We start from the raw sequence: 57,671 nt of genomic DNA, 5'->3' as shown, positions 1-57,671 counted from the left end.
GAACAAGTTGGCGCGTTACGGAAAGACATTCAAGGACAGAGCAGTGGCGCGGTTGCTGCCGCCGGAGAGCGCATCAGTGGAAGAGGTTGCGCGAGAGATCGGTGTGGGCGCGCAGACGCTGGAGCGCTGGCGCAGTGATGCGCTGTCCAGGCCCGCTCGCGAGCGGGCCTGGACAGCGGCCGCGCGTTTCGAAGCGGTGTTGAGCACGGCAGCGATGGACGAGACGGCCCGCAATGCGTGGTGCCGCGAGCATGGCGTGTATCCGCAGGAACTGGCGCAGTGGCGGCAAGCGGCCACGCAGGCGCTGGCCGAGCCCGAAGAGGCCCGTGCGAGTCCACAGCAAACGAAGCAGGACCAGCGTCGCATCAAGGAACTGGAACGCGAACTGCGGCGCAAGGAGAAAGCACTGGCCGAGGCAGCCGCATTGCTGGTTCTTTCAAAAAAACTCGGGGCGATCTTCAACACGGACAAGGGCGAGGACGAATGATCGGCCTCGAAGATCGCCAGCTCCTGGCCCGGGAAATCGATTCGGCAAGACTGGCTGGCGCACGGTTGCGCCTGGCCTGCGAGGTGGCCGGGATCGACGTGCGTACCCTGCAGCGCTGGAAGGCCAATCAAGGGCTCGTCACTGGCGACGCCAGGCCCGGCGCGATGCGCCTGCTGCCCGCGCACACCTTGAGCCCGGAGGAGCGGGAAAACGTGCTGCGCGTAGCCAGCGAGCCGCGCTTTGCCGACATGCCACCGGCGCGCATCGTGCCGATGCTGGCTGACGAAGGCGTGTACATCGCCAGCGAATCGACCTTTGCGCGCGTGCTGCGCGAGCATGGGCAGATGAGGCGCCGTGGCCGTGCCAGAACTCCTTCGAGCGGCCGGCCGCCGACCACGCACGTTGCAACCGCGCCGCGCCAGGTGTGGTGCTGGGACATGACCTATTTGCCGGCAACGGTCACAGGGCGATGGTTCCACCTGTACCTGATTCTGGACCTGTACAGCCGCAAGATTGTCGGCTGGGAGGTGCACGACAGCGACGCGGCCGAACACGCTGCTCATCTCGTACGTCGTACGGCGCTCTCCGAAGGCATTGCCGCCCTTGAGGCCCGGCCGGTGCTGCACGGCGATAACGGGGCGACGCTGAAGGCCACTACCGTGCTGGCGATGCTGCACTGGCTGGGCATCAAGCCGTCGTACTCGCGCCCCCGGGTCAGCGACGACAACGCCTATGCCGAGGCGCTGTTCCGAACCGCGAAGTACCGGCCGGAGTTTCCGGTCACAGGCTTCGAGGACCTGAACGCTGCTCGCACCTGGGCTGCCGGCTTCGTGCAGTGGTACAACTTCGAGCATCGTCATAGTGGCATCCGCTACGTGACGCCTGCGCAGCGTCACGCCGGTGACGATCGTGCGCTTCTCGCCGCTCGGCATGCACTGTACGAGAGGGCCCGCGAGCGCAATCCGGCCCGCTGGTCGCGCCACACGCGCAACTGGACACCGGTTGGTGCCGTGACGCTTAACCCCGAACGCGACTCAGTCGTCGAGATGGCGTCGATCAGCGCAAATAAACAGCCTCTGGCTGCATGAGTGAGGCGACAACTTGCTTGACGCGCGCCGTATCCGTCGGTTCAGTGAGCGTCACGGACCTCGTGTTGTACGCATCAACAGTCGCGAACCGCAGATTAACCCGGCAATAGGCCTCGGCATACTGGGTGGGGCGCTTGAAACGTTGATTGCCATTGATGCTGCGCTTTAGCTCTTCCGCGAGGTGACAGGGCACGCAAGCCATTGCCGCTGAGGGGGCGAAGCGCCTCGGGTAACGAGGCTACCCGTTCGAAACTCTGACGGAATCGGAACGGCCTTGAGCGTTGGGCGGATGGCGCAGTCCGCGAGTAATTCAAGATTAAGTCCAAATTGCCGATAACGCGACGACGGACTCTCACCTTGCCAGCGCTATCCCATGTCAGAACTCGATCGTGAAATCATGCGTGTCTTGCCCGATGGGGCAACGCAGGGCAACTACCTCAGTACGCCAGAGATCCATCAGCGCGTCGTGCAGGATGCGCTTGAACCCGTCACGGTCAGGACGATCAATCGCCATCTCACACGGCTTGCGACAACCGGGCTTGTTGAGATGCAGGAGCGCGGCAACGCGCTCGAGTGGCGCAGAAAGGCCGGTGCGAGCGGCATGGCGGCGCGCGCGGGCGCGATGATGACGTTCGACGAAGCGCTCGCGCTCCAGACCTTGCGGCGCTTCTCGTCGCGACAGATTCCTAGCCTCGTGGCCGACGCGTTGTCCTCTATGTTCGAGGTCGCAGAAACGCGCTTGCAACGCCCCAACAGCCCGAATGAGCAGCACTATTCCCGATGGACCAGCAAGGTCGCTGTAGAAAGCGGTGGCTTCGCCCTGAGGTATCCGGTGATTGACCGCGAGTTATTTGCTGTCGTTTCGAAGGCGCTCTTCGAAGAGCGCAAGCTCGATGTGGTCTATCGGCCTCGCCACAACGTCGATAACGAGACGCCGAAGGTCATTCTGCCATTCGGTCTTGTGGAAGTCGGAGGTCTCGTTTATCTCATTGGCGGCACCGAGGGCAAACGGGAGCCGACGATGTACCGCATGGATCGGCTCTCGCAAGCCAAGGCGCTGCCCGAGGCATTTTCCTATCCCGCGACCTTCTCGCTCGATCAATATGTGAAGCAGCAGCGCCGTTTCGATTTCATGGTCGAAAAAGAAGTGCTCCTCAAACTGAAGTTCACCGATAGCGCGGGCGACCATCTACTCGAAGCGCCGATGTCCGCGGACCAGAAGGACTCGCGCAAGGGCGATGCGCTCTACGTGCAGGGCACGGTAATGTTGAGTCAGCGTCTGCGATGGTGGCTGCGCTCGTTCGGCCCGAACGTGGAAGTGCTCGCGCCAGCGAGCCTGCGCGCCGAACTCGCGGCGGAAGCAGCGCGGCTTTACGAAATGTACGGCAAGTAGGCGGCACGTCGCGCAGTGCTTTCCGCGCATACGCACAGCCGGACAAGACGCTGATCGCGATGCACACGCCGGAAGACAATCGAAGGTATTAGGAAGGTTCCAGAATTGATGAAAATTTCGGCTTACGACGTTCGCCTCGGCGAAATCTACTATCGCTATCTGCTCGAGCTCGCGCGCGACAGCGCGGGCGCGACGATCCGTTATGGCGAACTGGTCGAGCGCGCCAAGCGTGACTTTCCGGATGACGAACTTGTGCAGAGCGCGATTCCGCTCTCGATCGGCAAGCGGCTTCTGATGATCGAGATGTTCTGTGCCAAGCACGAATTGCCGAATCTCGCATGCCTTGCGGTCAATGCGAGCGGCCAGCCTGGTCGGGGCTACAAGGCCAATTGGGAAGAAGAAAAAGAACGTGTCGCGAAATTCGACTGGGAAAGCTGCGAGCAGGACTGGGCGATGCACGTCAACGAGTGGCGCACCGCCGCACAAAGGCCGCCGAAGCTCGTCAAACGCTCACGGGAGGACGCTGAAACCGAATTCATGGCTCACTGGCATGCGGACGCGGCAAGCGAGAAGCCGCTCTACCCGAACCGTCTCGACAATCACATTAAGGAAGAAATCCTCAAGGCGCTTGTCAAAGGGCATCGGCCTGAGGATGCGTTCCAGGTGGCTGTCGTCGACGCCTGATCGATCGCGGGTCGGGACTGCGCCCAGGCCCGGCGCACGGCAATATGATCTGTCGCCGCGCGCCGGGGCAGGCTTACGCGGCTGCGGCGCCGGTCATCGTTGGCTCGACGGCGACTATTGCGCCTGTCGTCACGAACACGATTAGACCGCGCTCGGCGCCGGTCACGTCGAGATAGGCGCGAACCTGCGCGCGATAGTGCTCCACGGTCTTCACATCTGGCCGCACATCGCTTTTCCAGTCAATCACGACGGCGGGGCGTCCATCGGCATCTAGCGTGACGGCATCGGCGATGCCGGCCGTTGCCGTTTCCTTGCCGTCGTCCTCCTGAGCGCGATAAACAGGGAACTCCGGAACGAGCGCCGCCCTCAGTGGGGCGATCTCGGGCAATGCTAATGTCCGAGCGACGCAATCAGCGAGCTCGTGGGCAGACATGGCATTCCCGGCGCCGCTTCGTTGGGGGTGCTGAAACACATCGATGAGCTCCTTCGCGCGCATGATGAGCGCCGCTGCATCGTCAGTTGTCTCTCCAGTCAGCACTTCCTCGAAGAGCTTGTGCAGGATGAGTCCGCGCTCGCGGCTCCCTTGGACCGTGCTGGCCAAGCTGGCGTCGAGCGAAGCTTCGATCCCCATTGATTCTTCCTGGGGCGCAGCTTGCAGCACCGGCCCGGACGTACTCTCGTCACGGCTTGGCGCCAACCACGTCAGCTTGTGCTGCCGTTCTGCGATGGCCCTTGCCTCGGCGGCGAACGCGTCGCGCGTCTGCGCGTTCTCCGGCTCGACGACGGCTGCGCCCGTGGCCGCCGCCAGATGCGTGACGTCGAGCGCCGGCAGCGCGCTGATCGCCAGATCGAGCAGCCCGATCCAGGAGTTCTTGGGTGCTGCCGCGTCGAGGCGCGGCAGGACGAGCAGTTCGCGGGCGCGAGTCGCAGCGACGTACCAGAGCCGGGTTCGCTCGCGGGCGAGCTCGTTCTGCTCGGCTTCGCGAGCTGCCTCGTAGCCTAGCGGCGCGACGCCGAGAATCGGACAGTAGAACGTTTCGGTCTGGCGCTCCGTGATCGCGCTGTCGGCGGCCATCACGCCGGTCATCGTGTTGACCGGAATGACGACCGGCCACTCGAGACCCTTCGACGCGTGCATGGTGAGCAGCGTGACCGCTTCTTCCTGAGCGTCCGCCTGGCCTTCGACCGCTTTGGCCTCGTCCTGCCAGGCGAGCGTCATCGCTTCGGCGAATGCCCGCAAGCCGCGTACCGCATAGCTGGCGGACAGCCCCAGATACAGATCGACGTTGACGAGCGCGCGCTCGGACTCGCGTCCGTGACGGCCGCGCAGAATATGCCGCACGCGCATGACGTCGATCGCCTGCGAAAGCAGATCGTGCGGCGTCGTGTGGTGGCTGCGACGCTCGAGCGCCTGGAGTGCCTCGATGACTTTGCGTGCAAGCGGATGCGTGATGGCTTCGGCGTCCACGCCGAGGTCGAGTCGCGCGATGCGGTCGGGCGCGTCGGCGGCGCGCGGGAGCGTCCACACGATATCGAGCAACGCCTCGTCCGTGAGGCCGACGAGCGGCCCGCGCAAAAGCGCGCCGAGCGCCAGCGTGTCCTTGCGGTCGGCGAGGACGCGCGTGAGCGCGATCAGGTCGTGAATCTCCTGACGGCGAAAGAGGCCCTTGCCGGCCTGTGTCGCGACCGGGATGCCGCGGCGCTCCAGTGCCTCTTCGTAGCGCCAAAGGTCGCTGCCCGTCGGCGCGAGCAAGGCGATGTCGCCCGGCCTGCACGGACGTGTTTCGCCCGTGCGGCGATCGAGGACGGTCCCGTTGCCGACGAAGCGCGCGCACAAATCCGCGACGGCTTCGGCTTCCGCATCGCGTTGCTGCGTGGTGTCGGCTGCGCCGCTTGCGTCTGCCACGGCGATGTCGAGCGCCGCCACGCACGCTTGCTCGCCGCGCGGTCGCCGTGGAATGCGTCGAGCGCGGTGAAGCCTGGTTGCCCGTCGCTCGAGAGCACATCTTCAAAGCGCTCGTTCACGTAGGCAAGGATGGGCGCACATGAGCGGAAATTGGTCGAAATCGACAGCAGGCTCTGCGGGTCCTGTGCGCGAAACGCGTCGCGGGCCTGAACGTAGGCGCCGACGTCGGCGCCGCGAAAGCGGTAGATCGCCTGCTTCGGGTCGCCGACGAGGAACAGCGCGCCGGGACGGATGCGGAATTGCGTCCAGTCCGCGTTTAAGTGCCCGTCTGCCGGGTCGCCGCACAAACGCCAGAAAATCTCGGTCTGGAGCGGGTCAGTGTCCTGGAACTCGTCGACGAGCACATGGGCGAAGCGCGCGCCGAGCGCGCGGCGGACGTCATCGTGATCGCGCAGCAGGTCGCGCGCGGCGAAGATCAGGTCGTCGAAATCGAGCAGCGCGGCGGTACGCTTGTAGTCGCGATAGCGTGCGAGGATCTCTCTTGCCTCGTCGACGAGCGACACCAGCACGTGACTCGCAGCAGCCCGAAGCAGTGCCGTCCACGTTTCGCTGCAGGCCTCGTAGCGATCGGTCGCGTCGTCGTTGAGCTGTTCGCCTTCTGCTTTGCTTAAGCCTTGCGCTCTCGCAGCCGCGACCCACTTGCCTTTGTAACGATAAACACGGAATTCGCCCGTCTTCGTGCGAATGTCCGAGTGGAGACGCGTCGTGAGAAGGCGGACGAGGCCCGCGGGCGTCGCCGGACCGGGGCCTGCTGACAGCGTAGCCGCCAGTTCTTTCAGGTGATCCACGATGCGCGCCGTTTCCGGTTCCATTGCTGGCGTGCCGTGTGCGAAGGCGCCGAAGGTCGCCGTCGCTTGCTGGAATGCCTGAAAGGGGCCGTGGAGCGCCGCGACGTTGGGCGCGCGAAGCGTGCGTCGGCGCCGCAGGCTTCCGGCGATCTTCCGGACGAGCGCCACCGCCTCGGCAGGCTTGTGCAGCACCAACTCGGCGAGCACGCCAGCCTGCGTGCCGCCAAGCCGCTCGCGCAACCAGCCGTCGACGATCTCGTCGAACACGAGATCGGCCTGGTTACGATCCATCACGCGCGCGCCGGGATCGAGATCCGCTTCCACGGGATACGGCTTGATCAGGCGCTGGCAGAACCCGTGGATCGTCGAGCAGGTGATCTCGTCGATGGCAGCCGACGATGCCGCGAGATTCGCCCGTTGTGATGGCGACAAGCCGTTTGGCAGCGCGATTTTCAGCTCGGCGCTGATGCGGGCCGCCGAGAGCTCGGCAACGAAATCCCGCACCCGCGAAACGAGTTCGCTGGCGGCGAGCTCGGTGAACGTGACCGCCGCGATCGAACGCGGCGCGACGCCTTCGGCCAGCATGAGCGCGATGCGCCCCGCCATGACGGCAGTCTTTCCGGACCCCGCGCCGGCTTCGACGAGTATCGACCGGTCATGCACGCAAATCGCGGTGCGGCGCGCGTTGTCGTCGTTGAGAGCTTTTGTCTTGCCGTGCATCATTCGGCCTCCCAGACCGCGGTGAACTCGCCGAGCCGCTCGATAGCGGCCGGCGTCTTGCGCTTGCAATATGTTGCGCTCGCATTCGCGGGCAGGGCGAATGCGAGGTCGTCGGTGTTCGAGCTGGCGTCGGGGCCGGGCAACGCCGCGCCTGCGGCGAAGCTCTCACGTGCGGCTTTGAGGTGGCCGGCGATTTCGTCGAGTACGGCGTCCGCGTTCTCGAGCACGAGGTTTTTGGCATCGCGCAGATAGAACAGCGAGGCGCTGATCGATACGTCGTCGCCGAGGAGTACCTTGACTGCGAACGCATAGAGGCAGCGCTGCAACTCGCGGCCGCCGTCGACCTGAATGGTCTCTTTCGGCGTCTGCCCGCTCTTGTAGTCACGCACGCGCGCGCGCGTGCCGTCGCCGGCAACGTCGAGCCGGTCAATATATCCGGCGATGTTGAATCCCGTGTCGGGGATCGAGACGGTTGCTTGTGCATCCCACGGGAGATCGGCGTCCGATTTGGGCTCGGAGCCGCCGAACGGCACTTCGCCCCAGGCGCGCGCGCCGGGCAGCGTGTCGTCGTGCCAACCCAGCGCGACGCGTGCCATCGAGCGCGTGTCGTCGAGCGTCCGGCGCCAGATGACGCCCGGCGGCAACGCGCACTCACTTTCCCATTGGGCGGCGACGGTCGTCGCCGCACGCTCCACGGCCGCCGCGATCGTTTCGGCATCGGACTTCGCGACGCCGTTCGCACGCTCGAGATCGCGCAGCGCGAGATCGAGCACTTCGTGAACTAGGTTGCCGACGCTGAGCGCATCGAGCATGAGCGGTTCGGCGTCGCTTTCCTGTTCACGCCAGCCGAACGCATAGAGCCACAGATAACCGAGCGGATTGCGCAACAGGCGCCGCAGCGAACTAGCCGACTGGGTACGCGTGAGGATTGCGAGTACGAGTGGGTGGTCGGCGCGCACGAGGCCGTCATGTGTGCGGTGATCTCGGCGCGCTGCCAGTCGTTCCAGCACGCGCGTGCGCTGGCCGCTTGCGGCAAGGCGCGAAATTCCGCCGGTCGGCCCATGAGCCGGTCCGTTTCGGAGAAGGCGTGGACGGGGGCGGCATAGCGGCCGAGAAATGTCTCCGCGCCGTATGCGTTCAGCAGGGGACTGCGCCCCAGCTGACGCCCGTCACCGTTGCGGCGCGCGCGCGACAGCACGACTTCACTGGCTGTTGTTGCCAGAATGGTCTCGAAGTCCAGGCGATCTGCGGCGCTCACGGGCAGCGGATTGAATTCGGCGGCCGGAATGATGTGTTCGGGAACCAGCGCGTCCTCGGCATCGCAGCGTGGCCAACGCGAGGCGCTGAGGCCGAGCAGCCGCACGAAGCGGCGCGGCGAGCCCGAGAGCGCGCTGGCGGGCATCCACGCAACGCTCACGCATGGCTCGTGCTCATCGCTTTGCCTCGAGCTTTCCAGCGTGATGTCGATTGACGTGGCCGGGCCGGCGAGCAGCGCCGAGCGCCAGATCGCGAGCGCGCGGCCCCTCAACATGGCCTCGCCGATTTCGGGCGCGGCGTCCGGGCCGCCCGTGAGGCGCTCGACAAGCGCACGCATGGCCGCGCCGTGATCGTGGCCGTCAGGCCAGTCTTCGGCGCTCAGGCGGCCGAGCAACCGCTCCCATGCGTGCAGCGAAGAAAGCGGTGCGTCGGGCGGCATGATTCGCATCCAGCCTTTCGGCAAAGCTTCGAACAGCGCCGAATCCCGGCATAGCGATGCGAGGCGACGCAGGCGCGACTGCGAAAGGCCGCGCACGACGATCTGCGCCAACGCCGCGGCGGCTTGCCCGTCGCGGGTCGCGACGCTGCGGATGCCATGGACGAAATGCAGATCGAGATTGGCGTCGGCGCTCAAGGTCAGAAGAAAGTCGTCGTAGTCGGTCGTGGACGCGCTCGCGATCGCGATTTCCGAGGGGACGGCTTGCCCGGACGCAAGCAGTGAGCGCGCCCAGCGCATCGCTTCGATCGCTTCGTGGTAAGGCGTCGCGGCGCTCACGGCCGTTACCGTGGGCGTCGCGCACGCGGTCCGCGACACGGCGACAGCGCCTGCGTCGAGCCACTTCGGCATCGCGCGCGGCCCGGCAGACCATTGCAGCTCGACGTGCTGCGCCAGCGCGAAAAGCATCGGTCGCCAGCACGGATCGAGATCGGTCAGCCCGGCGATTTCCACTCGCCCGAGGACAGCCGGCGCGTGAGCGATACGACGCACGGCCGCTGCAACGAGATCCGCGGGGCGCATCATGCCCGGCGGCAGTTGCGCAAGCACGGCCGCCTCGAGCCTCGCGACGGCATCGAGGCGTGGATGGTCAGCGGCGCGCGCCGCGAGGTCGATGCCAGCGCGCCAGGCCCTTTGCAGGGTCCCGGCAGCGGCGTCGATCATGCCGGGCAGCGACTTGATGCCTTCGAGCTCGCCAATCGGCGTCGTTGGCAGCGCCGCCTTGAGCGCGCCACGCAGGGTCTCGACGTCGATGGGCCGCGTGAAGCCGCCAGCAAGCCGCGCCGCAAGTTGGTCGACGGTCATGACCTGCAAGCCGTGCTGTTGACGGCGCGCCGCCGCGAGACGGCTCGCGCGCGCGGCGAGATGATCCTGTACTACTAGTGTGTTGCGGGCCATGACGGCTTTCCTCTCTATCGGGATGTGCTGGCGCTGGTCTCGCCCCTCGAGGTCAGCGCGTTGCGGGCTTGTCAGGCCGCGGCAAGCTCGTCTCCTTCTCCGAAGCGGCCGAGGTATTTCTCGACCTGCTTCGACGTTCTGGAGACGAACTCATTCAGCTTCTCGGCGAAGTGCGCCGCGTCGGACGCTTCGATGTCGCACGCGATGGCGGCGCTCACGAGCGTCTGCACCTTCTTGTTTAATTGTTCCTTGGGCTTGCGCCGTGCGAACAGTCGCGGGAATTCGTCGACGCGACCATTCTTCTGAATGTCGCGTACCATCAAGTTGCGTTCCTCGAGATACACCTCGTCTTTGTACACGTTGCCATCGAGCAGCCAGATCTGCAGGGCGACGAAGACCTTGTGCGGCTGCTTCGAGTCGTTGCGAATTTCGTACAGCACACGCGGCAACTGCACATCCGACGGCTCGAAGATGCGCGGAAAGCGCTGCGCCCAGTCCGTGACGATGAAGCGCACGTACGAGTTGTCACTCTTGACCTTGCGGAGGCCGGGCGTACTGAGCGCCTTGTCGATCATCTCGGCCCGCGCCTCGAAACCCAGATCGACATACTCAAGCAGCGGGTCGAGCAAGCGCTTGTTGCGCTCGTAGAGCACGATCCAGTCCGCCGGATGCGGCGCATTCTGGCTCGACGCCTTGATCGCTTCCTTGAGGCACCGCAGCGCCGTGGTGTGGTGGCTGGCGAGCTCGGAGAGCGCGCAGTTGACGAAGCCATCGGCATCGTCGGCGACGTCGCTGAGGATGTCGAGGTAGCTTGCGAGGAACGCGTGCTGCTGGTCACCCAGTTGCGCTGATTCTCCCGATGCCGTGAGCACCGTGCGAAGCGGCTGCGCAACCGCCTTGCTCCATTGCGCGTTGATCCAGTCGTCGCCTTTGATATCTTGCTCGTCGATCGTCAGGTAGACGAGCAGCAACTCGCGGCCGGTTCGTTGCGCCCACAGTTGTAGCGGCGCGCGATAGGCGTCGAGTTGTCCCTCGCCTTCGGTGGCACCGATTTTCGCTTCGATCGCGACGGCCCAACCTTGCCCTTCCACGAGCACGTCGATGCGGCGCTTGCCGCGCTCGCTGTCGGCATTCGCGGGCACGTCGGAATATCGATCGTCGTCGAAGTCGGGAATGATGCGGTCGCCCAACACCTTCTGCATCTGCAGCTCGGAATGCACGCGGACGATGGCGTCGTTGTCGGTTTCGTAGCGCAGCAGCGTGGTGTGATCGCTGGCCGATTCGCACACGCTCTTCAGGAACCCGCGCAGGAAATGGTCGCCCAGGCCGTGATTCTCGCGGGGATCGAGCAACCATGCCAACGTCGTCGTATGGCGCAGTTCGCGCTTTTCTACCTTGAGGACGCGGAACGGGTTGAACGATTTCCAGCGTGCTCGCAGCCCGACGGCGAGCGGATCATGCAGCACATCGAGGAGACTTTTGATATCAGCGAAATCGCGCATGGCGTTGTTGTGGTCTTCCGGAATCGTGGATCGTGGCGCGGGCTACGACAGCTTGCGGGCGGCGAACGGCATGACACCGTCTCATGGCTATCGGCACAAAGGCCGCTTTCTTTAGCAGCACGTCAGCGCAGAAAGCCGATCGGTGCCGATCCTCGCTGGCGGAAACTGCATTCGCTTTCGAGTGCCTCGGCAAACTCGAGCGCGCTTTTCAACGGGTGGAACCGGTGGCGCCGGATCACGGCCGCGAAATCGCCCGGCGTCAGCGCGGCGAGGCGCGAAAGTACGCGATCGATCGCGGCATCCGGCGCTGCGAACCCGAGCGCCTCGCAGCGTTGCGCGAAGAACGTCGCCGCCTGCGTGCGCTTCAGATAGCCGAAACGCAGCTTGGCGTCAAAGCGGCGCAACGCGGCTTCGTCGAGCGAATCGAACAGGTTGGTCGACATGACGAGCACGCCGTCGAAGTACTCGATCTGCGTGAGCATTTCGTTGACGGCCGTGACCTCCCAGCTGTGCTGGCTCGTGGCGCGCTCGCGCAGGAAGCTGTCGGCCTCGTCGATCAGCAGGAGCGCGCGTTCGCGCGCGGCTTCGCGAAACACGCGCGCAATGTTCTGCTCGGTTTCGCCGACGTAGGGCGAAATCATGTCGGAGGCGCGGCGCAGCAACAGCGGGCATTGGATCTCTTGCGCGAGCCACGTCCCAAACGCGGTCTTGCCGGTGCCCGGCGGACCGTACAGGCAGAGGCGCGCCGAGCGCGTGCTCGCGATGTTTTGCGCGAGCACGGCGAGATCGACGTCGACGCTCACAAGGCGCGGGTCGAAGCCTCCCATGACCTGGGGCACGCCGTGGAGTGCGAGCGGCGCATGGCCCTGCGCTTCCAGCGTGTCATTGATGATCCGCTCGAGCGCGTCGCCGAAGCTTTGCGGGGTCCAGTCGTCGGCGACGTGATGCAGCACCTGGGCGGCGCGCGCGACCACGCCGGGCGTGAGCGCCGGATGCGCCGACAAACGATGCAGGCTGGCCTCAGGCACACGGTTCTCGCAGGCTCGGGAAATGATGCGAGTGCGTACGCGCGCCGGCGGCACGGGCAGGTTCAGCACCAGGTCGAAGCGGCGTACGAACGCGGGATCGATGCCCCCGACAGAATTCGAGAGCCAGAGCGTCGGCACGGGGTTTTCTTCTAGCGCGCGATTGAGCCAGGCCTTGTGCGCCTGCGCAACGCTACGCTCGCCCGGCTCGCCACTGGTGAAGACGTCCTCGGCTTCATCGAGCACCATCAACGCGCGACGCTCGGCAAAAAAAGCCTGCGACGCACGAAATGCGCGCAGGCGCTGCGCGCCGGGCACAGCGTCGCCGTTGGCGTTCTCGCCCGTGACTTCATAAAGGCTCAATTGCATCGCGCGAGCCAGCACGCGCGTCAACTCCGTCTTGCCAGTGCCCGGCGCGCCATGCACGAGAATGTTCACGCCGCGCCGCTGCGTCAGCGAGGCGCGTTTGAGCCAGGCGCAAATCAAGCTGACCTGTTGCTCCACGTGAGAGAAATCGTTGAGCGTCAGCGTGGGCGGCGAGGCGAGCGTGACCAGCCCGCGCAGGAGATCGAGCGTATCGACCGCGTCCGACACGATGCGATCGGCGAATTCGCTGGAAAGCAGGTCGAGTTTCGTCGCGAGCGTCCAGCGCTGCTTGCGATCGACGTTCAGCAGACCCGAGCGCGCGAGCGTGCCTTGAGGCGAAAGCGCGCGGCGCACCGCCTGTTCGTCGACGCCGAGCACGGCACCCAATGCGTAATAAAGGCCGGCCGACGTCAGTTCGCCGATCCAGTCGCTCAGCTTGTCGAGAACTCGATCGGTATGCACGAGCACCGCGAACATCAGGATGCGCGACTCGACGTCCGTGAGGCCGACCAGCGCCTGGAGCTTGCCAATGTTCTGCGCAACGATCGCCGGCGCGTTCGCAGCCAACGGATTGGTTTCGACTGCGGCGAGGCGTTCCTGCAGGAGCGTGCGCGCGGACTGCGTGTCGAACAGGCGATCGGTGGCCTCGGGCGCATCGTCTTCCTCGATGTCGAATTCCACGGTGAGGGCGCGCGGCGCGCCGGGCAGTCGCAGGTCCGGCAGCGCGAGCGCCTGGGAGATCAGATCGCTGGCCCAGCCGCTCGGCTTGATCAAGTATCGGTGCAATTCCAGGTTCACAAGGAACCGCAGCGACCAGAGTTCGACGACAGGTTCCACGTTGCTGATTCGATCAGGTGAGGACTCCGGGAGGAGAAAACGATGCGTCATGGGCGGGTTGGGATCTCCAGCAATTCAGACGTATCGAGTATGAGCGTACATCAGGACATTTCGTGTCCCGATGCCGGTCGCGATGCCTTGCGCGCGGGCAAACCAGATCAGCACGGTGCGCGCTCAAGCCGTGTGCGTGCCTCATTGTGATTGCGTGCGCCCCAGGCACTGATCTGGTTGAGCGCATAGGCATACTGGCGAGCGAAGAACCAGCGCGTGCGGCTGAGTTCCCACGAGTAGCCGAAGTGATCGTGACTGTCGACGATGAAATACGGTTGCCGTGCCTGTACGAGAAAACCGATTTCGAGCTTCCACACGACCTTCGCGAGCCAATGCTCAAGGTCGTCGAACGTGGCGGCCTGTTCGATATGGCGGAAATTCAATCCGCCTGCTACCAACGCTTCGCGCACTTCATCGAAATCATTCTGTAGCAGGTCGCGAGCTGGGCCAAAAAAAATGTCGTCACAGAGCGATGCATCGATATGAACGATATGTTCGATTCGCAAGGCGTGCACGAAGAAGCGTCGATGGATCGATGGCTCAGCCGAGGTGGGCGGCATGGAGATCTCCTTTCAATTGATTATGTCGTGATGTTTGACGCGGTTCGTCGGCTGCCTGCGTGGCGCGATCGAGTCGTTTCCTCAGCGTGTGCAGCCGGCGGAGTTGCGCGGGCATGACACCAGGCGTTGCCTCGACCTGCTGAATACGCGAACGCCAATACGTCGGCGCGAAAATCGCGAGGGCGTTATCGTTGGCCATGACTCGCTCGAGATGCGAGATCGCGGCATCAAGGTTGCGAGTCGTGTACGGGCTGATGCTACGCCCTGACGTTGCCTTGGTCTTTGCAGGATTAGTTGTCATTGCCGGCATGACGCTTCGCGACGATCCATCAGTCGATGACCATGCGACATCTCGACGGAGATCTCGCCGATTCGAACCAGAACGTCCCAGTTGCGTTGAGCGCCGTGTTCGTAAAGAGCGCGGAACAGGTGGCACAGACGCATGTCCGGCATCGAACGGGACGTCTGATCGTGAAGGTCGTTCCCTGTGTCGAAATGGTTGGCCGCGTCCGCCTTCAGGATGGCGCGGCCATCGAGCCTCGCAACGATGTTGTGGCTATCACGGTCGAAGTGCGGATCGCACTCGCGCAGGGCGCAACAGACTTCAACGCGAAGGTCTGCGTCATGTGACGCATGTTCGCCGACTTTCGCGGCTCGCTCGACAACCGGTTCGTCGCGTAGTCGCGCGGCGTTGCAGCGAATCCAATATTCGGCCTTTGAAAGACCGTTGTTGAGCATTCGAATATCCACGAGTTCGCTAACGGACAAGTCGGCAAGACGTCGGTGGCCATATGGCGAAGCGGTCATGCGCTCCCCTTTGTAGCGGCGATGAAGCAATGATGAGAGAGGGTTGGGACAGACTGTGTCCTGACGCGTTCAGGCAGACGGCGTCGATCTTCGAACGCATGGGACACGCTTTGTCCCGATACGTGCCCATACTGGCTTCGCGTCAGGGGCCGGTCGCTGGCTATAAGAAGCGCTGGCGCAATCACCACAATCTTGCGAGGCATATCAGATGGCACTCCAATATTTGCGCGACGATCACTTTCGCGTTATCGGAAGCATCGAAACGGATTCGACGGGTAAGCAGGTGGCGCGCGACGCACGGTTTCATCGCGTTGGCGACTATGATCCGCGCACGAACCAGACGCGCGACGAGCACTACCGTCTCGCAGGAACGGGAAATCTTCTGGCGGCGATGATCTGGCGTACTGCGGAGTAGGGCGCTTGCGCGCCGGATTGACTAGGCGTATTGAAGGGGGCGGATGGAGCTACGCTACGCGCGCAGCGTAACTGGCGCGTCTTAACGCGCCGGTCGATAAGGTTTGGAATCGTTTGCGAGCAGGATCAGGGCACGAATGTTCGTCGCGTCACGGGGCGGGCCGGCACGCCGGATTGGCCGATGGTCCGGCAAGTGTAGGTTCGCGTGACGAGGGGCCGCGACTGCCAGGCGTGCGGCAGTGCGATTTGCCGGCCTGATGCGAGCAGGCCGCGGGACGGAAGCCGACGGGCGCTACCGGTCCCCCGTGAGTATCAGCCCGCTGCGCCAGCAGTCGCCAGCTTGAGTTCCTCCGCGCGCGATATGGGGCGACTGAATTGCGCCCGGATCAGGTAGATGTTTTCTTCTTCGGAAGTGCTGCTATTCGCGACGCCCGCATTCGCTTTCGCGACATTGGCTGCGATCTGGGCGGTGACGCTTCGGTCGGATGAAAACGTCGTGATCTCCCGGACCTCTAGGTCGGCTTGCGTGCAGCCGCCGATTTCCCGTGCAACGATGAGCGCGTCCCACGATGGTTCGAAGCTCGCCCAGGCAAAGCTGGATCGGTCCACGGCTTCCCCGTGGTGCCACGTCTTTCCGGCCAGTTCGAATACGCGCGTTTGGTTGTCGTCCGTCGTTTTCTTCGTCGTTCCGTCTGCGGCGATTTCCCCATTGGCAGCAGGAACGGACGCGGACAACGTGGCACTGAGCTTCGACAAGTTTGTGGTGCGCCGCTTCTTCGTGATCGAGATCTGCGTTGCGCCGAGATGCACCAGAAGCCGCAGCAGTTCCGCCTCGCGTTCTTCGAGAAGGATCTCATCATAGCGTTCGGCCGGGATGTACACGCGCAGCTTGTTGGTGCTCTTGACTCCCGCGAGCGGATGCCGGCGATAGAGCATGCCGATTTGCGGATGGCCAGGGGGGAAGATCAGGTCGGCTTCCTCAACCATCTTGAGCGACCAGGCGTGCTCCCGCATGAATGCCTCGACGTCCTCCGTGCCTTGCTTTTCGAGCTCCTTCTGCAGGTCCTTCGGTATTTCGTCCTTGCCTTTCGTGAAGAACTGCATGATTGCCGGGCTGTACGTGGCCACGGCGACCAGGACCGAAATTGGCAGGCCGCCGGGCACGACGGCCAGAGCGGCACGCGTCGCGAACATGGTTGCTATTCGCAATCCAATGCCGGTCAACGTCGGTTTGATCACGTCGGTTGCGATGGCGCTCGCCGCTGCGGCTTTCAAGTCGGAAGCGCCAAGGATTGTGAAGTTCGGGTAGCTTTCGGACGATTTGGGTGGCGACGGAACTTCCTCTGGCTTGACGATGTAAATCAGGTTCGGCTGTTCTTTGCGCATTTGACTGAGTCGCGGTGTGTGCATTGCTGGTTTATCGGCCCGGACAAGAGGGTTCTTGAGAAAGGGGACCTCGAACTCTGGGCGTCATGCCGCCGGGCAAGAAGTGCATCGACGTAGCAGAACGATGCGCGTCATGGCTTCATGCAGTGACGACTCGTTAACGCAAGCCAAAGCCGGTCGAGCAGCGATGACGCCGTGTCGAGCGGACCCGCTAGCCGCATGCGTGGCAGGTTATTCGTGTGGGCGAGGCAGGAAGTGGCATTAGCGCGGCTCGCGGCGAGGTCGGGCTACGCGGGAAGCGCTGTTAGCGGTACCACACCGCACTTTTGCAATTTACATTTCTACTGCGAGCGTCGATACGACGCCAGCCACGAAGGCGATCGAGAATGCAGCGAGACTTTCGAGCGGCGAGTTGTTGGTCGGCATGGCCACGATCTCCAGCGTTTTAAGGAACTGCCCGGACTGGCGCCGAGCGTCCAATCCTGGAGGGACTATAGACAAGCATCGAGACATTTTGCGTCTGTACGCCGCAGCAATGCGGTTTGCGCAAACAATTGGGCGCTCAAGTTTCCTGCAGCAAATCCGTTAACGAACTGTAGACACGTCGTGTGGGAGCTTATCGTGCGCGACTTCGACCCTGCAGATAGAAAGGAAAAACAAGGAATGGAAAACGCTACGGTTTCTCTGCGAGACAAATACCTGAATGAAGGAGCGTTGCTGATCAAGGGCGAGCTGGAGGATCAGGCCGGCGAAGCTGTCGAACTGGGTCAGAAAGTGGCGCTCCGCAATATCGATCTCTTTTCTTCGTCGCTTCTTGCTAACCGCGACGTTCATCAGACGGTCAAAACCGCTATTCGCGAGCGTTCGGAAAACATCCGCAAGATCATTGCCGCAACGGCCTACTTTATCGAAGAGCAAAAGATCAAGTCGGTCGATGAAGCGATGAAGCGGGCCGGCGAGGCGCTGCAGGCCTACGACCGGCAGCGCCTTGCGAATCTGGCCTCGGCGCAGAAGAGTATCAACCTGTCGTACTCGACACTCTCCGCCATTGTGGAAATTTTCAAGCGAGCGAACACGGCGGTCATCGAGGAAATCAATCTGCTGGGTAACGCCGATAACGACGCAAAGCGCGTTGAAAAAACGAAGCTGTATTTGAAGAACGCGATCATCATGTATGAGTTGTCGTCGTTCGTCATCGATTACCTGTCTTCGTTTGGGCTTGCTGGCGTGGAAGACCTAAAGCATATTCGCCAGGAAGTGATGGCGGACATCGAGAAGGGACGTGTTGACGACGCCGAACTGGGGCGCCAGCTGAGCGGCGTTAGCGAGGTGATCCGCAAGATGACGCAGGATGAAATCGCGCAGCGGGAAATGTTCCGCGAGAAGGTCATCCAGAAGTGGAGCGAGATCATGGATCGCATCGACGGTCAAATCGGCAAGGCCGGCAACATCAAGGGTTTCATCAACGATCTGAAGGCGATCCGCGACAACATGCGCGGCCGCATCGACATGCTGAACATCGTGGCGACGACCACGCTGGTTCAAAGCTCGATCAACTCGATCGACGCGTTGGCAACCGGACTGCAGGGTTGGGAGCTGCCGCCTCTGGACGTGACCACCGCTCGCGAACTTCTGGCGATGGGAGAGTAAGCGGTGGACGCTGAGCTGAGAAAGAAGTATCTGCAGACCGGCGGGGCGGTGCTGCAAGGCGATGTCACCTCGGTCGCTTCGCTCGAAAGTGCGGCGGCTGCACGCAATGACGCGCCTGGCTTTTCGGCGCCGCGCAAGCCGGGTGGCGGCAAAAACCGGTTTCGATGGATCTGGTGGCCCGTCAAATTTGCACTGCTGTTGCTTGTGCTGTTCGTGGCGCTTTGTGTGTACTTCGCCATCAAGGCCCCGGGCGATTCGAGTCCAAAGGCTGACTCTGTTGCGTCGGAAGTTCAGCAAGCGCAGCCAGCTCAGCCGGCAGGTAGCGACGCAGCGACGACGGCACCATCGTCTCAAACGCCGCGAGCCGAAGCCGCACCGGTGCCGGTACAGGCCGAGGCCAGCGCTCCGCCCGTTGCCAGCGTGGCACCGGCGGCTGTCGAGCAGCCGGCGCCGGAAGCAAGCTCGCCGGCGAGCGACGCCACACCTGCCGCGGTGCCAGCCTCGGTAGCTGGACCGACGCGATCGTCGGCAACCGCAACCATTCGCGACTTCATCATTGCGAACACCGGCGATACCGATTGCGGCGAGCTAAGCGATATGTACTGCAAGGCGGATCTTCTCCGTCGTGCCGCACGCCTTGCCTACGACGACAGCGTGCGGTGCGATCAGCAGCAGTCGGGTGCGGCGGAATGTGCAGGCGGTGGGCGTGCCTTTATCGATCGACGCGCGCGCGGGCTGGAGATTCAAGTGCTCACGCAGGAAAGAACCAGCCTGCGAAACTACCTGCTGTCGCCCGCTAACACGAATCTCAACAATCCGACGTTGCAGGTTCTGGCTGAGCCGTGCAAACAGCAGGCGGTCAAGAACGGCCTGCGTGGTGCCGAATTTTTCGACTATGCGAGGCATACGTGTTTGCCGCTGGCATTGGAAAGTCTTCTTCGCCCAAAGAAGGAATTGCTGCGGCGCGTGGAAGAGCGGCTCGATCAGCTTAACTCAAGCAGCAACTGAGGCTTGCAGCGGGGGACTCGCTACTTGAGTCCCTCCCGTTGACGGTGCAGCGTCCCGACCCTCACCCTTCCTGCCGTCACCAGCGCTTTGATGGGTCAATGCACCATGTCGTGTTTGGCCACCGCCCAACGGTCTGGCGGCATCCTGAACACCAACAGGGCCGGCGTCGGTATCCGGCTTTCAAACGCAACGCTCAGCGAGGATGGTTTTACTCTCTGTTGTGGACGCCGACAGAACGCTGCTGGAATCACACGCTTTGAAGCGAGCTGGGCGAGCAGAATCGTTGGGAACTTCGTCTCGGACTAATGGCGTGCGCGCATCAAAAGTTATCGGCGACGCGATCCCAGAACCCCGGTTCGTCGTGATGGGCGTTTTTCATGGCGATCTTGAGGCTGAGGGCGAAGAACTGCGTATCCGCAAACCGCATTGTTCCGTCGGGATATTCAAGGAACGCGGCGAGTTTTAGATAGTCCGGATTGTCGACATCGAACGGTACGTCGATATAAACCGCACCGTCGTAAGATGCGAATCGATACTCTGAAGCGATTTCGCCACAAGGCTCCCAGTGGATGCCCATTGCGTCGAGCCATTGCAGAATCTGAATGCGGCTTTCGTTCTGCTCGTAGCGGCTCGAATCGCGTTTGCCATTGCGCGTGAAGGTGAGAAACAGGACGTCACGCTTTTTTGCGCGCGCAATTGCGTCGATGTGTTCGATCAAAGATGGCATGTCAGGCTCTAGGTCAGTGAGGAGCTTGGCTGGTGGTGGTTAACGCCAAACTCGGGGTCGGTACTGCCTCAATTCTCGCAAGGCTCCTGTGCGTATCGGTCGTCCATTCTGCGGACGCGCGCCGCGAATTTCGCCCTCATGCCTGCGGGCGACAGGACTTCGATCGAATCGCTTTGACTGCGCAGGAACTGCCGCAACATGACCGAGGGCGAGACGGTTGCCGTGAGGACGAACGACTTGCCGTCCTCGTTCCAATCAATAGGCTGGTCTTTGTGCAGTTTGAACTCATTGAGAATGTGCTGGGCGGCGGTTCGCGGTATGTCTCCGTCGGTTACATGAATTCGCAACCTCAATTCGATTTCCGGTTCGGGCAGAAAGTGCATCATCTTTGTTGCGAACGATTCGAGATCGAATCCCTCGCACGGCACGGCAGCAGACGTGAGCCCGGTTGCTTCCCGTATCCTGTCGACGCGGAACATGCGCGTTGTGCCCTGCGCCGGTTCACGTGTGATCAGATCGAAGACGCCGGCTCGATCGATCATTCCCAGGGGCGAATGGTCTTTGTAAGTTCTATCAACTCTTGCCGTGCAGTCGGAATTCTCGTACTTGAACGACAGTTTGCGGTTGCGTAGCAACGCGTCGGTGACGTTTCGATACACCTCAACGTCAAGCGACGGAAAGACGAGCGGCTGAGTCCCCACGATTCTCGTCACCTTGTTACTCCACGATCGCCCGCTCACTGCAAGCTCGTTGTTCCCGTCGAGCTCAAGGGTGGCGCGCGCCTCGGCGGACTTCGGCGCAAGCTCGGCGAATACGGCGGCCGGCAGGTGCTGTGCTGCGACACGCTTGAGTGCGCACAAGGCGATCGCAAGGTTCACGTTCATGCGTTCACCGCTACGCAACATGACAGTTCCCTGCACCTTGAACCAGCGGGGGCCGCGCGTGTGACCCACGTGATCGACATATCCGGTCATCGAACTGAGTACGCGGCGAACGGTTCGGCGGCTTGGGGGCGGGTCCATTCGGTCGCAGATGAACGCGTAAATATCGCCGAAAGAAATCCCGTCCGATGATGAAATGGACCCTTCTTCGGTGTCGTTGACGTAGGGAAGCCGGGTGAGCAGAAGTTCCTCGATAGTCATTTGTATGCTTTCTACGATGGGGCGCGCACGAGTGTAGCGGACTCGCATTCGTTATGGGTTGGGAGCACGGCGTGTCGGGCAAGTTCCCGGTCGATGCTTCGAAGCATGTCGAGCGCCGTTCCCTGCAGGGCAACGGTGGCGGCTGCGTTTGCTTGCGCTTCATGTGCGTTGATGCGGATCAGAGGCAGCCGCAAGCTCTCTGCGAACATGCGAACATGCGAACATGCGAACATGCGAACATGCGAACATGCGGACGCCGGGGAGGGCGAGACCCGCGCCTATCTCAATCACGACCGGATTCGCGGCGCGTGCTTGCCAGACCTCCATTCTCAGGCGCTGCGCATTCGTGCGTGCCGCGACCCACGCGGGGTCCGAGAACAGCAGGAAGTTTGGGCGCGCTAGTCCGCCGCAACGCGCGTAGCGCGGCAAGTCTTCCCGAGTGGGCTGCTCGCGCGGCGCGAATCGGCGTGCCTGCGTGAGGCGCCGGCCAGATGTGCGGTGAACATGGACGGGCGCACTGGAAGTGATGTATTGATCCGTGGCATTCGACGATGCGCGCTGGCGCGAATCCCGCCGCCGCCGGAAATTGACCGTCGACGTTGCTCGTGTAGACAAACCCGCCGTGCCGCTTCGAGCGCGCCCAATCGAGCAGCAAACGATATCCAGGATGCGGCGCCGTCCCTCTGCACACCGCCAGTGCTTGTCCATAGAAGAGCCATGCGTTCAGCGGGCTTGCCGCAAAACATCGCCCTTGCGTGAATGCGTCCAGATCGTGCTTGCGTGTGCCTGTCGGAAGCAGCGTCGTCCAGATGCCGCGCGATCCACGAAAGTCCGGAAATCCGGAATCGACGCTCATGCCAGCGCCTGCGGCGACGATAAGCGTGTCGGCGCCAGCAATCAATTCTCCTGCGCGGCGGATATCCGTGGTGTCCATTCGTTGCCACCTCCTTGTGGGATCGGTAGAAGCATCCAGCTTGAATGGGTCAAGTAGTGTCCTGATTGTCGGCGGTTTTGCGGCGGAACCGATGCAGCCGCCATTGGGACATCGTTTGGCTCAATTTCAGTGAATAATCCGGTGCGCGGTACGCAGACAAGGACAGTGCCCACGCATCACACTGCTTGAACGGGTGCACATCACACGGGCTAGGACTCAAGCCCCGACCTCCGCCTGCCGATATTGCGAATGACATGCCGTGCGCGCTATTTGGATGCATGGGCGGGGACCAGAACCGGAACCTCAGGGCACTTCGGTCGTTTACTCAACACGGCCGACACAATTCAGACGGAGCAACGAGATGTCTTTTAGTGTTACCGATGACGCGGCAGCTCTCACAGCGGCGATCAATGGTTTCAACGCGGCGTACCATGTGGATTACTTCACGGTCCGTACCGAGGCAGTAGACTATCTTTCGGAGCCACCATCTACCGTGTCCGCAAGCCGGTTGGCACTCGCTCTCATAAAGGTGTTGGAAAGCTGGGGCGCAGGTAAGCGTGGCGCACCGGCTTGTCGCCCAGTCGATTCTGCAACAGAGGCGCTATGCAATCCGACGATCCACCAGAAACTGACGAATCTGGCGAATAGCTTTGAGTTTCTATCCGTGGCCAATGGCACACGAAGCCTCAGGGTCGACTCCCCATTCGAGACCGTCGATGAGTTTGATGATTGCCTGATTGAAAGCCTGAATGAACTAGCGGCCGGCTTGCTGGTGGGTAACACGAATGTAACCTATCCCATGAAAGCATTGCTGCTGATTACCGGGTTGATGCCCGCGTACGATAGTCAGGTGAGGGGCGGCTTGGCCGTCGCTGGCGTGTCCGGCGTTAATAGGACGCGCTATCTCCTACCGGTTCAAGACTGCCCGGACGCCAAGAAAATTTGCGTCTTGCCTTTTTATATCGGTGATTGTATTTCTCGTACGCTCCCCATCCTCAACAAGGCCATTGAGAACAGCAGCTATCCCATGCTGAAAGGTCAGCATGGCCGCCTATTCGACGTACTACTATTTGTGCAACGCAACCTCACATCAGAGTCGGCCCTAATTAGCTTCTCCGCAGCACAATCTTCCCGGCGGTGGTACGCGATTTAAAACGTCCGAGACCCGCACAAAAGTCCTCGGGCCATGGGTTGTCGCGGTTGTAACCGTCTAATTCCTGGCGTGGCACGACCGGCTTCTACAGCCAAGTTGAGCGTACCGGTCGTCGGGCACGTGACGGAACAGAAGCCGTCGTTCAAGCGGCTGTCCTGACGAATCCACGAGGAATTACTCTTGGCCGGCTACCCGCCTCAGGCGGATGTCGCTGCTCGACCCGTTGCAACTAGTCGCAAGGTCAGGGGGCAACGGCAGGTACCGTGCATGCCTGACATTCACACACCGAAACCAGCGAGCGCCACGTTTCACTAAGAACGTGACCGCGTGCGCCAACCGCGTCTCGACCAGGGCGCGTCGAGCTTTATTTCTCCGCACCTGGCAACTGATCGTCGTGCGACGCGAATGGATTGATCTCGAACGTCACGTTCGCATCGTCCTCACGCGCGGAGAACGGCTTGGTCACCATGATCGCAGTGTCGTCGGCAGGAATCTCGATCGGATCGGAGGCCGCATGGAGGTAGTTCAGTGGCGCGAGGTCGATCATCAGCTTGCGCTGGATCTCGGCAATTTCCGCTGCGTCGAATTCGCGGCACAACAGATTTTCGAGCAGTTCCTGTTGACGCGGCTGGCCGAACGCGAGCCGGTACAGCGAGAGGATTTTCAGTAATTCGTCGAGACGCGTGGCTTCGCGGCTCATCGGCAAGTACGGTACGAAACGCTCGATGCGAGCCTGCCCGACTGGCATGTGCCAGTACGGTACTAGGTCGCTTGAGCGTGCGTTTACCGCGAGGCGGCGCGCGGATTTCGCATGCTCGAACCATGCGGCCCACACATCGCCGCCATCCGCACCAACCGGCGTATTGCCGATGTACTCGGCGACGCGGCGACGCACCACCAGCGACTTGTAGCGGTTCACGCGGCCTTCGCGCTGCTCCAGATCGATTGGATTCGATGGCAGATTCCAGTGGACAACGCGCGAGCAATACCAGTGGAAGTCCAGCCCCTCCTGGCCAATCGACGTGGAGTTCAGCATGAACGGCCAGAACGGCGAGTTAAATGCATCGCGCACGTTGCTTATCCGCTCGACAGCCTGCTGGTCGGTGCTGCGCTGATTGCTGATCGAAACCGCGTAGTAACAGCGGAACCGGACTGCGGCGCCATTGGTGCGCTGGACCTGCGCCGTCACGCTGCCCGCGCGCAAACGTGTTGTTTCGTTGAGCCGGGCCATCGCTTCAGCCGCGTCGAGACCACTCGAGTGGAGCAGATGCAGGTATTCGTCGAACATCGCCTGAAGATTGCCGCTCACGCAGTAATCCAGCGCGGCCATCCAGAACGGAATTTGCCGGTCGCGTCGGCTCTTCTTCAGGATGCGCCGTCCTTCCGGGTTGTTAAACACCTGAACGAAGTCGATTGCGCCGACGCCCGCGCGCCGTGCCAACTCGCGGTTACCCTTGCCCCATATGCGCTCGAGGCTGGTCAGCACACTCACGGCAGGTCCGGCGATTGCCAGTTTCGCAAGAAAGATGGGCAGATCGTCGGGCATCGGGCCGAGATCGAGCGCCGGCTCGTCGAGCTGCCCACGCAAGATGTCGATCACGTCGCGCCGGCCGGATGCGTCTGCCGACTGGCCCGCATTACACCGGAAGTCATCGAGCCACTGCTCGCACGCGGCGCGGGGCGACAGTACATGGCCGCCGGCATCTGCTCCGGTGGAGTCGGTCCAGTCGAGCAGGAGCGGCGCGAGCGCGTACCATAGATCGGGATGACGCGGCGCGGATCCGGCGAAGCATCGCAGTCGTTTCAAACCGTCCGTCAGGAGATTTTCCATTTCCGTGACGAGCGTCTCCGAACTCTTGCCCGATGCCTCGTCGCGCACCGGCGCGAGATCGCAGAGCGTCCTCGACGGATAGACGAAGCCCCAGGGCGCGAGCGTCTTCGGGTTGTCGAAGCGGATGATGTCACCGGCCGGTCGATCGTCGAAATACTTGGCATTGTCTCCCGCAGCGCGCAGCAAACGACGTTCGGCCTCATAGGAAATGAGGCCGCTCAGCGCTCGCGGCGCAAGTTGCAAGCTTGAGAACAGCAGCGTTTTCGTGAACTGTGCATTGGCGGCGAACGATCCTTCGTGGTTGTAGTAAGGTCGGCTCGGAGGAATCCACAGCAGCATTTCGGCGCCGTTTTCGAACACTGCTTTTGTCACTTCGCGCAACCTAGCGTGCGGCGCGTCTTTTTCCAGCTTGACTGCATAGGCGTCCAGCTTGTCGCGCGGGATCCATGCCGCTTTGGCCTGGCTCAGCGCGGCTTTCACTTCAGGAAAGCTTCTGTGCGACTCGATGTGCGTGCGCAGCTTGTAATCGCCAAGAAACGACAGCGGCCAAGGCGCCGATTTATGGAACTCCATTAACGGCAAGTGATGGATAGTGGGCTGGGCGTCGCGCAGAACCTGACCAACCTTGTCGAATGCAACGAACGCGTCGATCTCGGTGCGAGTGAACGTCGAGCTGCACGGCAGATGCCTCGCGTGCATTACGTTCTCTACACCGCTCCCGATCGATGCGCGTTCGGTCCGGCATATGTAAGGGCGCAACGCGGACTCGACAGCATGCTTCGGCTGCCCATCCAGGTCGGCGGCCCGGACCGAGGGATCGCGCAGGAGCAGGATCTCCTTGAGCAGTGCTTCGCGCGCCTTCGTGTACCTTTCCCATGGTGCCGTTTCGCCGCTCGCGATGAAACGCAGCAGGTGCTGGAGCTGCTCGGCGTGCGCATCTTCCTCGTCGTCGATATGGGTGAGCGCCTTATACGGCGTGGCCGACAGGAGCAGGATCTTGCCGGCGCCCTCGCGTGTCTCGTCGAACACCTTATGGGCGATGATGCCGTCTTCACTGTCGTCGTTGCGGCCGAGCAGTTCCTTGAAACGCTGAAACTCGTCGAGGATGAACAGATCGGCTTCGAGATTGCCCGCGCACGCGTGCATGAACCGCAGACGTAACTCGGTGAGGATGCGGTTGAATGCCTGTGGACAAGCTGCTTTGTTGCGCGCATACAGCATCGTGCAGCCGCGCAGTAGTTCGAACCAGTCGCCGTGCGGCACGTGCGCCTTGTTGAGCTCGGCGAAATCGTCGTGCGTTAGCGGTGCTGCATCGCTCAACGACGCATGAAACGCGTCGAGCACGCTGCGCACGATGCCGCCCTTGCGCGGCCAACCGTCGTCATTGGGCCTCCACGAATCGCCCACGTCCTGCCGGAAGAAATCCTCCAGCGCGCCGAGGTCCGAGCCGCGGAGCTGCGGATGCTCGGCCAGCGCACGGAAAATGATGTAGCGTTCCCTGGCATTGCCCTTGCCTCGGCGCTTCACTCCGAACGACGTCGCCGGCGTGAGCGTACACACCTCGATCAGCTTGCCGCGAGCATCGTGATCGCGCGCGACGCCGAGTTCGGCGAGCCGCCAGAAGGTTGGCGCCTGCACGTAGGTGGCCGCTTCCTTGTCTGGGAAGATGGCGAGCTTCCGGCGGTTTTCGTTGGCAAGCGTCTGATTTGAGCAGATGTAAGTCACGCGCAGCGGCCTCGCGGGCTCGTCCCCGTGCATCGTCAGATGGCGCAGCAACATCCTGGCGATCACACCGCGCGCAACCACCGTCTTGCCGAGGCCGACCTCGTCGGCCACCAGCAAGCGGTTCTGCTGCGCCTGGTCGAAGCGTTGCATTACCGCATCGACCGTCGCCCGCTGGAAATCGGTGAGCTTGGCGAAAGAGGCTGCGATCAATTCCCGTTTGCTGCTCATCGGCCATTCCTTGCGAGAGGCGCGAAGTGGCGCCAAAGATCGAAAAAGACTTCCGGCACAACCATCTTCAGCTTGTCCAGCCGCTTGACGAGCTGGCCGACGCGCTCCAGATGCTCGGGATTACGCGCCGCCGCCGACATCAACTGTTCGAACAGCGCGTCGCTGCCGTCGAAGCCGAACATGTCGGAGACATCGTTGCCGTGACGCTCGGCTCGCAACACCCGGCGTTTGTCGGGCGACGGGTCCAGCAGCATGCGCACGTAGTTGAGGAACTTCTCAGGCGTGTCAACAAGTTCGCGCACCACTGCATCCTCGCGATTGACGCCAGCCGGCAGGACAAGACGCGCCTGGATGACCAATGATTCCTTGACCTCGCCGTCCTGCCCGCAGATTTGTAGCGGCACGAGCGCGCTCAGCTGCGTCAGCGCGAGATCGTTCCATTCGACGCCGCTCAACAGCGGCTTCCAGACGCCCAACCGGCTCAGCAGGCCTACATTCACGTGCAAGCCGTCCGGAACGTCAGACAGCGCGAAGTTCGTCGCCAGCACGAGACGATAGCGGCCGGTCTGGTCCGCGCGCGCGTCGAGCTTCCAGTTGGCGGCGATCAAGCGGTGCGCAAGCATGCGCAGCTTATGCCGGTCCAACCCCTGTTCGCTGACGTCGAGCGGCGTGAACGTATGCAGCACCGCGAAGTGGTTGCCTTCATCGCCGGTCCATTGCCGCAACAGCACGTCAATGCCGACCTTCGCGTCGGCGCCGCTCAGCCGCAACATGAATTCGGTGTTGCGTGGCGTGTCCGCAAGCGATTCGCCCAGCGCGGCAATCGTCGCGTTCGCCGAACCGAGGTGCCAGTGCGCGGTCTGTCCGCTGTGGCTTACGATCAGCTTCGCATGAAGATTCTGGCTGAGCGCGTATTCCTCCTCGCGCTGCTCCTCGCCATCGACAATGCGATCGTTCAGCGCGTAGCAGTCCCAGCCCGAGAGCGCCTGCTGCCCGAGCGCATCCAGCGAGTCGCTACGGCTCAGCAGCACGCGCCGGCCTTTCACATCGCTGCCAAGCCAGTCGAGAGCCTTCTTCTCCGATGCATCGAGAAACGGCGACATGACAAGCAGCTCGTCCTTCGTATCGCCGAAGTTCAGCGGAGCGCCGAAGCGATCGTCAGCGTGTGCGATGTGCGCGCCGCCGCCAGGCAACATGCGCGGGTCGCGAAACGGCTTCGGTGGCTGCCACTGCATGCGCCGGAGATCGCGGATCATCGATTTCAGCGGCTCGAAGCCCGGTGCATGCGGTTGCAGCGATTCGACGAACCACGCAAGCGCTTCGTCGCTGCGCGCCGACTCGGCCGACGGTTGGCCGTCGAGGCTCGCCGTCAAATCCCAACTGCGGTCGAACGTCAGGTTGCGGCTCATGACGAGCAGCCTGTATCTGTGCTCCGGGTCGGGTGTAGTCGATCCGCGCCGGTCTTTTCGGACGTAGCGCAGCAGCCACAGCTTAGGATGAAACGACGAAAATGCCGCGCTGCGCTCGCTGTCCTGAGCGGTCGGCACGATTGGAGCGAGCATGGGCTCCAGCAGACCGAAGAGCCGGTTAAACTCCGGCGGCACGTGGATGTTGCCGCGCTGATAGAACACCTTCAGCCTGCCGGCCAGTTGGCTGATCGCGTCGAGCAGCGCAATTTTCTCGCCGGCGAGATCACCTTCGAGCGTGTTGCCGAGCACCAGCGACACGGGCAACACCAGCAGCGCGTTGAGGTCGAGCGAATAGGTTGTCGCGATTGCCGCGTCGAGCTCATACGTGACACCGCCGGTCTCGTCAGGCGGGGGAGGCCGCAGCAGGTGACCGTAGTCGCAGCGACTGGATGCGGGATTCAGCATGCGAGCCCCTCCCGTATGTCGGTGAGGATCTGCCTTGCCTGCGGCCAGCGATATTGCAGCGTATAGATGCCAACCCAGCCCGTGTCCGCGGGCAGCGAGCGTTGTAAAAGCGAGCGGTTGCCCTTGTTGGCGTTCGCTTGTTCGCGCACCAGGGCGTCGAGTTGTTGCGTCGGCGTGTTGTCAGCGCTCATGGATTCGTGCCAACGGCGGATGAAGCGGCGCGTGTTGGTACTGACGCCAACCTGCAACGCGATGGACGGGGATAACCATTCGTCGAGGGCCTTTGCATTGAAGAGATCGTCGGCTATTGCTTCGGCGCGCCATTCGTCGAATTCCTGACTCAGTTCTTCTGCGCGCTCAGTCTGTTCGAGCTTGTCCGCGATCAGATAGTTGAATCGCAGATGCGCCCCGAGAAATGCCTTGCTGAAGCGGGCTGCATTGCGCGCGGTCGCACGGCAGATTTCAGACACTTGCGGCAACGCTTGAAGGGCGTGGCTGAGCGCTTCGAAATTTTTGGCGCCGAGCAATGTGCCGTCGTGAAACAGATCCGTGTTGATCAGTTGAGCGGGGACGCTGTGCTTTAGCGCTTCAGCGTAACTGAGTTTGCTGTAGAGCAGTTTGGCTTCCGCGCGCGTCAGCTCGATCCGAATGTCTTCGTGCCAGTCATGGTTGCGGCGCGGCACGGTGGCAACGAGGCGCCGGCGCCTCATCACATCGTCGTCTTCACCGCTGTCGATCTCGGCATCGTCGCGCAGCAGACGGTCGGCCGTTTGCTGCTCGCTTGCGTTGCGGCAGAATTCGGCGATCGACCGTTCGGTATCGACGAGGCCGAACTTCCGCAGGCCGGTCCAGTACGCCGACGACGGCCGCCGCGAGGCTCCTCCCTTGCCGACCCGTTCTCTGCCGATGATGCCGACCGGAAACGGTTCGTGTTGTTCCCTCTCATCCGTCTCGTGGTTGTGCACCAGTCGTTCGGCCAGATGGTCTTCCGATTCTTTCAGATAAGACTCCAGCGAGCGACGGCGCCGCTCCTTCGGCGTCAGCGCCCAATAGTCGGCGAAAATCTGCGGCACTGTGATGAAGTATTTCGCCCGCGTCTGAACTGTCGAGAAACCTGGGAAAAGACTATCTGAGAAAGCGTCACGCAACTGACCAATACCAAGTTCATCGAGCGTGCCCGCGTCACTCAACAGCGCAAGTACGCCGTTCACCCGTTCGCGATCGGTCGAAGAGAAATCAATCCATCCAACGCTGCTCAATACGCCTCCCGTGACAAATCGTTATTCAAGTTAAGACAGTTCGCTGGCCGATCAACTCATGGCCAACGCAGCGACGTAGCCGCATCGGCAAACAGAATGAAACTGACGGGAAGCGTCAGTGTTTCTTCGAAACTGCTTGCAGTCCACATGTCATCTATGTTCGCGCGCGCCATCAGCGATGCGTGTTGTACGGCAATGAGCGCAAAAACTTTAGCACTAGACGACGCGACAACATTTCGAAGCACGATCCGCTATCGATCTAGCCGTTTTCAAACGGTTGTAGTCGCATCATTCCACCCAGACGCGGGTGCTCTGCAGGTCGATTATCAATGCAGGTTGGGACATTTCCTGTCCCATGAGCGGAAAGAAACTGCCCCGAATTGTCGGGCGGCCAAGAGACCAAGGTCGATGACGCGGCCGGGGAGGTTCCCGGACGGAATGTATCTTAGGCAGAGTGAGACGGGCGTTCGGATCACAGAATAGCCGAACGACTATCCCTTCCTCGTTTTGGCAGCGGGCGTTCCCATCACGGCCCGGATCGGCCCTTGTTTCCGATCTGCGACCGCCAGGAAAGGCCGTGCTTCAGCGGTTCAATGCGCCCACCTTGACCGTGGCGTGCCCCTTTTGACACGTTTTCGCTCGCGCTACCGGGTATGCACTGCGCCGGATGGGACGAAGTTATCAGTGTAGCTGCAAAAAAATGGCACTGGAGTGAGCGAGCGCCCGAAGGCGCTTGCGCTTAGACAAGACGAGCATGGATTCTGGCAAGCCTGCTGGTACGCTTTTACCGTCATCGTGTCAGTAATCGTCGGGCAGCAGGATCGTCGTCGCCGAGCGGTCCGCCTCGGTGATGATCCACACTTTCCCGCCAGCTGGCAGCGCGTAGCTCGACAGCAGACGCTTGCCGGTCAGTACAGCCAGTTCGTTCGCCGCCAGGTCTTCTACGGGCAGATCACCCCAGTCCCCGTGAATATGCCTTGCCAGCAGCAGAACGGAAGGAATCCCAGCTGCATCGAGCGCGGCTTGCGCCGCGGGTGTGATGGCAGGTTTGCCCATCGGAAGCCGCGCGCCGTTCTTCGTATGCCGGCTCATGGTCAGATTCCCTCCACGTAGTCGGGGGCCGGCCACTTGGGATGGCCGCGACCGGACGTAGAAGTACGCGGTGCCTCGCTACCGACCACGACTTCATCGAATCTCTCGATCATGGTGTTCAGGCGATCCCATTCCGTGATCACGAGAATTCGCGTGCGGTCCGGCAGGCGGTAGATGGACAGCAGCCGCAGGCCGGCAGCGATCGACAGATCGTTCTGCGCCTTGTCGTCGCCGGAAACAATGCCCCAGTCGCCAGCAATGTGACGCAGCATGATGCTGATGACAGGAACGCCGTTCTCGCGCAATGCGGCAAGCGCAGCGGGCGTGATGAGCAACTTGCCCGGATGAAACAACGGTTTGAGACGTGTTGGCTGGTTCATGTGACAGATCCTGAAAATGGACGAGCACGCCCCTCCGGAACGAGCCGGATGCGTGCGCGTGGGAAATGAGTAAGTAAGAGCCGACGACGGTCGCCGGCTATGGGAGGTTGGTGGTCTTAAGGCTTGTCGTTGTCGGGTGCCGGCGGGATGGGTCTGCCGAGCGCGGCGAGCAGCATCTCGGCGTTGGTGTGCAGCGCAGGCAGAATGCTTGCAGCACCGGGCATCGAGGCGAGGACGCGGATCAGCTCGCGCTGGCGGTGCTGCTCGAAAGCCCAGGCTGCGGCGAAGCTGATAGCCGTGATACCGGCCACGACGCCGAGTCCTTTTGTCACGGGACCGGGATGCGGCGGCAGATGAATGAATGCCGTTTCGTGCATGGATTGCTCCAGATAAGGGGCGAGCACGGGCCTCCGGAAGAACGGGACGGCGTGTTCGCGTGGATGTTGGAAAAGAAATCGGGCGCGGGATGCGCCCGGCTTATGCCGTGAGGTCGGCGAGCTGGCGGCGCAAGGCAGAAGCCTTTGCCTGAGAGCAGCCAAGGTGCTGACGGATGCCGGCGACGGTGAATTTGACTGCCCGTGATTCGATGTCGCGCCGCAGCCTTGCGATGTCGGATTCGGGGAGCCGGACGGTCGGTGGTGCGACTGGCGGAACGGTTGACTGGACAGCCGTTGGCGACCGGGCGAGCGTCGTCACCGGAGCCGTCTCGATAGTCACGTCGTGCGCCACCCCGTGACGATCCGTAGCAGATGACTCCGGAACCTGAGGAATCAGTGTGACCCACCAGAGCAGGCAGGCCGTGCCTTCGAGAACAGCCGCGAACGCGAGGCCTGCGAACAGATCGAGCTTGGTATCCGCGATTCCGCAAAGCGTTGCGAGTCGTGTCGTGACTGGATCGTCACGGGCGGTCGCGAGACTCCCCGCGTTACTGTCCTCAATGCCCTGATACCGGCGGACATCAGCAGCTTCGGCGTCAAGCGCGTTGAGCCGGGCGGCTAGTGACTCTCGACGAGCATGTAATGTCTGACAGTCACGAATGCAATGCCGCGCATCCGCTCGTTCCAGTTCCGCCGTGACCGATGCCCGATCCGCCATCACGGCCGTCAGTTCCCGGTGAGCTGGGATACCGACGATCGGGACAGCTGACACGCGAAGCTCCCCCGCATGAGACTGCGACAGCAGGAAGAAAGTCGCATGCCCGTATGAGGCCGCAGCCATACACCCCAGCCACAGCATGAAGCCGACTAGGCGCCCGGAGAATGGAGCCGACCGGCACAGTGCGGGCAACAGATGTGCACCAGTCACCAGCACGACGCTGATCGCTACCCAAACCAGCTGTTCGGCAAGCCACCCGCCGCGTTGCCAGCCAGCGAGTACCGACATGCAGACGGCTGTTCCCGTCGACACGACTGCCAGAAGCAGAGCCGGACGAATGCGGATCATGTAGCCTTCTCGCCGAGTAACGCCGCGCGCTGTTCGAGCTTGCCTCTCAGGCCGGAAGCGGGCGGCTCGTCGGATTCGGCATTACTGTCACCCTGACAGTTCTCGCTACCGGATTCAGGTGGATAGAACTCTTCCGTCACTGCCGCGCTTTCCTCGATACTGTCCTCGAACGCGCCATTACCGAAGCCTGCACGCGCAGCCGCATCGAGCGCAGCCTGATCGAAACCCGACGCTTTGCGACGTGCATCCAGCTCGTGCGCTTCGGTAATCGTCGCTTCGAGCGTTCTGCCCGACCGCACGCCTAGATCCACGTAGTAGATCGCACTTCGATAGCTCTGCGTGGTCGACTTTCCCCGCAGCTTCAGCTCCAGCGGTAGGCACGCGAGCAGGTTGCCCGATACCGCGCTGAAGTAATGCAGCCGCGCAGCGAGCGTGCGTATGCTGTTGTACGACGTCGTTCTGAAGATAAACGATCCGAGTTCGTCATCCTCGCCGATCAGCACGTTTAGACGGCCGTAGGGCTTGCAGGCGCCGCCCTGAGCGAACGCGCAGCCGTCCGGGGATGGGCACGGCAGTTCCTCGATGCCGGTGTCACCGGCACGGCGGCAGGTCTCGCCGTTGCCGACGCAGACAGGCCGCCCGGTCTCGCGGTCGAAGCACGAATACTCCGCCCGCAAATTGAGGTCAGGGTCATTGAAGAGGAACCGCACGGGGATCGAGCGCAGCTTGCCGGTGTTTGCCTTGCGCAACTCGGCATCGGCAGGATGCAGCAGCCAACCATCGCGATTCTGTACCTGGGTTGTTATCGTGAACTGGTCGTCTTTCTCGGGCAGCCGCTTGCCGTTCTTCTCGACAACGCGACCGATGGAAATCCGCCCGATCACGGGCGGGGTGATAGCCAGGCCTTTGAGCATGGTCTCTCCTGTATACATAAACAGTGGGATGAAGCGAAGGAGGGGAACAGCAGGAACAGTGCAGAATCAGGTATTCACGAGAAACCGGCGGGAGCCAGCTTTCGTGATGACGTATCGCGCGTCGAGATGTGGGTGATCGGCGAGCAGGCGTTTGAGATCGACGCCCTTGCCGTCCTTGCTGCGTTTGTAGGAAACGGAACCCGTCTCGAACTGCGCCCGGTCCGCTTCGCCCATCGCCTGCTGAATGGTCTGCTTCAGCTTCGCCTCGACCTGCTGGCGAGTCTCGATCTCGGCTCGTACAGCCACCAGGTCGGCAAACGTCGTCGACAGCCTGCGATCGTCCGTGAAATCGACCGTGCCACCGGCCCCGGGATACAGGCAGCGCAGCGCACGATCCGCTGAATCGGAACCGTCGGCCGGAGGCGGCGCGTCGGTCTCCACGAATTGCCAGAACGCTGCTTCGAGTTCGATCAGCCGCGCGATCAATGCATCGTCACGAACGATCCTGTGCACTTCGAGTCGCTGTCCGCAGATCAACACGGCAACATCGGCAGCCTGCTTGCTGGTGACCGCGAGCTGGTGTTGGACCTGCAACTGCACGTACTCGGGCACGCTGTCACGCCAGAGCCGTGCGCCGAATTCGCCAGCTGTCTTGCATTCAAGCAATTGCACGTCGCGACACCCTACGACTTCCCGATCGACATTGGCGAGCATGAAGGGAACAGTTGGAGACTGCAGTACCGCATTGACGCGCCTGACATTGTTGCCGGTCTGCTTGGTGTAGGACGCGGCGACGATAGGTTCGAGCAGGGATCCCCAGTAAATCGGTTCGCTCGTATCCTGAGGATCGGGGCGCGGTAGATTTGCATCGCGGCCAGTTTTGATGAGCCAAAGTTCGAGCGGACTCATATACGGATTCAACCCTACGGCAGCGGCTGCATCAGACCCACCGATACCGTTTTTCCTCACCTCCAGCCAGTCCTCGCGCGAGAGGGATTTCGTTTCCACGAGCCGCAGAGCCGGACGGTTCCTGGCACCACCTCCAGCCGGTTGAGCATGAGACATTGCACTTCCTCCAGATGTGAAAAAAGCCCGGCGGGACAATCCCGGCCGGGCTGCTATGACGTTGAAAACATGGTCAGGCGATCAGTTTCATCGCCTCGTCGAACGCGCGCTGCTTCAGCGTGGCTCCTGCACCGAACCATGCGGCATCGCGCCGATGATCCTCGCTGCGGGCACGGCGCTGGTGATCGACGAATTCCGTGACGCTGTTCACGAGACCCCAGGCCGTGCCGGATGCCGAAGCGAGCGTGGCACCCATCCCCTTGCCGGCGTACAGCGATTGCACCGCCTTGATCGCGCGATCGTTCGTCGCCGGTATCGGCATGTTCGGCCCGCCGGTCGCGTACGTGAGCACGCGCTGGAAGAACTTCGCGGCGACGGCATCGCTGACCTTGCGTTCGGTGAGTGCCTTCGTGCGTGCCATGAAGCTGTCCCAGCTAGAAATTGCGATGCCGAGCTGGCGTTTTACGGCAGCAGCGTCAAACTGCGAGCGATGGCCGACCTTGACGGCTCCTGCTGAGTCGCCCAGCGCGATCTGCAACGTGTTGTTGCAGACCACCCGAATACTCGTGAACTGTGCCGTGGTCGCCAGCGTACCGTCGCATGCGGTGGCGAGCAGCAGATAGCCGTTGACCATGTCCTTGCCCTTGAGTGACACGGACTGGCCGGTACGCGCCAGCGCCCACAATTTCTTGCCGTCCTTCAGTACGCCGGCTGTTTCCAGTTCGAAGCCGCCGACCTCGGTGAGATCGCGGTAGAACTCGAGGATTTCTCTGGGCTGAACGACCTGATACCGGGACGAGACGACCGACAGCGGAGCCTTGGTGTCCGATCTATAAAGTACGCGCTGTTCGGGAAATACATGGATCGAGCCGAGATTGCCGTTGCTGGCGACGAAGCGGACGTCGGCGGATTCGATCTGCCAATCCATGCCGGCCTCGCGAGCCCAGACTTCGATTGGCTGACGTGCGGATAATGGGTTACCTAGGCCGTGCCAAGGGATTTCACCTCGATAGGCCATCGTGTTGACGAGATGCATTGGAAACCTCCGTAAACGACATAAAGCCCGGAACGCGGCCGAGCGGATGAGAGAGAAAGGTGGAAGGGGAACTGCTGAAGAGAAAAACTACGGATCAGGTAGATGCTTTGTGGCGACTAAATGTGTGTCCGCAGGCGTGACAACGGAAGTTATCGAGTACCTTGTCGTCGATCACTTCGCCGAACACGGAGCCGGTTGCGCAGCCAGCCGTGCCGCCGATGAGGCCGGCGATCACGGCACCCGCGATGGCACCGCACACCGCATCTGCAGGTCCGGCGAGGACGCCAACTGCTGCGCCGGTTTCCGCACCGGACAGGGCGAACGCGACACCGCTGGCTGTTCCGGCGATTGCACCAACGGCTCCGCCAGTCTTGCGCGCGCGATGGCGAGCATCGACACAATCGGACTGGCATTTCGGGCACGGCGGGATCGAGCCTGGTTGGGAATTGGCTCGGGTGTGGTTCGGCCGTGGGTGCGGCGAGACGAAACCTTGCTCAAACGCCTCGTCATCGTCGTGTTCGTGCGGGTAGATATCGTCCGGGTCATACGGATCGAGAGGGTGAGAAGAGAAGCGGGGGTCATGCATGAGCGCTCTCCTCCCGTCGGATCCTGTTGGCGTATTGGCGTAGGCCGACCGACGTGAGCACGCCGGCACCAAAGACAACAGCGAAGACGATCAAAAATTCAAAAGGGGAAGGGTAGGTGGGCATCACGGCTCCCGAGGATGTTCGCCGGCACGGGATTGCGCGGGCGGAGAGGGCAGGCTGCTGCCCGTGCTCGGGGCGGTGATATGTGGTTCAGATTTTTTTCAATCTTCTATTGAAGCGGCTGGCAACGCAGCCCCAAGTGTTCTTCTGCTGTCGGACGCAAACAGTGGGTGGCGTGCGATCGCCTTAAGACTCGATCTTGTTGCGGTCATCAGTAAACTGCGCATCATAAATCCGTTTAGCGCGCAGGTATTTGCCATAGGACCCAAAGAATCCCACACCCACTGTTTCGACTAATCCGCCAGACTCGAAGATCAAACCCTTGTGCCGAAGCAATGCGGCATGATATTCGCCGGCCGCAGCTGCACGAAAGGTACCGAGGGATGAGGCATCTTCGAACGCGCGCCGCGCCTCTTCGCCCAGTGCAATCCGGACGAATAGCGCGTCTGTTGCATCCTGTGGTTTCCAGGCAACGTATTCCTGCTGATACTCTGCTGATAGCTTTTTCAGAAAGTTTTTCAGCCGGTCGGAATCGTCGCCTTTCCTGCCAATCACCATGTATGCGCAGTCGACTACTACTTTGGATTGGTGCGGGTGCAGTGAATCGATAAATCTGCTATCGATGCGTCGAAAGCCGTAGCCACCGATAGAGATATCGGCCTGAAGCGCTCGGCGTCTGCGGAGGTTTTCGTCGATTGCGCTATCAGATCGGTACGAGGTGATGAAGCCGATGTTTTGATTCCGGGTAAGCTGCTCGATCTCGTGCAAGGCGGTTTTATCGAGCCTCGGCTGGCATTGTTGATCCAGTTTGTCTCTAATTTCCTGCAGTGAGTTGATCATGTTGGTCTCTCACGAGTGAGCGTTAGTTTTATGGACTTAAGCTATCCGACGCATCACGCACAAGCGGCGCGAGCAATGGTGCCACGAGTTCAAATCCGCGCAGCCCTGCGAGCCAGCGCTCAGGAATGCCGGCAAGGCCAAACCGAATGCCAGCAAGCCCACCCGCCACTGCGGCAGTTGTGTCCGTATCGTGACCGAACAGAACCGCCGTCCGAATGACTTCTTCGAAAGAGGATTCTTCCAGGGCCCGCTTTGCCGACCAGATTGTGTCGATCACGTAGCCTGAGCCGCGCGGGCGATCGGTCTTCGGAAAGGCTCGCAGTACGGCGAGTTCGGCGAGCAGCGGTCGCGCTGACTGCCGATCGGGCCACGCTTCGTAAATGGATTGCAGCCGTTGTCCGGCCCACGACCAAGGCTCGTGGAATTTACGCAGATAGCCCCTCGCCACCAAGCAATAGAACGCGCACGCGACCTGCGATCGCGCGTGAGCGTGAGTCGGCAGCGATTGCAGATGGGCGGCGTGAACAAGATTTTCATCGGGTCCGGTGTGCCATAGCGCCAGCGGCAACACACGCATCAGCGAACCGTTGCCGTTGTCCGACTCCGTCGCACCACCGGACTCGCGAGGCGGTACGCCATCGGAGAGGTTGTGCAGCGCGTCCGCAGTCTGACTGCCGATATCGAACACGTGGCCGTCGACGGCCATGTAGCCGTCGTGCATCCATCGCACGAGCCGGTCCGCGAAGTCGTTCAGCGAAAAGCGATCGCGCTCGATCAGGCTCGCGAGCAGACAAAGCGCCTGGGCACCGTCGTCGGACCATGTGCCGACCGGCACACCCTGATGCGAGCGATTGAAGCCCGCCGGCGGCGTCATGTCGATCCGTTCGCGCACGGGCAGCCGTTCCGGCGGTTGAAACTCATAACACACGCCGATGGCATCGCCGGCCAGCAGGCCCACGAGGCCGCCGAGCGCGGCGTTGAATGGGTATTGCCGGGCGAGCGCGGCAAAGGTGTTTTGAACGGTCATATTTGTTCTCCTCGTCGGTGCGCAGATGGACTCCATCTGGTCCACCGGCGCTTTCGATTGCGTGATGGATCGTGAACGTGAAGCTCGACCCGCGCGCGTCAGCGCACCGCCTCCCACGGCAGGTTCAAGTCGTCGCGCCCGAAATGCCCATACGCGGCGGTCGGGTAGTAGATCGGCTGTAACAGGTCCAGCGTATCGATGATCCCTTGCGGCCGAAGGTCGAACTCTTGCGCCAGCCGGGCGGCGATGTCGCGTCGCGAGTCCGTGGCCGTTCCGTAGGTTTCGACGACGAAGCTGACCGGCTCCGCGACGCCGATCGCATAGGCGAGCTGCACCAGCGCGCGTCTGGCCCAGCCGCGCGACACGACCTGGCGCGCGAGGAAGCGGGCCATGTAGGCAGCCGACCGATCCACTTTCGATGGATCCTTGCCCGAGAAAGCGCCGCCGCCATGCGGTGCCGCGCCTCCGTACGTATCGACGATGATCTTGCGGCCGGTGAGCCCGGCATCGCCCTTCGGGCCACCGGTCACGAAACGTCCCGTCGGGTTGATCAGCGTGCGCAGCGAATCCGAACGCAACGCTTCGGGAATCACCGGCTCGATGATGTACTGCCGGACAGCATCCCGGAGATCATCGAGATCGATGACGTCGTCGTGCTGCGTCGAAAGAACCACCGCCTCGATGACGACCGGGCGTCCGTCGACGTAGCGGAACGTCACCTGCGATTTTGCGTCGGGCTGCAGCCATGGCAACGTGCCCGTCTTTCGCAGTTCGGCCTGACGGCGAACGAGCCGGTGCGCGTAGACGATCGGTGCAGGCATCAACTCGGGCGTCTCATCGGTCGCGTAGCCGAACATCAGTCCCTGGTCGCCGGCTCCCAGTACGCCGTCCGCGCGGTCGACTCCACGGCTGATGTCTTGCGACTGGCCGTTGAAGCGGATCTGGATCTCGCATTGGTCGGGCGAGACGCCGGTGGCCGCGTCACGGTATCCCGTCTCGCGCAGCACATCACGTACGATGGACGACGCCTTTTCCCGCACCGCGTAGAAGTCGTCGATGTGCTTCGTCTTGAACTCGCCCGCGACGATTACGCATTGGTCAGCGAGCAGCGTCTCGCAGGCGACGCGCGCGTGCGGGTCTCTGGCGAGGAACGCGTCAAGGATCCGATCGGAGATGCGATCGGCGAGCTTGTCGGGGTGGCCTTCCGACACCGACTCCGACGAAAACAGACCGTTGTATATAGACATAACTTTTTCTCCCGTTTAGCCGCATTCGACGAGATGTCGGGGGCAGCAAGCTGGATCAAATCCCCCCGGTCCGATTCCCGGCGGACCAACCGTCGTTCAGACGCCATGTTGCGTCTGGTCGATTTATCTCAAGAGAATCAGTTGCGGCACCGCATCGACATCTGACCAGACGATCGCGTTTTGGCCATGCTGCTTGCCGAGTTGAATCGCATCGTCCAATGCCAGGCCGAGCGCGAGGAAGCTGGCTTCGCCGCCCCATCCGTTGGTCGGATGCTCGCCAATGCCATCGATGTAGGTCAGTCCACGATGCGCGAGCACGCGCGCAAGTTCTTGCTGGCGCGCGACGTTGACCTCAGGAGGTTGCTCGTCGCTGAACGTGTTGCAGGCGGTAATGAATGCGCTGGATTCGACGCCGGCTGCCCGGTGAAGATCGGCCAACGTTGCGTTGGTTTCGCCGATCTTCAACGTGGTGGGGGCGCCGCCCCGCACGTGATAGTGAGTCTCCAGATAGGCCTGGATCGTATCGCGCGGAATTTCTGAGCTATAAAACAAAAACCCTCCGATAAAGGAGGGTCGACGCGTTGCCCGCTTGGTTGCCCCTTCAGGAGCCACATCCGCTTTCGCGATCCACCTTGCCCGGGAAGGCAGGTTGGCTTGGGCGTCGACCCAATTCAAAATGTGCTGCGATTAAAACACGCCGCTTAAACCCCTGTCAATTAAATCACCACCGCAGCGATCTCGCACGATCGACGGGTTCGGGCTCGGAGGTGCTCTCATCCTTGCGTGTTGCGCTTCACGTACTCAAGAAGACCGCATTGACATAGCGACGTCAAAGTCGCCGCGTGCGATTTCAGCGTGCGCCTTTGCCTGTCTTATCTTGCATCGACGATCTCACCGAGCATTGAGCCGGTGACTTCCTGGAGTACCTTGTGCAGGCGTTGGCCAACTGAGGTAAACACGCCGTCGACGAAGACGATCTCGACACGGCCAAGAGCTCGGATGAGCTGGTAGGAATCGCGGCTCTTGGAAAAAGGTGTGGAAACTGAAAAAGCGTGGCTGAACATAGCTGTTGCAGACGTAGCATCGGCCTAACGTGCTTGACGGGCTCGTCACGCCGCCTCCCAATGTATATCGTCCAACGTCTTTTCGCCGTACGCCACGGTGTTTGTTCCAAGCATCACGGCCGTCACATACTGGTGCAGGGTAGCTAGCTGTGCCTGTCCATGCTCGTCCCACGTGGCTCGCGGGTCCTCGCGATAGGCCATCAGCAATTCAAATGCTTTGGCCATGACAAGCTTGGCTGTCTCGGACACAAGTTCAAACAGGCTTTCGAAGCCATTGAAGGAGACCTTGGGGGCGATGTATTTCATGATGTTCAGCCCCAGTTCTGTCGTATCGTGCCAGCTCGGCATCGTGGTGTAGGCGCTGTCCATTCCTGATAGTGCGGCCACAACCTTCTGTACTGTGGCTCCCCGACTGTTCTCAGGAGGTACATCTTCAATGATTCCCGCCTCCTCGGTGTTGAAGTCGCGAACGACAGCGTTGAGGAGGCTTGCGACAAGGTCTCCGACAACTTTAGGAGAGCCCAGATAATTGGGCTTCGAAGCTTCCTGCAATGCCAGTACGAAGCCATCGACGACGGGTGCGTCCAGTGGCTCCAGCAGGTGACCTTGAATCACATTTTTCATCAAGGACAGATCTTCGTCATTGTCAGTGCATTGATACTGCTCCGGGTCCCGATTGACGATGACGCCGCTGACATAGGCTCCACCCTGCGGGTCGAACGTGAACCCGACATCAAAGATCAGGTTACCCGTCCAGCTACGATGCATGCGCAGACGCTCGCCGGTGAAAATCAAGAACCACTTTTGTTCCATCACCGTCGGGTAGAAGCCGCGCCGGATCGCGGTCATGTCCTCGTGGCTGTACCACAGTCGTGGATGCAACACGATGTTTCTCTCGGGCATGACTTGCAGATCGTTCCAGTCCTCGGCCTGCACGCTCAGATGCTCACGGTATGGAATGGTTTTCAGTGTGGCTTCGGCTTCATCGAGAATAGCCAAATCGCGATTGCGACCATCTTCGTTGGGCGAGAGGCGAATCAGGTCTCTAGCCTCGTCAAGCTTTGCCCAGCGTACGCCTGAGGTTTGCCAGTTGGGCTCACTTGCCCGGTAGTCGACTTCCATCAGGAAGTAGCGGGACAGGCTGTCGTCACCCTTGAAGAGGCCAGGAATTTCGGCGCGAATCCGACCCATGTAGCCCGTTTTCTGGTATACGGCGACCATCGCGGCTTTTTCCGGTACGTCGCCGGGAGCGGCTGCGGTTTTGGCGAAGGTCCAGGCGTAGCCTCCATGCTGGTTGGCTGGAGCGCGTAGCAACACCTTGCCGCCACCGCTCATGACTACTCCGCCATAGCTGTCGGCCTTGGGCTCGGGCGGGTCGAAAGCCGGGTCGGACTGAAGCGCGAACAGCGCCTGCCAGACCTCGTGATAGAGCTTGGCCCGCATGCCTCCCTGCAACTGCTCTACTCGAGACTTGAAGTTGGAGTAGTTGAGTTCCGAGATCGCGCGACACATTGCGTTAGCGACTTCGCTTTTCGTGGCGATTGCACGGTAGCGGTAGTCAGTGTTGTCGCTGACCTGGATCGGCCCAAGGTTGGGGATGTAGGATTGCTTTAACGCCTTCAGGTCATTCCGTACTCGCGCCCGGACTGTCAGTGTGCCGCGATCTTTGTCTTCAGGCTTTTGGACGATGCTAAAGAATCCGGAAGTCGTGATGAGCCACATGAAGCGCCTGCCCCTGAAAAGATCGATATGATGTATGATATTCATCAAAATGATCGCGATCAAATATTTTTTTGATTCGTCGGTGGGCGTCCTATGATGGCCATAAGACGGTAAGATCGTACGTGCCAATCAGACAGATCGCTTCTATGTCCTCTGAGCGTCTCCAAGCCCTCAGTCACGCGCAACGCGACCGCCTGGCCTACATTGAGCAGAAGCTCTGGTTTGTGGGGGACATGCGTCGTCAGGACCTGGTGGACCGTTTTGGCGTACAAACAGCGGCGGCTACCCGTGACTTGAGCCTCTACCGCGAACTGGCACCGGGTAACCTCGAATACGACAGCCGGGGCAAGCTGTATGTCATGGGGCCTGAGTTCGAGCCCATGTTTCATTTCTCACCCGAACGCATCCTGACCTGGTTGTCAGAGGGTTTTGGAGACGGAGAGCCGATCAACTCTAGAGCAGGTGTCGATTGCGAAATCCCGGCCCGTCTTGGCCAGCCAGCTTTGCCGATCCTGGCGACGATTACCCGGGCCATGAAGCAGCATCAAGTTCTGCGTATCAAGTATCACTCGCTCGGTACGGGCCGGAGCGAGCGTGAGATTGCGCCGTTTGCACTGTTGGATACCGGTTTGCGATGGCATGCCCGAGCCTATGACCGTAAGTCAGGTGACTTCCGCGATTTTGTGCTGACGCGCATCCAGGATGTAACGATCTTGCACGATACCGTGATTGGGCCGCATGAGCAGCCCGACCAAGATATCCAATGGTCCCGAATCGTCGAGCTGGAGCTGGTTCCGCATCCAGGTCAGCCACACCCTAAGATTACGGAGATGGATTACGGCATGCGTGATGGCATGCTCAAGGTAAGACTGCGTGCTGCGACGGCCGGGTACGTGTTGCGCAAGTGGGGTGTCGATTGTTCGCCTGATCACAGTTTGCATGGACCCGAGTACCGACTATGGTTGCGGGATCACCTGGCGCTGTATGGCGTAACGAATGCAGTGCTTGCGCCGGGATATACTCAACAGCAGCCTGTGAGTAAGTTAGTGGGAAAATAATACATGGACCAAAATCTTGGCCGTGACAAAGGGCTTACCGTGTTGGATCAAGGTGTCAAAGAAAAATGAGCGACCAGTTTTTCGAGCAACCCATTCTCAATTCTCCTTACGCGTATCCAGCCCGACACTGGGAACTAGATACCGCCGGCCAGCCAACCCAGCAGATTATCGACAGCCGTCGCCGTGCGGACTTCATCACCCCGATTCCCAAGCCGCGCAAGGCCAAGGGCGTTCAAACCAGCTTGGTCTTCGACGAAGGCAAGGGCCTGTCTACCGGTGAGCAGGCTTACGACCATACCGCCGTCATCAACGCCGTCCGCCAGGAAGTAGATGCGTGGCGAAAGCTACAGCCATCGCAATGGAGGGTGACACCAGAAACCGCCCGCCTGCTGGAGCATTGGCGTAACCACAAGTTTGCCGGCGTACGCCCATTCTTCTGTCAAGTCGAGGCAGCCGAGACCGCGATCTGGCTGACCGAAGTCGCCCCACAACTGAGCAAGAATGGCGAACGTTTTCTCGACCATCTGAAAAAAGCCAACCCCGACTTGATGCGATTGGCCCTGAAGCTGGCCACCGGCGCGGGCAAAACCACCGTGATGGCTATGCTGATCGCCTGGCAAACCGTCAACGCCGTGCGCCATCCGCAGAGCAGGAAGTTTACCCGTGGCTTTCTGCTCGTCGCGCCGGGTCTTACCATCCGCGACCGTCTGCGTGTTCTGCTGCCCAACGACCCGGATAGCTATTACGCCAACCGCGAGATTGTGCCGCGCGATATGCTGCCCGATCTGGACAAGGCCAAGATCGTCATTACTAACTACCATGCTTTCAAGCTGCGCGAACGCGTAGAACTGTCCAAGGGCGGCCGTCGCTTGCTGCAGGGCCGTACCGGCATGGAGCTGGACACCGAGGAAACCGAAGGCCAGATGCTCCAGCGGGTCATGCCTGAACTGATGGGGATGAAGAGCATCCTCGCCATCAATGACGAGGCGCACCACTGCTACCGCGAAAAGCCAGCAGAGGAAAGTGACGAAGACATCGCTACCGAGGACAAGGCCGAAGCCGAAGAAAACAACAAAGCGGCACGACTGTGGATTTCCGGCCTGGAAGCGGTGAACCGGAAGCTCGGCCTGCAATTGGTGATCGACCTGTCGGCTACGCCGTTCTTCCTTGCCGGCTCAGGGTATGCCGAAGGCACGCTGTTCCCGTGGACGATGAGCGATTTCTCGCTAATGGACGCCATCGAATGCGGCATCGTCAAGTTGCCGCGCGTGCCGGTGGCGGACAACATTCCCGGCGCGGAAATGCCCATCTACCGCGAGTTGTGGAAGCACATCGGCAAGAAGATGCCGAAGAAGGGCCGCGGCAAGAATGCCCAGCTCGATCCGCTTGCCATTCCCGTGGAATTGCAGACCGCGCTGGAAGCCTTGTACGGCCACTACGTCAAGACCTACGAAGCATGGAAGCAGGCTGGCATCAAGGTGCCACCGTGCTTCATCGTGGTGTGCAACAACACTGCTACGTCGAAACTGGTGTTCGACTACATTTCCGGCTTCGAGCGCCAGAACGCCGACGGTAGTACCAGTTATCAGGCTGGCCGCCTGGAACTGTTTCGCAACTTCGATGAACACGGCAATCCGTTCGGGCGTCCGAATACCTTGCTGATCGACAGCGAGCAACTCGAATCCGGGGAAGCACTGGATGATAACTTCCGTGGGTTGGCCAGCGATGAAATCGAACGCTTCCGTCGAGAAATCATCGAGCGCACCGGCGACCGTACACGCGCCGAGTCCATCACTGACCAAGACTTGCTGCGGGAAGTGATGAATACAGTCGGCAAGGAAGGCCGCCTGGGCGAATCCATCCGCTGCGTGGTGTCGGTGTCCATGCTCACCGAAGGCTGGGATACCAATACCGTCACCCACATTCTCGGCGTGCGTGCCTTCGGTACCCAGTTGCTATGCGAGCAGGTGATCGGTCGTGCGCTGCGCCGCCAGTCCTATGAATTGAACGAACATGACCTGTTTGACGTGGAATACGCCGACGTGTTCGGCATCCCGTTCGATTTCACTGCCAAGCCGGTGATCCCGCCGCCGCCCAGGCCGCGCGAAACCATTGTGGTCAAGGCGCTGCGCCCGGAACGTGACGCGCTGGAAATCGAATTCCCGCGTGTGCAGGGTTACCGCGTCGAGTTGCCGGAAGACCAGTTGGAAGCGGAATTTAACGACGATCACACTTTGACCCTGACGCCCGATCTGGTCGGTCCCTCAGAGACAAGGAACGCCGGTATCATCGGCGAAGCGGTGGACATGAACCTCAAGCACCTTGGCGACGTGCGTCAGTCCACGCTGCTGATGGAGCTGACCAAGCACCTGCTGTTCCAGCACTGGCGCGAACCCGGCCAGGATGCGCCGATCAATCTGTTTGGCCAGCTCAAACGCATTACTCGCCAATGGCTGGATACCTGCCTGGAATGCAAGGGTGGTACTTATCCGGCCCAACTGATGTATCGCGAACTGGCAGACATGGCCTGCGAACGAATCACCAAAGGTATCACCTCCCGAGAGCTGGCCAAGGGTCGCCAAGTTAAGGCCATCCTCGATCCGTTCAACCCGACCGGCAGCACCGCGCATGTGCGCTTCAACACCTCACGTGAAACCCGCTGGGAAACTCTTGGCCCGCCGCCGAAGAACCAGATCAACTGGGTGATCCTGGATAGCGGCTGGGAAGCCGAATTCTGCCGCGTGGCCGAATTGCACCCGAAGGTGATCGCCTATACCAAGAACCACAACCTGGGTCTGGAAGTGCCTTATCGCTTTGGTTCGCAAAACCGCACCTACATCCCGGATTTCGTCGTCAAGGTAGATGATGGGCACGGCCCAGGCGACCCGCTAAACCTGATCGTGGAGATCAAGGGCTATCGGCGCGAGGACGCGAAAGAGAAGAAGTCGACGATGGACACCTACTGGATTCCGGGAGTGAACCACCTGGGCTTGCATGGCCGTTGGGCCTTTGCCGAATTCGGTGACGTTTATGAAATGCAGGAAGACTTTGCCGACAAGGTGCGGGCGGAGTTCGAGAAGATGCTGTTTGCAGCGACGGAAGCCCCTGTTGAGTCATAGCACCTAACCCGAAAACCTGCTGGCAGCCGAAGACATAAGGAAGGTAGCGCGCCGCCTTGTAGCCGCAGACAAAAGATCTCTAGAAGAAGCCCCGACGCGCTGGATAACTGAGCAACAGACACATGGCCAAGACACCTGCCACGCAAGCCTCCAAAGTAATCGAAGACCTTGTCCACAACGAGGCCAAACGCAAGAACATCCCTACCGTGGAGCACCAGTCGGTGATGCTGCACCATGAGCAGGCACCGGTGAGGGTGACGTACCCGCGCGGTGGCAAGGGGCTGGACGACGAGAAGGAGCAACGCAACCATGACCTCGACCCGCAATTCGTCTGGCGTGGCAAGGATCAGCAGGACTGGTCTGACCTAGTGGTCAACGCGCCGCCGCTCTACATCCAGGAGAAGGTCAAGCCCAAGGTGCTGATCGATGACCTGCGCCGGGTCAGCGAGGCCACCGCACCGTCGGCGATGGGCGATTTGTTCGGCGACTTCAACGGTCTGCCTGAGGGCGCGGATTCGACGGAGTTCTACCAACACGAGGGGCATTGGCAGAACCGAGTGGTCCTGGGCGACAGTTTGCAGGTGATGGCGTCGCTAGCGGAACGAGAAGGCTTGCGTGGCAAGGTGCAGTGCATCTATTTCGATCCGCCGTATGGCATCAAGTTCAACTCGAACTTTCAGTGGAGCACGACGGCCAGCCGCGACGTGAAGGACGGTAATGCGGCACACATTACGCGCGAGCCAGAGCAGGTGAAGGCGTTCCGGGACACATGGCGCGATGGCATCAATTCGTACCTGACGTATATGCGCGACCGATTGATGGTGGCGCGGGACTTACTCGCTGACTCAGGATCGGTGTTTGTGCAGATCGGAGATGAGAATGTGCACCGCTTAAGGTCGGTGATGGACGAGGTGTTTGGCGATGGTAATTTCGTTTCACAAATTACCTTGAAAAAGACCGGCGGACAAACTGCAAATCTTCTGTCAACCGTGACTGATTACGTAATTTGGTATGCAAAGAATAAATCGGGTGCCAAGTTCAGGCAGCCTTACTTGCCAATGCGAGTAGGTGAAGGGAAGGGGACAGGTGAACGATACGGAAATATACGATATGAAGATGGAGCTGTTGGGTCATGGAATCGAGACAATGACATTCCTACTTCTGCGAAGTACGCACGCATTGATCCACTTACTTCAAATCGACCAGCCAAAGAGCACGAGCGATGGCCGTTTTCATTTCAGGGTATTCCGTATCTTGCAGGTGCAGGACGGACTTGGTCGTCAACTCCTGAGGGGCTAACACGGCTAGCACGAGCCAGTCGCATTTATTCGACGGGGCGTCAGCTTAGCTATGTCAGGTGCCACGATGATTTTTCAGTTACCCCGCTCGGCAATCTTTGGGAAGACGTTGCTGGAAAGACCGAAAAGATTTACGTAGTTCAAACCTTCGAGCGAATTGTCGAACGTTGCATGTTGATGGCCACAGACCCCGGTGACATAGTGCTAGACCCAACCTGCGGCTCCGGAACCACCGCCTATGTCGCTGAACAATGGGGCCGCCGCTGGATCACCATCGACACCTCGCGCGTCGCGCTGGCGCTCGCCCGCGCCCGCATCATGGGCGCGCGCTACCCATTCTACCTGCTCGCCGACAGCCCCGAAGGCCAGTTCAAAGAGGCCGAAATCACCCGAAGCGTTCCGTCCTCCCAACAGACCTACGGCAACATTACGCACGGTTTCGTATATGAGCGCGTGCCGCACATCACCCTCAAAGCCATCGCCAACAACGCCGAGATCGACGTCATCTGGGACAAGTTCCAGACTGTGCTGGAACCGCTGCGCGAGCAGCTGAACAAAGCTCTCGGCAAGGAATGGCAGGAATGGGAAATTCCGCGCGAAGCCGATGCCAGGTGGAGCGCCGCGGCCACAAAGCTGCACGCCGACTGGTGGCAGCAACGCATCGCAAGACAGAGGGAGGTTGACGCTTCCATTGCCGCCAAGGCCGATTTTGAGTTTCTCTACGACAAACCGTACGAGGACAAAAAGCGCGTGCGTGTGGCAGGTCCCTTCACCGTCGAATCGCTTAGCCCGCACCGTGTGCTTGGCGTGGACGAAGCCGACGAGCTGATCGACAGCGCGGCCGAAGATCGTGCCGATTTCGGCCAGGATTTTACCTCGATGATCCTGTTCAACCTCAAGGCAGCGGGTGTACAGCAGAAGAACAAAGACGACAAGATCGAGTTTTCCGCGTTGGAACCGTGGCCCGGCGAAGGCTACGTGGTGGCCGTCGGCACATATCTGGAGGGCGACAAACCTAAACGCGCCGGCATCTTCGTCGGCCCGGAATTCGGCACCGTGTCCCGTGCGGACTTGGTGGACGCCGCGCGTGAAGCCGGCGACGCCGGGTTCGACGTGTTGATTGCCTGCGCCTTCAACTATGACGCGCCGGCCAGCGAATTCAGCAAGCTGGGCCGCATCAACGTGCTGAAAGCGCGGATGAACGCCGACCTGCACATGGCCGAAGACCTGAAGAACACCGGCAAGGGCAACCTGTTTGTGATCTTCGGTGAGCCGGACGTCGATGTGCTGGACACGAAGGGCAACAGTATCCGCAGGTACGACGGCAAGAGTGACATCATCGAATTGCCCGCCGGTGAGGAGCTGGTGGTGAAAATCCGCGGCGTTGACGTGTTCGACCCTAGCACTGGCGAAGTTCGCAGTGACGACCCGGACGACATCGCCTGCTGGTTCCTGGACACCGACTACAACGAGGAATCGTTCTTCGTCCGCCACGCGTACTTCCTCGGCGCGAACGACCCGTACAAGGCGCTGAAAAACACCCTCAAGGCCGAAATCGATGCCGACGCTTGGGCGACCCTGCACAGCGACACTTCGCGCCCGTTCCCCAAGCCCAGCACCGGCCGCTTCGCGGTGAAGGTCATCAACCACCTCGGCGATGAGGTGATGAAAGTGTTCAAGGTGAGCTGACCAACGGAGCGATCTGATGCCAGTATCCAGCTCCACGCTTCCAGACTGAGTGACTATATGGAATTTCGCATCGCCGACACCTTCACCGCCAGCCTCGCTCGCCTGACCGGCGACGAGCAGAAGGCGGCCAAGACTACTGCGTTCGATTTGCAGGTTGACCCTGCCGGCAACGGCATGAGCTTCCATAAGCTGGACAAGGCCAAGGACCCGAATTTTTGGTCAGTGCGCGTCAGTCGCGACATTCGACTGATCGTGCACAAGACCGCTGGCAGCCTGCTGTTGTGCTATGTCGGCCATCACGACAAAGCCTACGAATGGGCCGAGCGCCGCAAGCTGGAAGTGCATCCCACCACTGGCGCCGCGCAGCTCGTCGAAATCCGTGAGCGCGTCGAGGAAATCCTCGTTCCGAAGTTCGTCGAGGACGCCAAATCTGCGAAGCAGAAACCGAAGTTGTTCGCGAAATACAGCGACGAACAACTGCTGGCTTACGGTGTGCCGACCGAATGGCTAGCCGACGTGAAAGCCACCGACGAGGATTCGTTGCTGGAAATCTCGGGCCATTTGCCCAGCGAAGCGGCTGAAGCCTTGCTCGAATTGGCCACTGGCGGCACGCCTGCGCTGCCGGCAGTAGTGAGCAAGGGAACCGATCCGTTCCAGCACCCGGACGCGCAGCGTCGCTTCCGTGTGATGTCCGACGTGGAGGAGTTGCAGCGTGCGCTGGAATTTCCGTGGGAAAAGTGGACGGTGTTCCTGCATCCTGCACAGCGGCAGATGGTCGAACGCGATTACAGTGGTGCGGCGCGTGTGTCCGGCTCGGCGGGCACCGGCAAGACCGTGGTGGCTCTGCACCGCGCGGTGCAACTCGCTCGCAAGGACGAGGATGCCCGCATCCTGCTTTCCACTTTCTCGGACAACTTGGCCAACGTGTTGCGATCCAACCTGTTCCGGCTGGCCTACAACACGCCGAAGTTGGCGGAGCGCCTCGAGGTGGCCTCGATGGATGCTATCGGGATCAAGCTATATTCTGCGGAATTTGGTAAGCCAGTATTCGCCAGCCGGGAGGAGATTTCGTCGCTGCTGAAGTCTGCTGCCAAGAACGTTGATGGACTGAAAGCCAACGCCTCCTTCATGCTGTCCGAATGGGACGATGTGGTGGACACCTGGCAGGTAGAAAACTGGGAGGCGTACCGCGATGCCAAACGGCTAGGTCGCAAGACCCGCCTTCCGGAAGCGCAGCGCGCGTTGTACTGGCAGGTGTTTGCCAAGGTGAAGGTGCAATTGCGGCAGGCCGGCAAGATCACCAAGGCCGAGATGTTCGACAAGCTGGCTGGGGCCATGCTCAAACGCAAGAATCCGGTGTTTGACTACATCGTCGTCGATGAGGCTCAGGACATTGGCGTGCAACAACTACGCTTTCTTGCTTCTATCGGCGACGACAGGCCCAATGCGCTGTTCTTCGCCGGGGATCTGGGCCAGCGCATCTTCCAGCAGCCGTTCTCGTGGAAGTTGCTAGGCGTGGATATACGCGGTCGTTCACGCACGCTGAACATCAACTACCGCACATCGCACCAGATTCGTTCGCAGGCCGACTTGCTGCTTGGCCCGGAAGTATCCGACGTCGACGGCAACGTGGAAAGCCGCAAGGGCACCATTTCCATTTTCAACGGGCCCGTGCCAGTCATCCGCAGTTTTGATAGCTCTGGTTTGGAAAGCCAGGCTGTCGGGCAATGGTTGAAGCAATCCAGCATCAGCGGCGTGCTGCCGCATGAAATCGGTGTCTTCGTCCGCTCGGAGGACGAGTTTCCGCGTGCGCTGGCCGCCATTGCCGCCGCTGGCCTGATCGCTCGCGTGCTCGGTAAGGATATGGCGACCGAGGAGGGCTTCGTCAGCATCACCACGATGCATTTGGCCAAGGGTATGGAATTCCGCGTGGTGGCAGTTATGGCCTGTGACGATGAAATCATCCCCTCTCAGGCCCGCATCGACCTTGCTTCGGATGATGCCGAGTTGACCGAAATCTACAACACCGAGCGTCAACTGCTGTATGTAGCCTGCACCCGCGCCCGCGATCAGTTGCATGTTTCCGCCGTAAAACCTGAATCGGAGTTCTTGCAGGATCTAACACAAAAATAGGGCGGCAACTCGTGAGCCGGAACCGTCGAGTTGAATTAACCAAGAATTGGATGGGGAAAAAGAACAAATGCCTGGCGTGAATTTGGGTGAGCTCGCATCGGAGTATTGGCACATCGGATTGGTCGCGCTGGTCCTGGCGTGGCTGTCGCTGGATTTCCTGTTCAGATTTGTCATCCGCTCGTTCAAGCTGAGAAGCGATCTTGCTAAGGCCATCGCGGCCTTGCGCTCGATTCGCGCCGAGAAAAAGGGGGAGCTCGTCGAACTCTCCGCGGTCGAGGCCAAGGCGATGAAGTCTGATGCCTTGTCTAACCTGTGGAATGAATACGCCAAGACGCTCCACAAGCAGCTTGGCGACGAGGACGAGCTGGGGCAGCAGCGCATCAGGTGCTGGCGCTCGACGGCGCTGGCCGAAACGTTCTTCACCGACCAAGCGATCGTCGACAGTCGCTTGAAGACGGACTTCTTCAAGCATCTTCCCGGGGTGCTTACGGGCTTGGGGATCATCGGAACCTTCGCTGGCCTCATCAAGGGCCTTGTGCATTTCGATGTGAGCGTGGATCCGGCGGCGGCACAGGTTCAACTTCAAGGGCTTGTGCGCTCGGTGGGGCATGCCTTCTATGTCTCCGCATCCGCGATCGGCTTGGCCATGCTGATCACCTGGGTCGAGAAGACGATCGTCACGGCCTGCTACGGGCAGGTCGAGGAAATTCGGGAGCTGATCGATGGGTTGTTCAGGGGCGGGGCGGGGGAGGAATATCTGCAACAGCTCGCCAAGTCGTCCCAAGACGCGGCGACCCAAGCTCAGCAGTTGCGCGACTCGCTGGTTGTCGATCTTAAGGAGATCCTGACGACGTTGACCGAGCGGCAGATCTCGGCCCAAGCCCAGCAGACCGGCCAGATGTCCGTCGACGTGGCCAAGGTCATTTCCGAATCATTGGCCATTCCCATGGCCGCGATGACGGAGGCTGTCCAGAAGGTCAGCGGGAGCCAAGGGGAAGCCGTCAACAAGCTGCTGACCGACGTGTTGGCGAGCTTTTCCGCGCAAATGCAGGAGATGTTTGGCGGCCAGATGCGCGGCATGAGCGATCTGCTGCAAAAGGCCAGCGAATCTATGCAGGCCACGGCCCTTCAATTCGGGCAACTCGCCGCGAGCATAGACGCCGCGGGCACCAACACTGTGGACTCCATGGGTGAGAAGCTCGCGCAGGCACTCGATGCGATGGACGCCCGGCAGGCGGCAATGAACGCTCGGATGGGCGAGTTCGTCGAGCAGATTCGCTTAATGGTTGCGCAATCTCAATCCGAGACAGGCGAGAAGTTGCGCGAGGCGCTAGCCGCGGTCGGGACTCAGGTCGCGGGCGTAGTCGAGACATTGCGAAAGCAGGCTGAGGAAGCGGCCGAGTCGCAAGGCCAACGCGCCCAGCGGTTCGAGGAGTCCACTGGCCAGGCGATTAACTCGCTCTCAGGACAGGTCGAGCAACTGCTCGCGCAGTCCATGGAGACCAACAAGTCTTTGCAGAACTCCGTGTCTGCCTTGGCCGGTGCAACAGATCGGGCGATGGCCAGCCTCAGTTCGGGTGCGGAAACCCTCTACGTCGCCGCCAGCGACTTCGCCAAAGCTGGCTCAGGCGTTTCCGAGACGATGCGCTCGGCCACTGCGGCCACCGAGTCGATTAAGACGGCCTCTGCCCAGCTCTCGACGGCCACAGACAACGCCAAGGGCATCTTCGCCGACTACGCTCGCACGCGCGACACGTTCGCCACGATGGTCGCGGAACTGCGGCAGACCTTCGAGTCGGCCAAGAAGGATGCCACGATGACCTCGGAGCTCATCGGCAAGATCCAGGCTGCTGCCCGCGAGCTCGCTGTGGCCCAGCAGCAGTCGGAGGACTACCTCAAGGGCGTCACCGAAGTTTTAGTCGGTGCGCACGAGTCCTTCCGCGACAATATCGACAAGACATTGGGTGAGGGCAATCGCAAGTTCCAGTCCGAGCTATCGAACGCCGTCAACCTCCTGTCCGGTGCAATCAAGAATTTGGGCGACGTGGTCGACGAGATCCCGGCTGCGCGTAGGTGATAAGCGATGTTCGGCCCGAAATCATCCAAGCGGCGCAATGCGAGGGACGAAGGGGAGAAGCCTTTCTGGATCTCTTTCTCCGACCTGATGTCGGCGCTTATGGTGTTGTTCCTCGTCTCGATGGCTATCGCGTTGATCGCCATTACCCAGAAGCAGAAGGTCATCGACGACACCATCGAGCTACGCAAGAAGACCATCGCCCAATGCCTGACCGAAGTTGAAGATGTCACCAAGCGGCCGGAGTTCAAAGGCGTGACGGTGCACGGCAACTCGATCGACTTTGGCACAGTCGTACTCTTCGCCGATCAGCAGCACTCGTTTGAAAGGACCGCCGACGAGCGATTCATTCGCAACTTCGTTCCTGAAGTACTGAAAGTGGCTCGTGCGAAGAGCTGCGAGACCTGGCTCAAACGCGTGGTGGTCGAAGGATTCGCTAGTCGCACTGGTAACTACCTCTACAATCTCAATTTGAGCTACCTGCGATCTCAGCGCGTCTTGTGCGCGCTGCTGAATACGCAAGTACCGGACGCGCTCTCCGAGGCTGATCGAAAGCAGATTCAGACGCTCTTCTTGGTCGGCGGCTCGTCCTTTAACACTGCATCAAACGATGGTCCGGCACGAATGCGACGGGTCGAGATCAGGTTAGAGTTCCGCGATTTCGGCTCGCCCGCCGAACCGACGCCAGACATTCCGCTCGACCCGGGCAAGTCCTGTCCGAATGACCTGCGATGAACGACGCGCTTGCATTGCTCCGCTCCGGCTTGGCACACTCGTTTTCGCAAGCGGCGAAAAACCCCGACCTATGGTCGGACGCGCGATCGATGGAGCGTGCGAAGGAGCGCGTGATCAGCGATCACGGCGGAGCGGCGATAAAGGCGGACAGTCGAACTATTTGGGCATCGATCGAAGACTTCAGACGGCTTGGCCGTGCCAAGAGTTTTCGTGAACTCAAATACGTTTGCCTTGGGGTCTCCGCCATGGACGCCAATGGCTGGTGCATCCTCGTCGAGGGCAGGTTGCGCGAGGAGGTTGGCAGACAAGTAGAAGAGCAGACGGCAATCCATCGCAAGCTGCGCTGCTTCCAAGCCTTGCTCGCCTCCTACTTCTCTTTTCCGCTTGGCGCGTCCAAGCTTGACCCAAAGGCTGTGACGGGCTGGACGATGCTTCGAACTTGGCTGCAAAGCCAGCGGAAGCAGCTGGCCGCCGCCTTGGAGCATGCTCCGCCTTGGTTCGAAGCCTTGGGCCGCCATTCGGAGCTCCTGACCGCGCGCCCCTGCGACAAGTTCGTCGCCGACTTGATGCGCGGTGACGCATCCTCGCTTGAAGAGGCTATGGACAGCCTGGCCATCGATCGCGATTCCTGGGTGATGGAGGCGGCTGTCTTCGCTCAGATCGAGGCGGCGGAGAAGTTCGACGACGGTCGATTCAAGGCGGCCTTGCCTGACCTGCTGCGCATCGCAATGGGCGAGGCTGGAGTGAAGGTCCGCGAGAGGCTTCGCATTCGCTGCGTCGCGTTGCTGGTCTCTCGATACGCACGCTGCTCTGCCACGCCTGAGCACCCAGGATTGCGCGACGCAGCCGTCGGCGTCATTGGCAACCCTTGGTTGCGTCGAGCGAGTTGGGATGCGCACGTTGTGGACTCAGCCAAGCAGCCGGACAGGCGAGCGCGGGAGATGGTCTTCGGCTGGCTCAAAGGCCGGCTCATCCAGGACTTCTTCGAGCTGCTGGGCGCCGAGGATGCCGGCGACACCCGGCGTCTCGTCTATTGGCTCCGCTTTGCGCCCTTCGTCGACGATATGTGGTTCGCCCTTGGTCCTGCAGCGCAATACCGAAGCGATCGGCTGTTCAAAGAGTTTCGCGAGCGGGCGAAGGGGCGGCTCTTGGACCTTGAAGGTGCGTCGGGGGATAACAACGCGTTCGTGATGAGGATCGGTGCTCACGTCGCTATCGAGTTCGGCGCCACAGGTCACGCGTTCTATTTGCTGAGGTGGGACGCTTTGCCGCCGGCCGTGTCCAGGGCGCTGACCTCGGGCAAGGCGAAGGACTATGTAGCGCTCGGCCAGCTCAAGCCTGAGCGACACGAATGGAAGCAGAGCCACCGGGATGCACCCGTCGCACTCAGGAGCTGGGAGCAGAAGTTCGACGATGAGCTATTGCCGCGATTGGGTGTAGCGCCGAAGGAGCGGCCGGTATGCGTGCCGGATCTCGAGAAACTCCTGCAAGGCCGCGATGTCATCGTGGTGGATAACAGGGCCAAGGGAGGCTCGCTTAGGATTGGACCGGATGAAGTGCTGGTTGGTGTAGCACGCCAGCTTTCGGCGTTGGGCATGTTGCTGCGGCGCGGTCGCGGCTGGATCAAGGAGTGAGGAGATGATCCGATTGTTCGGTTCGAAGGGCGGGGAAGGCCCATCCGAAGGCCGCTCCGCGTCGGAGGTCGATGTATCTTGGGGGCGCGACGGCCTAGCATTCGCCCCCAATCCTGCCGTTGACGCGTGGCTCGATCGGCCCGGTGCATTCGGCGCGGATTCGGAACTAGTGCTGTGGCTTCGGCAATTGGACGAGGAAGGCTACGTCAAGGCGGGGCCGTCCGGCGCGTCGATAGACTGGGAGTCCTATTACCAGCTTGAAGCCGCGGAAGGCCACTCTGCTTCGCTTCATCTGTTGAAGCTGCCTCCGAAGCGGGGCTGGCGGCCGGCGCTGTCCAGCCGGGGCGGACTCTCGGATGCGAACTTCGCCATCTCCATCCAGGGCTGGCGCGATGCGTCCGGCGCGGAGCCGGGGGGAGACGTGGACATCCAGGGGGCGATTCTCTCAGCAGACGACAAGCAATCGCTGCTCTCCGAGTCAGCATGGCGCGCCGTCCAGGCCATCGTCGAGATGCGCTCCAATTCGGCCGAAAGGCGCAGCCCCGAAGACAACAAGCGCGATTGGGCTCGAATCAGGCGGTACGCCATTGACGCCAAGGCCGATCTTGCCGATTTCCTTGCCAAGACCGTCGTGCTGACCCCTGAGCGGATTGACGTCCAAATGCGCAAGGGCGGCGAGGGGGCCCAAGATATGGTGGAGATCATGCCCGGATTTGACGGTGCTCCGAGCCGATGGTTGGAGATTTTCGATCGATTCGAAGGAGTCCCGGATCGCTACGAGATACCCGATGGCTCGGGCTTGGTCCACGTCCTGCTGTCTGAGGACGCGCGCACGGTTTTGTCAGAGATTCGGCGCATGCCAGGGCGACGGGTGGCCGGCGCCCGCGCGGAAGCGTTCCTGCGTAACCCGTTCGCGACGCTTGGCCCCTCGGCTGCAGCCATGATCGACCCGGATCAGTTCGAGCGCGCGCGTGAGGATGCCGGCATCGTTTTCGCAAGGTTCTCCGCGCGCGTCGTCGAAGACCAGTCCGGCTATCCGTGCGAGGTGGGCTTGCTCGTTGAGGAGGTCTTTGAGGGCAAGGTGGTGGCAGAGGAGTCCAAGTTCGAGTCCGCCTCCGAGCTCGAATCGTTCGTCGCCA

General features: G+C 61.2%; 45 protein-coding genes and 1 riboswitch (1 of these 46 running past the window's edge). Of the genes, 16 read left to right on the top strand and 29 right to left on the bottom strand.

Features of this window, described 5'->3' with window-relative positions; translation table 11 throughout:
• Positions 1 to 7: 7 nt before the first annotated feature.
• From OKW35_RS08210 to OKW35_RS08200, 3 genes are all read left to right on the top strand, one after another.
• A protein-coding gene (locus OKW35_RS08210) for an IS3 family transposase (protein ID WP_429551679.1) occupies positions 8 to 1,575 on the top strand; the annotation gives its coding sequence in 2 pieces (ribosomal slippage) (positions 8 to 446 and positions 446 to 1,575; 1,569 coding nt in all).
• A gap of 373 nt (positions 1,576 to 1,948) precedes the next feature.
• Positions 1,949 to 2,968 (top strand): helix-turn-helix transcriptional regulator, encoded by a 1,020-nt coding sequence (locus OKW35_RS08205; protein WP_429551678.1) that lies wholly within the window; start codon positions 1,949 to 1,951, stop codon positions 2,966 to 2,968.
• 108 nt (positions 2,969 to 3,076) lie between these two features.
• Positions 3,077 to 3,652, top strand: a complete 576-nt coding sequence (locus tag OKW35_RS08200) for a hypothetical protein (RefSeq protein WP_429551677.1) — start codon at positions 3,077 to 3,079, stop codon at positions 3,650 to 3,652.
• A gap of 73 nt (positions 3,653 to 3,725) precedes the next feature.
• Here OKW35_RS08200 and OKW35_RS08195 read toward each other — a convergent pair whose 3' ends face one another.
• The 8 genes from OKW35_RS08195 to OKW35_RS08160 form a co-directional block, all read right to left on the bottom strand.
• Positions 3,726 to 5,360, bottom strand: a complete 1,635-nt coding sequence (locus OKW35_RS08195) for a 3'-5' exonuclease (protein ID WP_429551839.1) — start codon at positions 5,358 to 5,360, stop codon at positions 3,726 to 3,728.
• On the bottom strand, positions 5,285 to 7,129 hold the full coding sequence (locus OKW35_RS08190; RefSeq protein ID WP_429551676.1) for a UvrD-helicase domain-containing protein: 1,845 nt from the start codon (positions 7,127 to 7,129) through the stop codon (positions 5,285 to 5,287). The genes OKW35_RS08195 and OKW35_RS08190 overlap by 76 nt, the downstream gene beginning before the upstream one ends.
• Complete coding sequence (locus OKW35_RS08185) at positions 7,126 to 8,013, bottom strand: PD-(D/E)XK nuclease family protein (protein ID WP_429551675.1); 888 nt, start codon at positions 8,011 to 8,013, stop codon at positions 7,126 to 7,128. Before OKW35_RS08185 ends, OKW35_RS08190 begins: the two co-directional genes overlap by 4 nt.
• A complete protein-coding gene (locus OKW35_RS08180) occupies positions 7,908 to 9,776 on the bottom strand; it encodes a hypothetical protein (protein WP_429551674.1) in 1,869 nt (622 codons plus the stop codon). The genes OKW35_RS08185 and OKW35_RS08180 overlap by 106 nt, the downstream gene beginning before the upstream one ends.
• Before the next feature lie 71 nt (positions 9,777 to 9,847).
• The gene (locus tag OKW35_RS08175) at positions 9,848 to 11,278 is read right to left on the bottom strand and encodes a PD-(D/E)XK nuclease family protein (RefSeq protein WP_429551673.1); all 1,431 of its coding nucleotides are present in this window, start codon (positions 11,276 to 11,278) and stop codon (positions 9,848 to 9,850) included.
• Positions 11,279 to 11,400: 122 nt separating this feature from the next.
• The gene (locus OKW35_RS08170) at positions 11,401 to 13,506 is read right to left on the bottom strand and encodes an AAA family ATPase (protein ID WP_429551672.1); all 2,106 of its coding nucleotides are present in this window, start codon (positions 13,504 to 13,506) and stop codon (positions 11,401 to 11,403) included.
• Between the two features lie 158 nt (positions 13,507 to 13,664).
• A complete protein-coding gene (locus tag OKW35_RS08165) occupies positions 13,665 to 14,117 on the bottom strand; it encodes a hypothetical protein (RefSeq protein ID WP_429551671.1) in 453 nt (150 codons plus the stop codon).
• Entirely contained in the window at positions 14,098 to 14,316 is a 219-nt protein-coding gene (locus tag OKW35_RS08160; protein WP_429551670.1) for a hypothetical protein, read from the bottom strand. Before OKW35_RS08160 ends, OKW35_RS08165 begins: the two co-directional genes overlap by 20 nt.
• 137 nt (positions 14,317 to 14,453) lie before the next feature.
• Between OKW35_RS08160 and OKW35_RS08155 the strand changes: the two genes are divergently transcribed.
• A complete protein-coding gene (locus OKW35_RS08155; RefSeq protein ID WP_429551669.1) occupies positions 14,454 to 14,747 on the top strand; it encodes a hypothetical protein in 294 nt (97 codons plus the stop codon).
• A gap of 385 nt (positions 14,748 to 15,132) precedes the next feature.
• The gene (locus OKW35_RS08150; RefSeq protein ID WP_429551668.1) at positions 15,133 to 15,339 is read left to right on the top strand and encodes a hypothetical protein; all 207 of its coding nucleotides are present in this window, start codon (positions 15,133 to 15,135) and stop codon (positions 15,337 to 15,339) included.
• A gap of 311 nt (positions 15,340 to 15,650) precedes the next feature.
• On the opposite strand, the gene OKW35_RS08145 is transcribed toward OKW35_RS08150, so the two are convergent.
• Positions 15,651 to 16,724, bottom strand: a complete 1,074-nt coding sequence (locus tag OKW35_RS08145; RefSeq protein ID WP_429551667.1) for a hypothetical protein — start codon at positions 16,722 to 16,724, stop codon at positions 15,651 to 15,653.
• Positions 16,725 to 17,345: 621 nt separating this feature from the next.
• Here OKW35_RS08145 and OKW35_RS08140 point away from each other — a divergent pair.
• Both OKW35_RS08140 and OKW35_RS08135 read left to right on the top strand, forming a co-directional pair.
• The gene (locus OKW35_RS08140) at positions 17,346 to 18,374 is read left to right on the top strand and encodes a hypothetical protein (RefSeq protein WP_429551666.1); all 1,029 of its coding nucleotides are present in this window, start codon (positions 17,346 to 17,348) and stop codon (positions 18,372 to 18,374) included.
• Positions 18,375 to 18,599: 225 nt separating this feature from the next.
• A complete protein-coding gene (locus OKW35_RS08135) occupies positions 18,600 to 19,382 on the top strand; it encodes a hypothetical protein (protein ID WP_429551665.1) in 783 nt (260 codons plus the stop codon).
• Between the two features lie 319 nt (positions 19,383 to 19,701).
• Here OKW35_RS08135 and OKW35_RS08130 read toward each other — a convergent pair whose 3' ends face one another.
• The 3 genes from OKW35_RS08130 to OKW35_RS08120 form a co-directional block, all read right to left on the bottom strand.
• Positions 19,702 to 20,109 (bottom strand): hypothetical protein, encoded by a 408-nt coding sequence (locus OKW35_RS08130; RefSeq protein WP_429551664.1) that lies wholly within the window; start codon positions 20,107 to 20,109, stop codon positions 19,702 to 19,704.
• Positions 20,110 to 20,177: 68 nt separating this feature from the next.
• Entirely contained in the window at positions 20,178 to 21,251 is a 1,074-nt protein-coding gene (locus OKW35_RS08125) for a helix-turn-helix transcriptional regulator (RefSeq protein WP_429551663.1), read from the bottom strand.
• Positions 21,252 to 21,534: 283 nt separating this feature from the next.
• Positions 21,535 to 22,107, bottom strand: coding sequence for a Sir2 family NAD-dependent protein deacetylase (locus OKW35_RS08120; protein WP_429551838.1), 573 nt, complete (start codon positions 22,105 to 22,107; stop codon positions 21,535 to 21,537).
• Between the two features lie 439 nt (positions 22,108 to 22,546).
• Here OKW35_RS08120 and OKW35_RS08115 point away from each other — a divergent pair, with 439 nt between their 5' ends.
• Positions 22,547 to 23,338, top strand: a complete 792-nt coding sequence (locus OKW35_RS08115; protein WP_429551662.1) for a hypothetical protein — start codon at positions 22,547 to 22,549, stop codon at positions 23,336 to 23,338.
• Positions 23,339 to 23,702: 364 nt separating this feature from the next.
• On the opposite strand, the gene OKW35_RS08110 is transcribed toward OKW35_RS08115, so the two are convergent.
• The 17 genes from OKW35_RS08110 to OKW35_RS08030 all read right to left on the bottom strand — a co-directional run bounded on the left by OKW35_RS08110 (position 23,703) and on the right by OKW35_RS08030 (position 42,855).
• Positions 23,703 to 27,122 carry a helicase-related protein gene (locus OKW35_RS08110; protein WP_429551661.1) on the bottom strand — a complete coding sequence of 1,140 codons (3,420 nt, stop codon included), beginning with the start codon at positions 27,120 to 27,122 and terminating at the stop codon, positions 23,703 to 23,705.
• Complete coding sequence (locus OKW35_RS08105; protein ID WP_429551660.1) at positions 27,119 to 28,996, bottom strand: phospholipase D family protein; 1,878 nt, start codon at positions 28,994 to 28,996, stop codon at positions 27,119 to 27,121. Before OKW35_RS08105 ends, OKW35_RS08110 begins: the two co-directional genes overlap by 4 nt.
• The gene (locus OKW35_RS08100; RefSeq protein ID WP_429551659.1) at positions 28,990 to 30,255 is read right to left on the bottom strand and encodes a DUF6361 family protein; all 1,266 of its coding nucleotides are present in this window, start codon (positions 30,253 to 30,255) and stop codon (positions 28,990 to 28,992) included. Before OKW35_RS08100 ends, OKW35_RS08105 begins: the two co-directional genes overlap by 7 nt.
• Positions 30,256 to 31,053: 798 nt before the next feature.
• Entirely contained in the window at positions 31,054 to 31,347 is a 294-nt protein-coding gene (locus OKW35_RS08095; protein ID WP_429551658.1) for a hypothetical protein, read from the bottom strand.
• A 2-nt stretch (positions 31,348 to 31,349) separates the two neighbouring features.
• A complete protein-coding gene (locus OKW35_RS08090; RefSeq protein ID WP_429551657.1) occupies positions 31,350 to 31,727 on the bottom strand; it encodes a hypothetical protein in 378 nt (125 codons plus the stop codon).
• A 116-nt stretch (positions 31,728 to 31,843) separates the two neighbouring features.
• Positions 31,844 to 32,131, bottom strand: coding sequence for a hypothetical protein (locus OKW35_RS08085; protein ID WP_429551656.1), 288 nt, complete (start codon positions 32,129 to 32,131; stop codon positions 31,844 to 31,846).
• 73 nt (positions 32,132 to 32,204) lie between these two features.
• Positions 32,205 to 33,170, bottom strand: coding sequence for a hypothetical protein (locus OKW35_RS08080; protein ID WP_429551655.1), 966 nt, complete (start codon positions 33,168 to 33,170; stop codon positions 32,205 to 32,207).
• Positions 33,167 to 34,084 (bottom strand): phage capsid protein, encoded by a 918-nt coding sequence (locus OKW35_RS08075; protein WP_429551654.1) that lies wholly within the window; start codon positions 34,082 to 34,084, stop codon positions 33,167 to 33,169. Before OKW35_RS08075 ends, OKW35_RS08080 begins: the two co-directional genes overlap by 4 nt.
• Positions 34,085 to 34,150: 66 nt before the next feature.
• Positions 34,151 to 35,149 (bottom strand): YqaJ viral recombinase family protein, encoded by a 999-nt coding sequence (locus OKW35_RS08070; protein ID WP_429551653.1) that lies wholly within the window; start codon positions 35,147 to 35,149, stop codon positions 34,151 to 34,153.
• 73 nt (positions 35,150 to 35,222) lie between these two features.
• A complete protein-coding gene (locus tag OKW35_RS08065) occupies positions 35,223 to 36,185 on the bottom strand; it encodes a DUF932 domain-containing protein (protein WP_429551652.1) in 963 nt (320 codons plus the stop codon).
• Positions 36,186 to 36,279: 94 nt separating this feature from the next.
• Positions 36,280 to 36,771: a hypothetical protein gene (locus OKW35_RS08060; protein ID WP_429551651.1), complete on the bottom strand. Its 492-nt coding sequence runs from the start codon at positions 36,769 to 36,771 to the stop codon at positions 36,280 to 36,282.
• A gap of 307 nt (positions 36,772 to 37,078) precedes the next feature.
• A complete protein-coding gene (locus tag OKW35_RS08055; RefSeq protein ID WP_429551650.1) occupies positions 37,079 to 37,732 on the bottom strand; it encodes a hypothetical protein in 654 nt (217 codons plus the stop codon).
• 28 nt (positions 37,733 to 37,760) lie between these two features.
• On the bottom strand, positions 37,761 to 38,759 hold the full coding sequence (locus OKW35_RS08050; RefSeq protein WP_429551649.1) for an ADP-ribosylglycohydrolase family protein: 999 nt from the start codon (positions 38,757 to 38,759) through the stop codon (positions 37,761 to 37,763).
• A gap of 98 nt (positions 38,760 to 38,857) precedes the next feature.
• Positions 38,858 to 40,006 (bottom strand): methionine adenosyltransferase, encoded by a 1,149-nt coding sequence (gene metK / locus OKW35_RS08045; RefSeq protein ID WP_429551648.1) that lies wholly within the window; start codon positions 40,004 to 40,006, stop codon positions 38,858 to 38,860.
• A 123-nt stretch (positions 40,007 to 40,129) separates the two neighbouring features.
• The gene (locus tag OKW35_RS08040) at positions 40,130 to 40,558 is read right to left on the bottom strand and encodes a DUF3293 domain-containing protein (RefSeq protein WP_429551647.1); all 429 of its coding nucleotides are present in this window, start codon (positions 40,556 to 40,558) and stop codon (positions 40,130 to 40,132) included.
• 27 nt (positions 40,559 to 40,585) lie between these two features.
• Positions 40,586 to 40,691, bottom strand: a riboswitch (SAM-I-IV-variant riboswitch).
• A gap of 187 nt (positions 40,692 to 40,878) precedes the next feature.
• The gene (locus tag OKW35_RS08035; RefSeq protein WP_429551646.1) at positions 40,879 to 41,070 is read right to left on the bottom strand and encodes a hypothetical protein; all 192 of its coding nucleotides are present in this window, start codon (positions 41,068 to 41,070) and stop codon (positions 40,879 to 40,881) included.
• A 45-nt stretch (positions 41,071 to 41,115) separates the two neighbouring features.
• Positions 41,116 to 42,855, bottom strand: a complete 1,740-nt coding sequence (locus OKW35_RS08030) for a hypothetical protein (protein ID WP_429551645.1) — start codon at positions 42,853 to 42,855, stop codon at positions 41,116 to 41,118.
• 83 nt (positions 42,856 to 42,938) lie between these two features.
• Here OKW35_RS08030 and OKW35_RS08025 point away from each other — a divergent pair, with 83 nt between their 5' ends.
• From OKW35_RS08025 to OKW35_RS07990, 8 genes are all read left to right on the top strand, one after another.
• Positions 42,939 to 43,850, top strand: a complete 912-nt coding sequence (locus OKW35_RS08025) for a helix-turn-helix transcriptional regulator (RefSeq protein WP_429551644.1) — start codon at positions 42,939 to 42,941, stop codon at positions 43,848 to 43,850.
• Between the two features lie 65 nt (positions 43,851 to 43,915).
• Positions 43,916 to 46,969, top strand: coding sequence for a BPTD_3080 family restriction endonuclease (locus tag OKW35_RS08020; RefSeq protein WP_429551643.1), 3,054 nt, complete (start codon positions 43,916 to 43,918; stop codon positions 46,967 to 46,969).
• 122 nt (positions 46,970 to 47,091) lie between these two features.
• Complete coding sequence (locus OKW35_RS08015; protein WP_429551642.1) at positions 47,092 to 49,956, top strand: site-specific DNA-methyltransferase; 2,865 nt, start codon at positions 47,092 to 47,094, stop codon at positions 49,954 to 49,956.
• Between the two features lie 57 nt (positions 49,957 to 50,013).
• Positions 50,014 to 52,089, top strand: coding sequence for a UvrD-helicase domain-containing protein (locus OKW35_RS08010; RefSeq protein ID WP_429551641.1), 2,076 nt, complete (start codon positions 50,014 to 50,016; stop codon positions 52,087 to 52,089).
• 67 nt (positions 52,090 to 52,156) lie between these two features.
• On the top strand, positions 52,157 to 54,166 hold the full coding sequence (gene zorA / locus OKW35_RS08005; RefSeq protein ID WP_429551640.1) for an anti-phage ZorAB system protein ZorA: 2,010 nt from the start codon (positions 52,157 to 52,159) through the stop codon (positions 54,164 to 54,166).
• 6 nt (positions 54,167 to 54,172) lie between these two features.
• Positions 54,173 to 54,898, top strand: coding sequence for a flagellar motor protein MotB (locus OKW35_RS08000; RefSeq protein WP_429551639.1), 726 nt, complete (start codon positions 54,173 to 54,175; stop codon positions 54,896 to 54,898).
• Complete coding sequence (locus OKW35_RS07995; protein ID WP_429551638.1) at positions 54,895 to 56,532, top strand: EH signature domain-containing protein; 1,638 nt, start codon at positions 54,895 to 54,897, stop codon at positions 56,530 to 56,532. Before OKW35_RS08000 ends, OKW35_RS07995 begins: the two co-directional genes overlap by 4 nt.
• A gap of 4 nt (positions 56,533 to 56,536) precedes the next feature.
• Positions 56,537 to 57,671 carry the 5' end (the start) of an SNF2-related protein gene (locus OKW35_RS07990; RefSeq protein ID WP_429551637.1) on the top strand. The gene runs 2,630 nt beyond the window's last position, so only the first 1,135 of its 3,765 coding nucleotides appear in the window; its start codon is at positions 56,537 to 56,539; the stop codon falls past the right edge of the window.

Source organism: Paraburkholderia sp. MM5477-R1 (assembly GCF_050436385.1).
Taxonomy (GTDB): domain Bacteria; phylum Pseudomonadota; class Gammaproteobacteria; order Burkholderiales; family Burkholderiaceae; genus Paraburkholderia; species Paraburkholderia tuberum.
This window is presented reverse-complemented; position numbering and strand designations above follow the sequence as displayed.

Excerpts from the sequence above, each read along its gene's own strand:
- OKW35_RS08205 (WP_429551678.1), top strand. The coding sequence starts at position 1,949 with ATGTCAGAACTCGATCGTGAAATCATGCGTGTCTTGCCCGATGGGGCA.
- OKW35_RS08200 (WP_429551677.1), top strand. The coding sequence starts at position 3,077 with ATGAAAATTTCGGCTTACGACGTTCGCCTCGGCGAAATCTACTATCGC.
- OKW35_RS08190 (WP_429551676.1), bottom strand. The coding sequence starts at position 7,129 with ATGATGCACGGCAAGACAAAAGCTCTCAACGACGACAACGCGCGCCGC.
- OKW35_RS08180 (WP_429551674.1), bottom strand. The coding sequence starts at position 9,776 with ATGGCCCGCAACACACTAGTAGTACAGGATCATCTCGCCGCGCGCGCG.
- OKW35_RS08175 (WP_429551673.1), bottom strand. The coding sequence starts at position 11,278 with ATGCGCGATTTCGCTGATATCAAAAGTCTCCTCGATGTGCTGCATGAT.
- OKW35_RS08165 (WP_429551671.1), bottom strand. The coding sequence starts at position 14,117 with ATGCCGCCCACCTCGGCTGAGCCATCGATCCATCGACGCTTCTTCGTG.
- OKW35_RS08160 (WP_429551670.1), bottom strand. The coding sequence starts at position 14,316 with ATGGCCAACGATAACGCCCTCGCGATTTTCGCGCCGACGTATTGGCGT.
- OKW35_RS08155 (WP_429551669.1), top strand. The coding sequence starts at position 14,454 with ATGACCATGCGACATCTCGACGGAGATCTCGCCGATTCGAACCAGAAC.
- OKW35_RS08150 (WP_429551668.1), top strand. The coding sequence starts at position 15,133 with ATGGCACTCCAATATTTGCGCGACGATCACTTTCGCGTTATCGGAAGC.
- OKW35_RS08145 (WP_429551667.1), bottom strand. The coding sequence starts at position 16,724 with ATGCGCAAAGAACAGCCGAACCTGATTTACATCGTCAAGCCAGAGGAA.
- OKW35_RS08130 (WP_429551664.1), bottom strand. The coding sequence starts at position 20,109 with ATGCCATCTTTGATCGAACACATCGACGCAATTGCGCGCGCAAAAAAG.
- OKW35_RS08125 (WP_429551663.1), bottom strand. The coding sequence starts at position 21,251 with ATGACTATCGAGGAACTTCTGCTCACCCGGCTTCCCTACGTCAACGAC.
- OKW35_RS08120 (WP_429551838.1), bottom strand. The coding sequence starts at position 22,107 with ATGAGCGTCGATTCCGGATTTCCGGACTTTCGTGGATCGCGCGGCATC.
- OKW35_RS08115 (WP_429551662.1), top strand. The coding sequence starts at position 22,547 with ATGTCTTTTAGTGTTACCGATGACGCGGCAGCTCTCACAGCGGCGATC.
- OKW35_RS08110 (WP_429551661.1), bottom strand. The coding sequence starts at position 27,122 with ATGAGCAGCAAACGGGAATTGATCGCAGCCTCTTTCGCCAAGCTCACC.
- OKW35_RS08105 (WP_429551660.1), bottom strand. The coding sequence starts at position 28,996 with ATGCTGAATCCCGCATCCAGTCGCTGCGACTACGGTCACCTGCTGCGG.
- OKW35_RS08095 (WP_429551658.1), bottom strand. The coding sequence starts at position 31,347 with ATGAGCCGGCATACGAAGAACGGCGCGCGGCTTCCGATGGGCAAACCT.
- OKW35_RS08090 (WP_429551657.1), bottom strand. The coding sequence starts at position 31,727 with ATGAACCAGCCAACACGTCTCAAACCGTTGTTTCATCCGGGCAAGTTG.
- OKW35_RS08080 (WP_429551655.1), bottom strand. The coding sequence starts at position 33,170 with ATGATCCGCATTCGTCCGGCTCTGCTTCTGGCAGTCGTGTCGACGGGA.
- OKW35_RS08075 (WP_429551654.1), bottom strand. The coding sequence starts at position 34,084 with ATGCTCAAAGGCCTGGCTATCACCCCGCCCGTGATCGGGCGGATTTCC.
- OKW35_RS08070 (WP_429551653.1), bottom strand. The coding sequence starts at position 35,149 with ATGTCTCATGCTCAACCGGCTGGAGGTGGTGCCAGGAACCGTCCGGCT.
- OKW35_RS08065 (WP_429551652.1), bottom strand. The coding sequence starts at position 36,185 with ATGCATCTCGTCAACACGATGGCCTATCGAGGTGAAATCCCTTGGCAC.
- OKW35_RS08060 (WP_429551651.1), bottom strand. The coding sequence starts at position 36,771 with ATGCATGACCCCCGCTTCTCTTCTCACCCTCTCGATCCGTATGACCCG.
- OKW35_RS08055 (WP_429551650.1), bottom strand. The coding sequence starts at position 37,732 with ATGATCAACTCACTGCAGGAAATTAGAGACAAACTGGATCAACAATGC.
- OKW35_RS08050 (WP_429551649.1), bottom strand. The coding sequence starts at position 38,759 with ATGACCGTTCAAAACACCTTTGCCGCGCTCGCCCGGCAATACCCATTC.
- metK (WP_429551648.1), bottom strand. The coding sequence starts at position 40,006 with ATGTCTATATACAACGGTCTGTTTTCGTCGGAGTCGGTGTCGGAAGGC.
- OKW35_RS08035 (WP_429551646.1), bottom strand. The coding sequence starts at position 41,070 with ATGTTCAGCCACGCTTTTTCAGTTTCCACACCTTTTTCCAAGAGCCGC.
- OKW35_RS08025 (WP_429551644.1), top strand. The coding sequence starts at position 42,939 with ATGTCCTCTGAGCGTCTCCAAGCCCTCAGTCACGCGCAACGCGACCGC.
- OKW35_RS08020 (WP_429551643.1), top strand. The coding sequence starts at position 43,916 with ATGAGCGACCAGTTTTTCGAGCAACCCATTCTCAATTCTCCTTACGCG.
- OKW35_RS08015 (WP_429551642.1), top strand. The coding sequence starts at position 47,092 with ATGGCCAAGACACCTGCCACGCAAGCCTCCAAAGTAATCGAAGACCTT.
- OKW35_RS08010 (WP_429551641.1), top strand. The coding sequence starts at position 50,014 with ATGGAATTTCGCATCGCCGACACCTTCACCGCCAGCCTCGCTCGCCTG.
- zorA (WP_429551640.1), top strand. The coding sequence starts at position 52,157 with ATGCCTGGCGTGAATTTGGGTGAGCTCGCATCGGAGTATTGGCACATC.
- OKW35_RS08000 (WP_429551639.1), top strand. The coding sequence starts at position 54,173 with ATGTTCGGCCCGAAATCATCCAAGCGGCGCAATGCGAGGGACGAAGGG.
- OKW35_RS07995 (WP_429551638.1), top strand. The coding sequence starts at position 54,895 with ATGAACGACGCGCTTGCATTGCTCCGCTCCGGCTTGGCACACTCGTTT.